The 56,524-nt window shown below is 70.8% G+C and carries 55 protein-coding genes and 2 pseudogenes (1 of these 57 cut by a window edge); 29 read left to right on the top strand and 28 right to left on the bottom strand.

Translation table 11 applies throughout. The features are described from left to right. Window positions 1–106: the 3' end of a helix-turn-helix transcriptional regulator gene (locus AB0I77_RS08615; protein ID WP_363281659.1), read on the top strand. The gene continues 746 nt to the left of window position 1, outside the view; 106 of the gene's 852 nt are visible here — the last part of the coding sequence; its start codon lies off the left edge, out of view; its stop codon occupies window positions 104–106. 15 nt (window positions 107–121) lie between these two features. Continuing rightward, window positions 122–319, top strand: a complete 198-nt coding sequence (locus AB0I77_RS08610; RefSeq protein WP_363281658.1) for a DUF397 domain-containing protein — start codon at window positions 122–124, stop codon at window positions 317–319. Window positions 320–441: 122 nt separating this feature from the next. Here the strand turns inward: AB0I77_RS08610 and AB0I77_RS08605 are convergent, their stop codons facing one another. Together AB0I77_RS08605 and AB0I77_RS08600 are read right to left on the bottom strand one after the other, a co-directional pair. Next, window positions 442–693, bottom strand: a complete 252-nt coding sequence (locus tag AB0I77_RS08605) for a hypothetical protein (protein ID WP_363281657.1) — start codon at window positions 691–693, stop codon at window positions 442–444. A 162-nt stretch (window positions 694–855) separates the two neighbouring features. Further along, window positions 856–1,644 carry a hypothetical protein gene (locus tag AB0I77_RS08600; protein ID WP_363281656.1) on the bottom strand — a complete coding sequence of 263 codons (789 nt, stop codon included), beginning with the start codon at window positions 1,642–1,644 and terminating at the stop codon, window positions 856–858. A 388-nt stretch (window positions 1,645–2,032) separates the two neighbouring features. Between AB0I77_RS08600 and AB0I77_RS08595 the strand changes: the two genes are divergently transcribed. The 6 genes from AB0I77_RS08595 (at window position 2,033) to AB0I77_RS08570 (ending at window position 8,493) form a co-directional block, all read left to right on the top strand. Then, window positions 2,033–4,912 (top strand): nitrate- and nitrite sensing domain-containing protein, encoded by a 2,880-nt coding sequence (locus tag AB0I77_RS08595; RefSeq protein ID WP_363281655.1) that lies wholly within the window; start codon window positions 2,033–2,035, stop codon window positions 4,910–4,912. Further along, a complete protein-coding gene (locus AB0I77_RS08590) occupies window positions 4,909–5,457 on the top strand; it encodes a roadblock/LC7 domain-containing protein (RefSeq protein ID WP_363281654.1) in 549 nt (182 codons plus the stop codon). The genes AB0I77_RS08595 and AB0I77_RS08590 overlap by 4 nt, the downstream gene beginning before the upstream one ends. Window positions 5,458–5,462: 5 nt before the next feature. After that, on the top strand, window positions 5,463–5,891 hold the full coding sequence (locus AB0I77_RS08585) for a DUF742 domain-containing protein (RefSeq protein WP_363282060.1): 429 nt from the start codon (window positions 5,463–5,465) through the stop codon (window positions 5,889–5,891). Then, window positions 5,872–6,513, top strand: coding sequence for an ATP/GTP-binding protein (locus AB0I77_RS08580; protein ID WP_363281653.1), 642 nt, complete (start codon window positions 5,872–5,874; stop codon window positions 6,511–6,513). Before AB0I77_RS08585 ends, AB0I77_RS08580 begins: the two co-directional genes overlap by 20 nt. Window positions 6,514–6,559: 46 nt before the next feature. Beyond that, complete coding sequence (locus tag AB0I77_RS08575; RefSeq protein WP_363281652.1) at window positions 6,560–7,813, top strand: styrene monooxygenase/indole monooxygenase family protein; 1,254 nt, start codon at window positions 6,560–6,562, stop codon at window positions 7,811–7,813. A gap of 122 nt (window positions 7,814–7,935) precedes the next feature. Beyond that, a complete protein-coding gene (locus tag AB0I77_RS08570) occupies window positions 7,936–8,493 on the top strand; it encodes a dihydrofolate reductase family protein (protein WP_363281651.1) in 558 nt (185 codons plus the stop codon). Here AB0I77_RS08570 and AB0I77_RS08565 read toward each other — a convergent pair. From AB0I77_RS08565 to AB0I77_RS08555, 3 genes are all read right to left on the bottom strand, one after another. Further along, window positions 8,478–9,575 carry an NlpC/P60 family protein gene (locus tag AB0I77_RS08565; RefSeq protein WP_363281650.1) on the bottom strand — a complete coding sequence of 366 codons (1,098 nt, stop codon included), beginning with the start codon at window positions 9,573–9,575 and terminating at the stop codon, window positions 8,478–8,480. The two genes, AB0I77_RS08570 and AB0I77_RS08565, sit on opposite strands and share 16 nt — an antisense overlap. Before the next feature lie 102 nt (window positions 9,576–9,677). Next, complete coding sequence (locus AB0I77_RS08560; RefSeq protein WP_363281649.1) at window positions 9,678–9,998, bottom strand: hypothetical protein; 321 nt, start codon at window positions 9,996–9,998, stop codon at window positions 9,678–9,680. After that, window positions 9,991–10,638, bottom strand: a complete 648-nt coding sequence (locus tag AB0I77_RS08555; RefSeq protein WP_363281648.1) for a helix-turn-helix domain-containing protein — start codon at window positions 10,636–10,638, stop codon at window positions 9,991–9,993. Before AB0I77_RS08555 ends, AB0I77_RS08560 begins: the two co-directional genes overlap by 8 nt. A gap of 233 nt (window positions 10,639–10,871) precedes the next feature. On the opposite strand from AB0I77_RS08555, the gene AB0I77_RS08550 reads away from it, so the two are divergent. Continuing rightward, on the top strand, window positions 10,872–12,803 hold the full coding sequence (locus tag AB0I77_RS08550) for a nitrate- and nitrite sensing domain-containing protein (protein ID WP_363281647.1): 1,932 nt from the start codon (window positions 10,872–10,874) through the stop codon (window positions 12,801–12,803). Window positions 12,804–12,861: 58 nt separating this feature from the next. Here AB0I77_RS08550 and AB0I77_RS08545 read toward each other — a convergent pair whose 3' ends face one another. The 6 genes from AB0I77_RS08545 to AB0I77_RS08520 all read right to left on the bottom strand — a co-directional run bounded on the left by AB0I77_RS08545 (window position 12,862) and on the right by AB0I77_RS08520 (window position 18,904). Then, complete coding sequence (locus tag AB0I77_RS08545) at window positions 12,862–14,337, bottom strand: penicillin-binding transpeptidase domain-containing protein (protein ID WP_363281646.1); 1,476 nt, start codon at window positions 14,335–14,337, stop codon at window positions 12,862–12,864. Beyond that, the gene (locus AB0I77_RS08540) at window positions 14,334–15,707 is read right to left on the bottom strand and encodes an FtsW/RodA/SpoVE family cell cycle protein (RefSeq protein ID WP_363281645.1); all 1,374 of its coding nucleotides are present in this window, start codon (window positions 15,705–15,707) and stop codon (window positions 14,334–14,336) included. Before AB0I77_RS08540 ends, AB0I77_RS08545 begins: the two co-directional genes overlap by 4 nt. A 55-nt stretch (window positions 15,708–15,762) precedes the next feature. Continuing rightward, the gene (locus tag AB0I77_RS08535; protein WP_363281644.1) at window positions 15,763–16,149 is read right to left on the bottom strand and encodes an SH3 domain-containing protein; all 387 of its coding nucleotides are present in this window, start codon (window positions 16,147–16,149) and stop codon (window positions 15,763–15,765) included. Window positions 16,150–16,323: 174 nt separating this feature from the next. Then, complete coding sequence (locus tag AB0I77_RS08530) at window positions 16,324–17,559, bottom strand: HAMP domain-containing sensor histidine kinase (RefSeq protein ID WP_363281643.1); 1,236 nt, start codon at window positions 17,557–17,559, stop codon at window positions 16,324–16,326. Next, complete coding sequence (locus AB0I77_RS08525) at window positions 17,556–18,284, bottom strand: hypothetical protein (RefSeq protein ID WP_363281642.1); 729 nt, start codon at window positions 18,282–18,284, stop codon at window positions 17,556–17,558. Before AB0I77_RS08525 ends, AB0I77_RS08530 begins: the two co-directional genes overlap by 4 nt. Before the next feature lie 113 nt (window positions 18,285–18,397). Then, window positions 18,398–18,904 (bottom strand): dual specificity protein phosphatase family protein, encoded by a 507-nt coding sequence (locus AB0I77_RS08520; protein WP_363281641.1) that lies wholly within the window; start codon window positions 18,902–18,904, stop codon window positions 18,398–18,400. Window positions 18,905–19,028: 124 nt separating this feature from the next. Here AB0I77_RS08520 and AB0I77_RS08515 point away from each other — a divergent pair, with 124 nt between their 5' ends. After that, on the top strand, window positions 19,029–19,838 hold the full coding sequence (locus AB0I77_RS08515; protein WP_363281640.1) for a nuclease-related domain-containing protein: 810 nt from the start codon (window positions 19,029–19,031) through the stop codon (window positions 19,836–19,838). Between the two features lie 117 nt (window positions 19,839–19,955). Here AB0I77_RS08515 and ligD read toward each other — a convergent pair whose 3' ends face one another. Then, window positions 19,956–20,837, bottom strand: coding sequence for a non-homologous end-joining DNA ligase (gene ligD, locus AB0I77_RS08510; protein WP_363281639.1), 882 nt, complete (start codon window positions 20,835–20,837; stop codon window positions 19,956–19,958). 71 nt (window positions 20,838–20,908) lie between these two features. Here ligD and AB0I77_RS08505 point away from each other — a divergent pair, with 71 nt between their 5' ends. Beyond that, window positions 20,909–21,994: a Ku protein gene (locus AB0I77_RS08505; RefSeq protein ID WP_363281638.1), complete on the top strand. Its 1,086-nt coding sequence runs from the start codon at window positions 20,909–20,911 to the stop codon at window positions 21,992–21,994. Window positions 21,995–22,064: 70 nt separating this feature from the next. Here the strand turns inward: AB0I77_RS08505 and AB0I77_RS08500 are convergent, their stop codons facing one another. Further along, the gene (locus AB0I77_RS08500; RefSeq protein ID WP_363282059.1) at window positions 22,065–22,571 is read right to left on the bottom strand and encodes a peptidylprolyl isomerase; all 507 of its coding nucleotides are present in this window, start codon (window positions 22,569–22,571) and stop codon (window positions 22,065–22,067) included. 36 nt (window positions 22,572–22,607) lie between these two features. After that, entirely contained in the window at window positions 22,608–23,987 is a 1,380-nt protein-coding gene (locus AB0I77_RS08495; RefSeq protein WP_363281637.1) for an acyltransferase, read from the bottom strand. 106 nt (window positions 23,988–24,093) lie between these two features. Between AB0I77_RS08495 and AB0I77_RS08490 the strand changes: the two genes are divergently transcribed. Further along, complete coding sequence (locus AB0I77_RS08490) at window positions 24,094–25,875, top strand: hypothetical protein (protein WP_363281636.1); 1,782 nt, start codon at window positions 24,094–24,096, stop codon at window positions 25,873–25,875. Between the two features lie 20 nt (window positions 25,876–25,895). On the opposite strand, the gene efeB is transcribed toward AB0I77_RS08490, so the two are convergent. From efeB to AB0I77_RS08475, 3 genes are all read right to left on the bottom strand, one after another. Continuing rightward, window positions 25,896–27,185, bottom strand: a complete 1,290-nt coding sequence (gene efeB, locus AB0I77_RS08485) for an iron uptake transporter deferrochelatase/peroxidase subunit (protein ID WP_363281635.1) — start codon at window positions 27,183–27,185, stop codon at window positions 25,896–25,898. 63 nt (window positions 27,186–27,248) lie between these two features. Then, entirely contained in the window at window positions 27,249–29,357 is a 2,109-nt protein-coding gene (efeU, locus tag AB0I77_RS08480) for an iron uptake transporter permease EfeU (protein ID WP_363282058.1), read from the bottom strand. A 104-nt stretch (window positions 29,358–29,461) separates the two neighbouring features. Then, window positions 29,462–29,983 (bottom strand): MarR family transcriptional regulator, encoded by a 522-nt coding sequence (locus tag AB0I77_RS08475; RefSeq protein ID WP_363281634.1) that lies wholly within the window; start codon window positions 29,981–29,983, stop codon window positions 29,462–29,464. Between the two features lie 151 nt (window positions 29,984–30,134). Between AB0I77_RS08475 and AB0I77_RS08470 the strand changes: the two genes are divergently transcribed. From AB0I77_RS08470 to AB0I77_RS08450, 5 genes are all read left to right on the top strand, one after another. Continuing rightward, entirely contained in the window at window positions 30,135–31,427 is a 1,293-nt protein-coding gene (locus AB0I77_RS08470) for a dicarboxylate/amino acid:cation symporter (protein WP_363281633.1), read from the top strand. Beyond that, window positions 31,424–32,221 (top strand): amino acid racemase, encoded by a 798-nt coding sequence (locus tag AB0I77_RS08465; RefSeq protein WP_363281632.1) that lies wholly within the window; start codon window positions 31,424–31,426, stop codon window positions 32,219–32,221. Before AB0I77_RS08470 ends, AB0I77_RS08465 begins: the two co-directional genes overlap by 4 nt. Next, window positions 32,181–32,867: a GntR family transcriptional regulator gene (locus tag AB0I77_RS08460; protein ID WP_363281631.1), complete on the top strand. Its 687-nt coding sequence runs from the start codon at window positions 32,181–32,183 to the stop codon at window positions 32,865–32,867. The genes AB0I77_RS08465 and AB0I77_RS08460 overlap by 41 nt, the downstream gene beginning before the upstream one ends. Before the next feature lie 277 nt (window positions 32,868–33,144). Beyond that, entirely contained in the window at window positions 33,145–33,897 is a 753-nt protein-coding gene (locus AB0I77_RS08455) for a sulfotransferase (protein ID WP_363281630.1), read from the top strand. Between the two features lie 143 nt (window positions 33,898–34,040). Then, entirely contained in the window at window positions 34,041–34,574 is a 534-nt protein-coding gene (locus tag AB0I77_RS08450) for a TerD family protein (RefSeq protein WP_363281629.1), read from the top strand. 25 nt (window positions 34,575–34,599) lie between these two features. On the opposite strand, the gene AB0I77_RS08445 is transcribed toward AB0I77_RS08450, so the two are convergent. Further along, window positions 34,600–35,259, bottom strand: coding sequence for an SDR family NAD(P)-dependent oxidoreductase (locus AB0I77_RS08445; RefSeq protein WP_363281628.1), 660 nt, complete (start codon window positions 35,257–35,259; stop codon window positions 34,600–34,602). Between the two features lie 72 nt (window positions 35,260–35,331). Between AB0I77_RS08445 and AB0I77_RS08440 the strand changes: the two are divergent. After that, window positions 35,332–35,892, top strand: a pseudogene (locus AB0I77_RS08440) (helix-turn-helix domain-containing protein); the annotation flags it as partial. Then, on the top strand, window positions 35,879–36,004 hold the full coding sequence (locus AB0I77_RS08435; RefSeq protein WP_363282057.1) for a hypothetical protein: 126 nt from the start codon (window positions 35,879–35,881) through the stop codon (window positions 36,002–36,004). The pseudogene AB0I77_RS08440 and the gene AB0I77_RS08435, both read left to right, overlap by 14 nt. Window positions 36,005–36,016: 12 nt before the next feature. Here the strand turns inward: AB0I77_RS08435 and AB0I77_RS08430 are convergent, their stop codons facing one another. The 8 genes from AB0I77_RS08430 to AB0I77_RS08395 all read right to left on the bottom strand — a co-directional run bounded on the left by AB0I77_RS08430 (window position 36,017) and on the right by AB0I77_RS08395 (window position 45,334). After that, complete coding sequence (locus AB0I77_RS08430) at window positions 36,017–37,246, bottom strand: SpoIIE family protein phosphatase (RefSeq protein ID WP_363281627.1); 1,230 nt, start codon at window positions 37,244–37,246, stop codon at window positions 36,017–36,019. A 223-nt stretch (window positions 37,247–37,469) separates the two neighbouring features. After that, window positions 37,470–38,504, bottom strand: coding sequence for a 2-hydroxyacid dehydrogenase (locus AB0I77_RS08425; protein WP_363281626.1), 1,035 nt, complete (start codon window positions 38,502–38,504; stop codon window positions 37,470–37,472). After that, window positions 38,501–39,124 (bottom strand): histidine phosphatase family protein, encoded by a 624-nt coding sequence (locus AB0I77_RS08420; protein ID WP_363281625.1) that lies wholly within the window; start codon window positions 39,122–39,124, stop codon window positions 38,501–38,503. The genes AB0I77_RS08425 and AB0I77_RS08420 overlap by 4 nt, the downstream gene beginning before the upstream one ends. Beyond that, on the bottom strand, window positions 39,121–40,608 hold the full coding sequence (locus AB0I77_RS08415) for an FGGY family carbohydrate kinase (protein ID WP_363281624.1): 1,488 nt from the start codon (window positions 40,606–40,608) through the stop codon (window positions 39,121–39,123). The genes AB0I77_RS08420 and AB0I77_RS08415 overlap by 4 nt, the downstream gene beginning before the upstream one ends. After that, entirely contained in the window at window positions 40,605–42,098 is a 1,494-nt protein-coding gene (locus AB0I77_RS08410; RefSeq protein ID WP_363281623.1) for an FGGY-family carbohydrate kinase, read from the bottom strand. The genes AB0I77_RS08415 and AB0I77_RS08410 overlap by 4 nt, the downstream gene beginning before the upstream one ends. 5 nt (window positions 42,099–42,103) lie before the next feature. Next, window positions 42,104–43,228 carry a sugar ABC transporter permease gene (locus tag AB0I77_RS08405; protein ID WP_363282056.1) on the bottom strand — a complete coding sequence of 375 codons (1,125 nt, stop codon included), beginning with the start codon at window positions 43,226–43,228 and terminating at the stop codon, window positions 42,104–42,106. Window positions 43,229–43,350: 122 nt separating this feature from the next. Continuing rightward, on the bottom strand, window positions 43,351–44,214 hold the full coding sequence (locus AB0I77_RS08400; RefSeq protein WP_363281622.1) for an ATP-binding cassette domain-containing protein: 864 nt from the start codon (window positions 44,212–44,214) through the stop codon (window positions 43,351–43,353). Window positions 44,215–44,266: 52 nt separating this feature from the next. Next, a complete protein-coding gene (locus AB0I77_RS08395; RefSeq protein ID WP_363281621.1) occupies window positions 44,267–45,334 on the bottom strand; it encodes a sugar ABC transporter substrate-binding protein in 1,068 nt (355 codons plus the stop codon). A 308-nt stretch (window positions 45,335–45,642) separates the two neighbouring features. On the opposite strand from AB0I77_RS08395, the gene AB0I77_RS08390 reads away from it, so the two are divergent. The 3 genes from AB0I77_RS08390 (at window position 45,643) to polX (ending at window position 49,697) form a co-directional block, all read left to right on the top strand. After that, window positions 45,643–46,449, top strand: coding sequence for a DeoR/GlpR family DNA-binding transcription regulator (locus AB0I77_RS08390; protein ID WP_363281620.1), 807 nt, complete (start codon window positions 45,643–45,645; stop codon window positions 46,447–46,449). 283 nt (window positions 46,450–46,732) lie between these two features. Further along, window positions 46,733–47,839, top strand: coding sequence for an acyltransferase (locus tag AB0I77_RS08385; protein ID WP_363281619.1), 1,107 nt, complete (start codon window positions 46,733–46,735; stop codon window positions 47,837–47,839). 79 nt (window positions 47,840–47,918) lie between these two features. Continuing rightward, the gene (polX, locus tag AB0I77_RS08380) at window positions 47,919–49,697 is read left to right on the top strand and encodes a DNA polymerase/3'-5' exonuclease PolX (RefSeq protein WP_363281618.1); all 1,779 of its coding nucleotides are present in this window, start codon (window positions 47,919–47,921) and stop codon (window positions 49,695–49,697) included. A 63-nt stretch (window positions 49,698–49,760) separates the two neighbouring features. Here the strand turns inward: polX and AB0I77_RS08375 are convergent, their stop codons facing one another. Continuing rightward, window positions 49,761–50,150 carry a DUF2267 domain-containing protein gene (locus tag AB0I77_RS08375; RefSeq protein ID WP_363281617.1) on the bottom strand — a complete coding sequence of 130 codons (390 nt, stop codon included), beginning with the start codon at window positions 50,148–50,150 and terminating at the stop codon, window positions 49,761–49,763. Window positions 50,151–50,375: 225 nt separating this feature from the next. On the opposite strand from AB0I77_RS08375, the gene AB0I77_RS08370 reads away from it, so the two are divergent. From AB0I77_RS08370 to AB0I77_RS08360, 3 genes are all read left to right on the top strand, one after another. Then, on the top strand, window positions 50,376–51,245 hold the full coding sequence (locus AB0I77_RS08370) for a universal stress protein (protein WP_363281616.1): 870 nt from the start codon (window positions 50,376–50,378) through the stop codon (window positions 51,243–51,245). A 307-nt stretch (window positions 51,246–51,552) separates the two neighbouring features. Next, on the top strand, window positions 51,553–51,708 hold the full coding sequence (locus AB0I77_RS08365; protein ID WP_363281615.1) for a hypothetical protein: 156 nt from the start codon (window positions 51,553–51,555) through the stop codon (window positions 51,706–51,708). A 61-nt stretch (window positions 51,709–51,769) separates the two neighbouring features. Beyond that, window positions 51,770–52,747, top strand: a complete 978-nt coding sequence (locus AB0I77_RS08360) for a DMT family transporter (protein ID WP_363281614.1) — start codon at window positions 51,770–51,772, stop codon at window positions 52,745–52,747. Between the two features lie 122 nt (window positions 52,748–52,869). Here AB0I77_RS08360 and AB0I77_RS08355 read toward each other — a convergent pair whose 3' ends face one another. Next, window positions 52,870–53,475 carry a gamma carbonic anhydrase family protein gene (locus AB0I77_RS08355; protein ID WP_363281613.1) on the bottom strand — a complete coding sequence of 202 codons (606 nt, stop codon included), beginning with the start codon at window positions 53,473–53,475 and terminating at the stop codon, window positions 52,870–52,872. 200 nt (window positions 53,476–53,675) lie between these two features. Between AB0I77_RS08355 and AB0I77_RS08350 the strand changes: the two genes are divergently transcribed. From AB0I77_RS08350 to AB0I77_RS08335, 4 genes and pseudogenes are all read left to right on the top strand, one after another. Beyond that, a complete protein-coding gene (locus tag AB0I77_RS08350; RefSeq protein ID WP_363281612.1) occupies window positions 53,676–54,224 on the top strand; it encodes a DM13 domain-containing protein in 549 nt (182 codons plus the stop codon). Between the two features lie 150 nt (window positions 54,225–54,374). After that, on the top strand, window positions 54,375–54,806 hold the full coding sequence (locus tag AB0I77_RS08345) for an NfeD family protein (RefSeq protein WP_363281611.1): 432 nt from the start codon (window positions 54,375–54,377) through the stop codon (window positions 54,804–54,806). Window positions 54,807–54,810: 4 nt separating this feature from the next. Then, entirely contained in the window at window positions 54,811–55,839 is a 1,029-nt protein-coding gene (locus tag AB0I77_RS08340; protein WP_363281610.1) for an SPFH domain-containing protein, read from the top strand. 314 nt (window positions 55,840–56,153) lie between these two features. Continuing rightward, window positions 56,154–56,524, top strand: a pseudogene (locus AB0I77_RS08335) (DNA-directed RNA polymerase subunit alpha); the annotation flags it as partial.

Genomic DNA, 56,524 nt, shown 5'->3' with positions numbered 1-56,524 from the left:
CACCCAACTGTCGAACTACCGTGTGCTAATGGAGCGCATTACGAAGGCCGCGCTCCCCGTGAAGGAGTCGAGGGAGTTCATCCGAACCCTCGCGCGCAGCACCTGAAGGCAAGGCAGGGACATGTCCGAGATCGTCTGGCAGAAGTCGTCCTACTCGGGGTCGGGAGACGGCACGAACTGCGTCGAACTCGCCACCACGGAAGACATCCTCGCCCTCCGCGAAAGCGATGCCCCCACCGTCGTACTCCACACCCACCGGCTCCAACTCGCCGCTCTCCTATGGCACATCAAGGCGAACTCACCTTCCGCACGGCCCTGACCCGCGCACGGAAGCCTCCCGCTCCCCTTTTCCCGCGACACCGCCAAGACCTGCGACGCAGCGCGCGTGGTCTTTGTCATCGACATCCGTGGCTGCGACGAGCGGACCAGGGTTCAAGATGATCATTCGAGCTGCCGTCCCAGTTCGGTACGCAGAATCTCGCTCGACCCGGCGGCGAGGTCGCCCTTGCCGCTCGACAGCGTGCTGGCGAAGTTCAGCCGCGGCCACTCGTCGCCGCCGTCCTCGGTCGGGGTGCTCTCCCGCACGATGGCTAGCACCGGCGGCGCGTTCGGTAGAACGGCGATATGGACGCCGTAGCACTTGAGCAGTCGCTGGAAGAGACCTTCGATCAAGCCGTCGTGCGTCGGATTCACCAACTACATGCGTGACTACGAGGTCACCGTCTACGCGGCTGCGGATCCACGCACCGGTGTCGCGCCGGCCTATCAGCGACATCTGTTCCGATACTGCGTCGAAGCGTTGATCTTCTCTGACGTTCAGGTGATAGATGTCCCGATCGGTTACGCCCCGAGACGTCAAAACTCGACACACACCACCGTCGCATCATCATGCGTCTTGCTCCGCCCCAGATACGCCCGCTCCTCCGAATCCCCCCGCTCCAGCACCCGCACCCTCTCCACCAACGCCCCCGCCCCCTCCTTCCGTACGAACCTGAAGCAGTCGTCCCAGCCGCCCTCGCCGAACTTCTCCACCCACCGCGTCGCCCCGTCCGTCAGCGCGACCAGAGTGCGGACCTCGCCGCGCGGCAGTACTCCCGTCACCGCCCGTGCCGCCACCGACGGATCCGCCGCCGCTGTGAAGAAGCCGCCCTCCTTGTTGCGGATCGTGGCGTCGATCAGGGCGTCCGTGGCGAGGGCGGAGCGGGGGAGGCGGGACAGGCGGTCGTCCAGGTGAGGGGTGATCGAACCGGCCGGTGACTCCACCAGGAGTGCCGAGTCCGAGAGGATCAGGTACTCGACCGTGTCCGGTGACCAGCGGGCCACAACTACGGTTGCTTGTGGGGTGCGTGGGTGAGAAAGGTCACAAGTGGACTTGTGGGACTCGGCTGTTCGGAGGATCGACCGTGCGAGGATCTCCGGCAGCGTCAGATCTCGGCGTGAAACGGTCAGTTCGGTCAGGGCGCCGCCGAGGCGTGCGGTGAACCAGGGGACGGAATGCAGACAGCCTGTCGCGTCCTTCGGCGGTGTCACTCCGTCCAGGACCACGAGCGCTCCGCCCAGTCCGGAAGCCGGAAGTCCGACGCTCGCGAAGTCCTCGTTGGGGCGAGCCGGATCGCCGGGCTCCGAAACAAGTTCTGTACGCATCCGGCCAGTCTGCACGAGCCCTTCACAAGCTGCGCGGAAGGGTGGCATTGCTTGCTGGATTCGCGTACCTGCGCAGGTCAGGAACCTGATTTGGGGTGGAATGGTTGGTTCCAGGCGGGCGTGGTGGCGAATAGTGCCACCGTCCGCCGCCGACGTCCAACCGGCCCGCGGCGCGAGACAGATGCACGGGCCAGAGGAACTTGCCCGCCAACTCCCGTCCGATGTTCACTCCTTCGGGTGGCGGGTCAGGTGATGCGCGACCACCGCCCACCGGCACTGGGAGGGTCGGGAACCGTACCGGACGTATGCACCAGTTGGCCCTGATTCATGACTTGATGAGTTGGGTTGGCAGGGCTTCGTCCGGCCCATGGGTATTCACGAGTCAGGAATGCGAGCACCGGTGCAGATGACGCGGCCTCGTCGTACGGGCAAGCAGGCGGCCTCCGGCAAAGGCGTGGAACACACACTCGGCACGCCCGGCCCCCCTCATCCCGCTACGTCCGGTGTTCCCGCCACGTCCGGTGTTCCCGTCGGCAAGGGGCGCCCTACCCACGTGCGTACCCGGCTGATTCTCGCCGTCGCCGTCGTGGCCGCCGCCATCGCCGGGGCCGGTGTCCCGTCGGTCGTCACCGCTTCCGGGGAGCTCAGCGACTCCCAGGACCTGGTGACCCTCGCCGAGCAGACCCAGGACGCCCTCTCCCTCGCCCACTCGCTCGCCGACGAGCGCGACGAGGTGACCTCGTACATCGCCGCCGGGCGCGCCAAGTCCAAGGCACCCTCCGAGCAGCGCAGCGCCCGGGTCGACCGGCAGGTCGAGGAGTTGCACAGCGACACCGACGTGCCCGCCTCCCTGCGCAGTGACCTCGACGGCATCGCGGCCGTCCGGAGAGCGGCGCTCACCGGCAAGAGCAGTGCTCTCGAAGCGCATCAGGCCTACTCGGCCGCCATCACCGACCTCCACCGGCTCGCCGAGGACCTGGCCGAACAGATGCCGCCCCGCGCGGGCTCCGGCGCGTACTCCCTCGCCGAGCTGGACTCCGCCGTCCAGCAGGCCGCCGCCGCCCGCGGGCTCCTCCTCGCCGCCCTCAACGTGCCGACGACGACGCAGACCGTCATCGACCCCATCACCGGCCTGTCGACCACCGAGACCACCTCCTCGGCCGCCGACACCAAGCTGCGCGACGCCCTCAGCACCGCCGCCCAGCAGGCCCGCCTGCGCTCCGACGCCGCCCTCGCCGACTTCCAGGACTACGCGCCCGCGTCGGCCAAGGCGCGCTACGACTCCACGGTCACCGGCCCCGAGATCAACTCCGCCGAGAAGTACCTCGCCGCCCTCACCGACCAGCCGACCCTGACGAACGGCGAACTCGGCACCAGCGCCACCAAGGTCGACGCCGCCCTCTCCGCCCGTATCGACGCGATGCGCGGCGCCGAGGCCGCCCTCTACGACCGCCGGGTCAAGGACCTCGCCCAGCTGCGCGACGACGACGTCACCGCGCTGGAGATCCGCATCGCCCTCCTCGGCGCCCTCCTGCTGCTCGCCGTCGGCATCGCCACCGCCATGGCCCGCACCCTCACCCGGCCGCTGTCCGTGCTGCGCCGCGGCTCCGCCCGGCTGGCCGAGGCGGCGGACGCCGGCGCCGAGGAACCCGTCACCTTCACCGGCCGCAACGACGAGTTCGCCCAGGTCGTCCGCTCCGTCAACGCCCTGCACGCGCACGCCGTCGCCCTCGCCGACCGCGTCACCACGCTGGAGGCCGACCGCAAGCACCTCGTCGGGCAGCGCCAGAAGATGGCCGATGCCCGCGAGCAGCTCAAGACCGAACTCGCCGAGTCCACCTCCCAGTTGGCGCGGGTGCGCACCAGTATCTCCGCCACCTTCGTCAACCTCGCGCTGCGCACCCTCGGCCTCGTCGAGCGGCAACTCGCCGTCATCGAGGGCCTGGAGGAGCGCGAGCAGGACCCGGACCGGCTCGCCACGCTCTTCCGGCTCGACCACCTCGCCACCGTCATGCGGCGGCACAGCGAGAACCTCCTCGTCCTCGCCGGCACCGAGCATGTCCAGCAGAGCGCGGGACCCGTCCCGCTCGTCGACGTCGTGCGCGCCGCGGTCAGCGAGATCGAGCGGTACGAGCGCGTCCGCATCGCCGCGCTGCCGCCGCACGCGCACGTGGCCGGCTTCGCCGCCGACGACCTGTCCCACCTGCTGGCCGAACTCATGGAGAACGCCACCTCGTTCTCGCCGTCCGACCTGCCCGTCGAGGTCTCCGGCTGGCTCCTGGAGAGCGGCGAGGTCATGCTCTCCGTCCAGGACGAGGGCATCGGCATGACCGCCGAGCGCATGAGCACCCTCAACTCCCGCCTCGCCGACTTCGACTCGGAGGCGCCGTACGAGGCGTACGACACCTCGGGCTCCTCGGGCTCCTCGGGCTCCTCCGGCTCCTCCGGCTCCTCCGGTGGGGATGGTGAGGAGGGGATCGGCCTCGGGCTGTACGTCGTGGCGCGGCTCGCTCATCGGCTCGGCGTGCGCGTGCAGTTGCGCGAGCAGAAGCAAGGGGGCGTCACCGCTGTCGTCGTCCTGCCGAAGGGGTTGCTGGCCGCAGCGCCGTCCGCGGCCGTCCCGACGGATTCTTCGTCGCCCGCGGCCGGCGGTACGCACTCCTTCTCCCTGCCGGATGCGGACGCGGAGGTCAACTCCAATGTGCTGCACGGCCGTTCGGAGGCGGGCGACCCCCTGGTCGCGCTGGCGGAGAAGGCCGTGAGCCAGGCGGAAGCGGCAGCAGCGGCAGAAGAGGCAGTAGCGGCGGAAGAGGCAGTAGCGGCGGAAGAGGCAGCAGAGGCTGTACGGGGCGAGATCGAGCTCCCCGCCGAGACCACCATGGAGCTCCTGATCCCGGAGCCCCGGGAACCCGAGCCGGAATCGGCCGCGGCCGAGGAGCCCACCCCCTCCACCGATCCCTACAGCATCGGCCCCGACAGCCACGAACGCGTCCCCGACCAGCCGGAGCCCCTGGTCACCGACAAGGGCCTCCCCAAGCGCACTCCGAAGATCACCGCCCCGGCCCCGGCCCCGCGCCGGCGGACCGGGTCCGTCGACGCGGAGGCGCTCCGTCGCCGCCTGGGCGGCTTCCGCCGGGGGGCGGAGGCGGGCTACCGCGACGTAGAGGCGGAGATCGCCGAACAGACCGGCGAGCACAAGGCACCCGCCAGGGAGCCCGCATCATCCGAAGCAGCCACGGGGGGCACCGTCGAGGAGGCAAGCAGTTGACCGCGCCCAGTACCTTCGGACTGAGCCGTGAGGCCCGCAATCTTCACTTTCTGCTGACCAATCTCGTCGAGGAGGTGCCGGGCATCCAGTCGGTGGCCGTCGTCTCCTCCGACGGCCTGCTCCTGCTCTCCTCCGACGCGGCCCACAACGCCGCGGCCCGGGAGGCACGCGACGAGAAGCTCACCGGCCCGCGCGGCTCCTCCGCCGACCTCGCCACCATCGTCTCCGGCATCGGCAGCCTCACCATCGGCGCCGCCAAGCTGATGGATTCCGGCGCGGTGAAGCACACCATGGTCGCCATGGACGAGGGCAGCCTGTTCGTGATGTCGATCAGCGACGGCTCGCTGCTCGGTGTGCACGGTGCCACCGACGTGGACATGAGTGTCGTGGCATACCACATGGCGCTGTTCGTGGGCCGGGCCGGTCATGTCCTGACACCCGAACTCCGCAGCGAGCTACGGCAGTCCCTTGAGCACGAGAACGAGGGGCACGGGGACAAGCACAAGGGCAAGAGCGAGTCGACCTCGACGGGGAGTACCCGATGAGCGGCATGAGCGGTGCGCCGAGAAAGCTTCCCGTGCGCGGCGCCGACCGCAAACCCGCCCGTGTGCGGCCCTACTCGCTCACCGGCGGCCGTACCCGCTTCGGACACGTCCTCCTCGTCGAGACCTTCGTGGCCAGTACGGAGAGCACCGCGGCGATCGAGGCCGCCGAGGAGCGCAAGGAACTGACGAAAGGTTCCCTCAACGGCCGGGTCATGCCGGAGATGCGGGCCATCGTCGAACTGTGCCGCCGGATGCGCACGGTGGCCGAGATCGCCGCGCTGCTGAAGATGCCGCTCGGCGTGGTCCGCGTGCTCCTCAGCGATCTCGCGGACCAGGGAAAGATCCACGTGTACGGAACAGGAACAGGTCACGGCACGGGCCGGCCGGACCGCGCTCTGCTGGAAAGGGTGCTCAGTGGACTCCGTCGTCTCTGACGCCGCGCGTAGCGTCGTCGCCCCGTTCGCCGAGGTCGAGGAGGACCTCAAGTCCTGGCAGACGGACCGTACCCGTGCCCCCATCGCGACGAAGATCGTGGTGGCGGGCGGGTTCGGCGTCGGCAAGACCACGCTGGTCGGCACCGTCTCGGAGATCACGCCTTTGCAGACCGAGGCGCTGATGACCACGGCGAGCGAGGGGACCGACGACCTCACCGCCACGCCGGAGAAGCTGACCACCACCGTGGCCATGGACTACGGCCGCCTCACGCTCGACGACGACCTGGTGCTCTACCTGTTCGGCACGCCGGGCCAGCAGCGGTTCTGGTTCATGTGGGACGACCTGGTGCGCGGCGCGATCGGCGCGGTGGTGCTGGCCGACACCCGCCGCCTGACGGACTGCTTCCCGGCGCTGGACTACTTCGAGAGCTGTGGGCTGCCGTACGTCGTCGCCGTCAACCACTTCGACGGCAGCGAGCTGTTCGAACCGGAGGACGTGCGGGAGGCGTTGACGATCCCGGCACACATACCTGTCATGATCATGGACGCGCGCCGGAGGATATCGGTGATCGAGACCCTCCTGTCCCTCGTCGGCCACGCGCTGGACGTCACCCCCGAGTAGAACTCTGAGCAGAACCCGAGTACCCGAGTAGGAGAACAGCCCCCGCATGCGGAAGATACTCGTCGTCGGAGCCGGCCAGTCCGGACTCCAGATAGCCCTCGGACTCCAGTCGCACGGGTACGAGGTCACCCTGATGTCCAACCGGACCGCGGACGAGATCCGCTCCGGCCGGGTCATGTCGACGCAGTGCATGTTCCACACGGCACTCCAGCACGAGCGTGATCTCCAGCTGAACTTCTGGGAGTCCCAGGCCCCGAAGATCGAAGGACTCGGCGTCTCGGTCGCGGCCCCCGGCTCGCACGACCCGGGCCCGACGCAGCGTGCGATCGACTGGGTGGGCAAGCTCGACGGGTACGCGCAGTCGGTCGACCAGCGCGTGAAGATGGCCGGCTGGATGGAGACCTTCGCGCAGCGCGGCGGACAGCTGGTCATCCACGGCGCGGCGGTCGGCGACCTCGACTACTTCTCCCGTACGTACGACCTGGTGCTGGTGTCGGCGGGCAAGGGCGAGCTCGTCCAGATGTTCGGCCGCGATCCGGAGAGGTCCCCGTACAGCGAGCCGCAGCGCGCCCTCGCGGTGGCGTACGTGCACGGCATGGGCCCGCGCCCGGAGCACCCGGACTACGAGGCGGTCCGCTGCAACCTCGTCCCGGGCGTCGGCGAGCTGTTCGTCATGCCGACGCTCACCACCTCCGGCCGCGCCGACATCCTCTTCCTGGAGGGCATACCCGGCGGCCCGCTCGACGTCTTCCACGGCGTCAAGGACCCGGCGGAGCACCTCTCCCTGACCCTGGAACTCATGGAGAAGTTCGTCCCCTGGGAACACGCGCGGGCCACCCAGGTCGAACTGACCGACGCGGGCGGCGTGCTGTCCGGCCGCTACGCCCCCACCGTCCGCAACCCGGTCGGCCGCCTTCCCGGCGGCGGACTGGTCCTGGGCGTCGCCGACGTCGTCGTCGCCAACGACCCCATCACCGGCCAGGGCTCCAACTCGGCGTCCAAGTGCGCGGCTTCGTACCTCGCCTCCATCCTGGAACACGGTGAGAAGGAGTTCGACGAGTCCTGGATGCGGGCCACGTTCGATCGGTACTGGAACACCGCTCAGTACGTCACCAAGTGGACCAACGCGATGCTCGCCCCGCCGCCGGAGCACATCCTCAACCTGATCGGCGCCGCCGGCCAGCTCCCACCCGTCGCCGACCGCTTCGCCAACGCCTTCGACGACCCGGCCGACTTCGAGCACTTCTTCTACGAGCCGGCGAAGACGGAGGCCTATCTCGCCTCGGTGACCGGGGCCTGACGGGCTTCTGAGCAGCCGGCCGATCGATGAGTTCCGGGTCGTGCGATGAGTTCCGGGTCGCGCGGGGGTCATAGCTTGCAGGATCGCAGGCAGACTGACGCGCTCGTACCCGAAGGAGACGCATGGCGAAGCTCATGTACTCGATGATCACCTCGCTCGACGGCTACGCCGAGGCGGCGGAGGGCGGCCTCGGCACCGGGGCCGAGGACCAGGAGGTGCATACCTTCATCAACGACCTCTTCCGTCCCGTCGGCACGTACCTCTACGGCCGGCGGATGTACGAGACGATGGTCTACTGGGAGACCGCGCACACCGAGCCCGACCAGCCGCCGCACATCCTCCAGTACGCCCGCGACTGGCAGGCCGCGGAGAAGATCGTGTACTCCACGACGCTCGAGTCGGTGTCCAGCGCGAAGACCAGGATCGAGCGGACCTTCGACCCGGACGCGGTGCGCAAGCTCAAGGCCGAGGCTGATCACGACCTCACCGTCGACGGCCCGAACCTCGCGGCCCAGGCGATCGCGGCCGGCCTGGTGGACGAGTACCACCTGTTCATCACCACGAGCGTGGTCGGCGGCGGCAAGCGCTTCTTCCCCGACGGCGTACGCCTCGATCTCGAGCTGGTCGAGGAGCGTGCCTTCGACAGCGGACTGATCTACGCGCGCTACCGGACCCGCTGAGCCGCGGAGCGTGATGTCTCAGCCCCGTGCCGCCCGGTGTGCGGGGCGTCCGGACGTACGGCTCCCAGGATCGGGTACGACGCGATGGGGGAGACCTTGATCTTCTCGCCCGTGCGCGGCGCCTGGACCACCTTGCCCTTGCCCAGGTACATCGCCACGTGGGTGGCCTCGGGGAAGTAGATCACCAGGTCACCCGGTCGCAGCTCGTCGAGCGGGATCCTCGGCAGCCGGGCCCACTGCTCCTGGCTGGTGCGGGGGATCGGCGCCCCCGCATCGCCCCAGGCCTCGGAGGTCAGGCCCGAGCAGTCGTACGACTCCGGGCCCTCCGCGCCCCACTCGTACGGCTTCCCGAGCTGCCGTACGGCGTACCGCAGCGCCTTGTCGCCCTTCCGCGACGGCTTGTGATCGTCGCTGAGCGCGCCGGACGCCATGAGCGCGTCCTGCGCCTTCGCGATCCCGTTCTTCTCGAACTCGGCGATCTCGGCGAGCTGTTCGGCGCTGAGCGAGGCGATCAGCTGCTCGACGTCCGCGAGCCGCTTGCGTACGTCGTCCCGCTCCTTCTTCCGCCGTTCGGCGAGGGTGAGCTGGTCGTCCAGGGCCCCCCGCGCCTTGCGTGCCAGTTCGTCGGCCTTCTTCTCGCTGCCCACCATCCGCCCCACCGTCTCGGCCCGCTCGCGCGCCACCTGCCCGATCACATGGCCCTGTTCGAGCGCGTGCTGCGGGTCGCGGGCGAGCAGCAGCCGTACGTACGAGGAGATGTCGGTGCTGCTCTGGTACTGCTGCCGGGCCAGCCGCCCCGCCGCCCTGCGGCTGTCGTGCAGCGAGAGCCGGGCGCGGGCCAGCTGGGTGTCCAGGCGCTCGGCCTCGGCGCGGCGTTGCTTCAGCTTCTCTTCGGTGGCGTTGTAGCTCTCGGTGGCCCGTTCGGCCTCGCGGTACAGCCGCTGAAGGTCCGTCAGCAGTTGGGCGACGGGCCGCTGTCCGGGTTCCCGGGGCTCGGGTGCGGCCGTGGCGGGCAGGGGTGCGAGGACGGTTCCGGCCGCGATCGCCGCGGTACAGACGAGACGGAGAAGCCTTCCTGACACTTCATCACCTCCGATGCGGAGCAGCCCTTCCGCTCCGCATCGTGAGCATGGGACGTGCGCGGGAGGTGCGCGCGCGGGTGTGCGCGGTTCGGCGCAACGGCGTCACCCTTGGGTGTCGTCGGGGTTGGCGTCCGGGTTGGCGTCCGGCTTGGACCACGGCCACTTGAGCTTGCTTTCCTGCCGCCCCTGGGGGTCGTACTCGTACTTCCACCCCTGCTGAAGCCCGAGTCGCTTGCTGTGTCCGCGCGGCACCCGGTGGTAGACGAGCACGGTGGGCGGGCCGCCGGCGGCGTCCGGGACGGGGATGCGGTACGTCTTGGGCGGGTGCCCGGTCGGTCCCAGCAGCACGGGGAGCACGCGCCCGTCCATGGGCCCGCCCTCGAAGGGGGTGTCTTCGCTCTTCACGGCACCAGTGTCAGCCATCCGCCGCGAGGGCCTCGACCAGTGCCGCCGTCTGCGGGTCCCGGCGGGCGGTGACCGAGAAGGCCGCCACGAACTGCTCCACGAGCCAGTCCCGCAGTTCGCCGGCGGGCGGCTGCTTGGCCTCGTCCAGCCAGATGAGGGAGGCCGCTTCGACCGCCGTGATCCACATCCGGACGGTCATCCGCAGTCGCGGGCCCGGCTCGGCGACCTCCAGGTGACGCATGATGTGCTCGGCGGCGGCCCGGCGTACGCCGTCCACGATGGCCGTCGTACGGGACGTCTCGACGACGCTGCCGCCCTGGAGCAGGGCGCTGAAACCGGTGTCGTGCTGGTCGACGAAGGCGAGGTAGCGGTCCAGGGCGCGGGCCAGGCGGGGGAGGAGGGGGCCCCGGCGGGGTTCGTCGAAGCACTGGTGGAGTTCCTCGGCGGCGGACCTGAGGGCGGCTTCGTACAGCTGCTGTTTGCCGCCCGGGAAGTACCGGTACACCAGGGGCCGCGAGACCCCGGCCGCCTCCGCCACGTCGTCGAGCGACACCTCCTCGGGCGCGCGGTGCGCGAAGAGGGACAGCGCGGCGTCCAGGAGCTGACTCCGACGCTCCTCGACGCTCAGGCGGCGGTAGGCGGGGGTGGCGGGGGTCATGGGTGCAGCGTAATCGTCTCGGTCAGCACCCCCCGTCGCACGACGTGAGCGCGAGCGCTCTCCACGGCATTGTTGGCATTGTCCGGCTTTCACAGCCTGCCCGCCCCGCGCGTGAACACTTGTGTACCGTCGGCTTACGGCTTGGAAACCGTGCCCTGACCGGCCCGCCCGTAGCCTCACACGGCATGACGGGGAACGTATCGACCACCCACCGTTTGACCAGCGCCCACCGTTTGACCAGCCTTCGACGGTCCGCCCTGCCCGGCTGGAACTCCATCCGCGGTCGCATGGCCGTCGTCCTGGCCGTCCCGACCTGCCTGTTGCTCGCCCTCATCGGGCTCGGCGTCGCCGACCGCGTCGCCGAGTGGTCCGCCGCCCGCGAGACCGAGGCGCACGTCGGCGTGCTGCTGCGCGTGCAGGACCTCGTACGGGAGGTGCAGCGTGAACGCGGGCTGACCAGTGGGTTGTTGGGCGGTGCCGAGGCGTACCGGGACGACGTGCGCGAGCAGCGGGGCCAGACCGACGAGGCCCGCGAGAAACTCCGCGCCGCGCTCTTGGACGAACGCGGCGGGCTGCCGGGCGCCACCGTCTCCGCACTCGACGCCGCCGAGACCCCCCTCGCCGCCCTCACCTCGACCCGCGTGGCGGTCGACGCCGGCACCGCCGGCCGCACCCCCACCCTGAACGCCTACACCAAGGCCGTCACCGCCCTGATCGACGCCGAGTCCGCCGGCGCGCCCGACGGCGACCGCGGTATCGCCGAGGGCGTGCAGGCCCTCCAGTCCCTGGCCCGGGCCACCGAGGCGGTCGCCCTCGAACGCGGTTCCCTCAACGGCGTGTTCGCCGCCGGGCGCTTCCGCTCCGGTGAGTACCTCGACTTCACCGAGCTCCGTGCCACCCGCGTCGCCGCCCTCGGCCAGTTCCGCCAACTCGCCGCCCCGGACGAGGAGTCCGCGCTCGACAAGGCCTTCGCGACCGCCGCCGCCCGCCGCGCCACCGGTTACGAGCAGCAGGCCGAGCGCGGCGCCGACGGCTCCGCCCTGTCCGTCGATCCCGCCCGCTGGTGGGCCGACATGACGACCCTCGTCGACGATCTGCACGGCGTGCAGAAGCAGGTCGGCGACGACGTGCGGGCCCGCGCCGAGGACAGCGGAGGCGCGGCCACCCGGGAGCTCGCCGGCTTCCTCGCGCTCGGCGGGCTCATCCTCGCCGTGGCCTGCGCGCTCGCCGTCATCGCGGCCCGCTCCATCGCCCGTCCCCTGGGCGCCCTCGCCGACGAGGCGGACGCGGTGGCCGGGACCAGGCTGACCGCCGCCGTCCGGCGCATCCAGGACGCCGACCCCGACACCCCGCTCCCGCCCGAGTTCGAGCGGCCCGAACTGCCGGGCAGCGCACGGGAGATCACCCGCCTGGCGGCCGCCCTGCGCAACGTCGAGCGCACCGCCGTCGACCTCGCCGCCGAACAGGCCGTGCTGCGCCGCAACAGCACGGAGTCCCTGGCCAGCCTGGGCCGCCGCAACCAGGCGCTCCTCAGCCGCCAGCTCGGTCTGATCACCACCCTGGAGAGCCAGGAGCTCGACCCGGACGCCCTCTCCGAGCTCTTCGAACTCGACCACCTGGCCACCCGCATGCGGCGCAACGCCGAGTCCCTGCTGGTGCTGGCCGGCGAGGAGTCCCCGGCCCGCGTCTGGCGGGGCACGGTCGCCGTCCACGAGGTCGTGCAGTCGGCCGTCTCCGAGGTCGAGCAGTACCAGCGCGTCGCCGTCACCGACGTCGAGCCCTGCCGGGTTCGCGGCCACTGCGTCGCCGAACTCTCCCACCTGCTCGCCGAACTGGTGGAGAACGCCCTGATGTTCAGCCCGCCCAAGCAGCCCGTCGAGGTCTACGGCTGGCGGGATGGCGGCGAGTACTGCCTCGCCGTCCTCGACCGGGGCATCGGCATGACCGCCGAGCGCATGGCGGAGGCCAACGCCCTGCTGTCCGGGCGCGGCTCCTTCCTCAAGGCACCCACCCGGTTCCTCGGCCACCATGTCGTCGGCGCCCTCGCCGCCCGCCTCGGCGCCCACGTCGAACTGCGGCCGACCCAGGGCTCGGGCGTGACGGCCTTCGTGGCCCTGCCGGGGGCGCTGGTCCAGACGGTGCCGACGGCCGCCGCCGCGCGATGAGTTCAGCACCGTGTTCATCACCGCCCGCTGCCGGGGGATGAGTTCAGCACCGTGTTCATCACCGCCCGCTGCCGGGGGATGAGTTCAGCACCGCCTTCATCACCGCTCGCGCGATCGGCGCCGCCACCCCGCCGCCCGTGATGCCTCCCCGGTCCGCCGACGCGTCCTCCACCACCACCGCCAGCGCGACCTTCGGCTCCAGGTCGTCGTCGCCCTGTGCCCAGGACACGAACCAGGCATAGGGCATGCCGGCGTTGAGGAGGCCGTGCTGGGCGGTGCCGGTCTTGCCGCCGACGGTGGCGTGCGGGATGGCCGCGTTGGTACCGGTGCCCTTCGTGACCACCTCCGTCATCAGCTTCTTCAGGCGCACGGCGGTCGACGGGTGCATCGCCTGCCGTACGGGACGGGAGCCCGCCGCCGACAGCGTGGCACCGTTCGCCCGGGTCGTCCGCTCCACCAGATACGGCGGCCGCACCTGCCCCCCGTTCGCGACGGCCGCCGCGACCATCGCCATCTGAAGCGGTGTGGCCCGCGTGTTGTACTGGCCGATGGACGACAGCGCCAGCTGCGCCTTGTCCACCGTCGTGTCGAAGGTGCTGCGCGCCGCCGCGAAGGGGATCCGCAGTCCCGGGTCGTTGAAGCCGAAGGCCTGTGCCGTGGCCGTCATGTCGCGCACGCCCACGTCCACGCCGAGCTTCGCGAACACCGTGTTGCACGACCACTTGAAGGCCTCCCGGAGGGAGAGGTCCTCGCAGCCGTCGGACTCGTTCGTCAGACGCGTCGTCGTCCCGGGCAGCCGGTAGGGGGCCGGTGAGTCCGTCGGCGCGTCCAGGTTCGTGATCACGCCCGCGTCCAGCGCCGCCGCCGTGGTGACCACCTTGAAGGTCGAACCCGGCGGATAGGTCTGCCGTACCGCCCGGTTGAGCATCGGCTTGTCCGCGTCGCCGTTCAGCCGGGCCCAGGACCGGCCCACCGCCGCGTCGTTCCCGGACAGCTCGGCGGGGTCGTACGACGGGCTCGACACCAGCGCCAGGATCCTCCCGGTCGACGGCTCGATCGCCGCCACCGCGCCCTTGCGCCCGGCCAGTCCGTCGTACGCCGCCCGCTGCGCGCCCGGGTTGAGGGTCGTCACGACGTCGCCGCCGCGGTTTCGCGCGCGCGTGAAGTCGTTCCACAGTGGGAAGGGCGCCAGCTTCGGGTCCGCGCCGGACAGGACGCCGTCCTCGGAATGCTCCAGGAAGGACGTGCCGTACTCCTGCGAGGCGAAGCCGGTGACGGGCGCGTACAACGGCCCGTCGGCGTACGTCCGTTCGTAGCGGAGCTGCTCGCCGGTGTCCCGGGATCCGGTGACCGGCCTGTCGCCGACCAGGATGTCGCCGCGCGGCCGGCCGTAACGGGCGATGTCGGTGCGGCGGTTGGCCGGGTTGTCGTCGTAGGAGGCGGCCTGGAAGATCTGGATGCGGGTGGCGTTGACCAGGAGCGCCACGAGCAGCAGGGCGCAGAAGACCGCGGCGTGCCGGATGTATCGGGTCACGGGATCACCTGCCCCACACGCTGGTGCTGGTACTGGCCTCGGGCCGAGTCGCTCACCCGGATCAGCAGCGCCACGATCGCCCAGTTGGTGACGACCGACGAGCCGCCCTGCGCCAGGAACGGCATCGCCATGCCGGTCAGCGGGATCAGGCCGGTCACCCCGCCCGCGATCACGAACACCTGGAGCGCCACGATCGAGGCGAGCCCGACCGCGAGCAGCCGGCCGAACGGGTCGCGCAGCGAGAGGCCCGCCCGGTAGCCGCGCTCCACCAGCAGCCCGTACAGCAGGAAGATCGCGGACAGGCCCGCCAGGCCCAGCTCCTCGCCCGCCGTCGCCAGGATGAAGTCCGACTTGGCGGCGAAGCCGATGAGGACGGAGTGGCCGAGGCCGAGGCCGGTGCCGAGGATGCCGCCCGTGGCGAAGGCGAAGAGGGACTGCGCGAGTTGGTTCGGCCCCTGGCCCGCCTCGATCGAGGCGAAGGGGTGCAGCCAGTCCTCGACCCTGCTGTGCACATGCGGTTCCAGCCAGCCGACGGCGACCGCGCCCAGCGCGGCCAGCAGCAGGCCGACGGCGATCCAGCCGGTGCGGCCGGTGGCGACGTACAGCAGGACGACGAACAGGCCGAAGAACAGCAGCGAGGTGCCGAGGTCGCGCTCCAGGATCAGTACGCCGACGCTCAGCAGCCAGATGGCGACGATCGGGCCGAGGACCCGGCCCGTGGGCAGCTGGAGCCGCCAGATCCTGCGGCCCGCGTACGCCAGCGCGCTGCGGTTGGCGGCCAGGTACGCGGCGAAGAACACCGCGAGCAGCACCTTCGCGAACTCGCCCGGCTGGATGGAGAATCCGGCGATCCGGATCCAGATGCGGGCCCCGTTCACGGCCGGGAAGAAGATCGGCAGGGTGAGCAGGACGAGGGCGGCGACGACACACACGTAGGAGTAGCGCTGGAGGACCCGGTGGTCGCGCAGCGCCAGGACGACCACGATGAACAGGGTCACGCCGAGGGTGGACCACACGAGTTGGGTGGGGGCCGCCCGGTCGCCCGGTGTCTCCAGGTCGAGCCGGTAGATCAGGACCAGGCCGAGGCCGTTGAGCAGTACGCCGATCGGCAGCAGCAGCGGGTCGGCACAGGGGGCGCGCAGGCGTACGGCGCAGTGGGCGAGGAATGCGAGCACGCCGAGCCCGGCGCCGTAACCGGCGGCGCCGGGCGGGACGGAGCCGTTCCTGGCGAGGCCGACGTCGCAGTAGCCGTACACCGACAGCAGGACGGCGAGGACGATGAGGGCCAGTTCGACGCCACGGCGCCGGGGGAGGAGTACGGCGGGCGTGGGCGGGTCCGCGGCCCGCACGGCGGTTCCGGCCTTGGTCATGTCCGGGATCATGTCCGGAACCTACCCAAATGGTGAGGCTTGTCTGTCTTCGCTGTCAGCACCAGCGTGGCGCGGGCCCGATGTTGTCGATGAACCGGGCCGGGCCCCAGGCCCAGGTGCCGTCCGTGAGGAGATACCAGAGAGGGTTGCCGTCGACGGTCTCGCCGCCGGTCTTGCAGAAGATCGAGACGACCTCGCCCTTGTGCGCGAACCGGATGATCTGGGAGCCGCGGTTCGGCGCGCTGCGCAGGGCCAGCGTCCTCGCCGTGACGACGCCCTGGAACAGCTGCGGGTCGTTGTCGTCGTCATGGTGGTGGTGATTCCCGTTGCCGTGCGAGTCCGAGCCCCAGTCGTCGCTCGCGACGGCGGGAGTGGCGGTGGCGACCGAGCCCAGAAGGGCGGCGGCGGCAACGGCTATGGCGCAGCGGGAGCGCAGGGACATGGCGAGTACCTCCACAAAGGGGGCGAAGCTGACTTACCGCCACATTAGGAGCGTCAAAGGGCCCCCGCCTGTCACGCTGGTCCATAGGAGAAGCGCCCCATAGGGGCGCGGGGAACTGCGCGACAAGCCCCCACGACGGGTCAGACGGCTGAACCACCCGCACCCCCGAGCTCTCTACCGCAAAGTCAGCACAGCAACAGCCCCGCCACCCACCGCATTGCCAAAAACAAGCCGAGCCCCCAACACCTCCGCCTGCCCCACAGCAATCGTCAACCCCAACCCATGCCCCTTGGAAACCCCCTCCGTACGAAACCGCTGCGGCCCATGCTCCAGCAAATACTCCGGATACCCGTCCCCGTGATCCCGCACCGTCACCACCGCCCCGTCCACCGTCAGCACCACCGGCCCCCGCCCATGCCGGTGCGCGTTCACGACCAGATTCCCGAGCACCCGCTCAAGGCGCCGCCGATCCGTCTCCACCGCCACATCCCGTACGACGCGGACCTCGGTGTCGGTCCCCGACGCCCGCACCACCCGCTCGGCCAGCGCCCCCAGCGGCTCCCTGTCCAGTTCCAGCCGCTCCCGCCCCGTGTCCAGACGGGAGATCTCCAGCAGGTCCTCGGTGAGCGTGCGCAGTGCGGCCACCCGGTCCCGGACGAGTTCGGTCGGGCGGCCCGGCGGCAGCAGCTCGGCCGCCGCGTGCAGCCCGGTCAGCGGGGTGCGCAGCTCGTGCGCCACGTCCGCGGTGAACCGCTGCTCGCTCAGCAGCTTGCCCTGCAAGGACGCGGCCATGGAGTCCAGCGCGGCGGCGACCGCGGCCACCTCGTCCCGGTGCCGCGTCGGATCCTTGGCGAGGGGGTCACCGACGCGCGCGTCCAGGTCGCCCGCGCTGATCCGCCGGGCCACCCGCGCGGTCGCGTGCAGCCGCCGGGTCACCCGGGTCACCGCGAACGCGCCGACCAGCAGGGTCGCCCCGATCGCCAAGGCCGAGGACCACACGATCGCCCGGTCGAGGCCGTCGATGGTGCGTTTACCCTGCGAGTAGTCGACCGCCACGGCCAGCGTCCGCCCGCCGTTGACCGGGCCCGCCGCCCACATCGTGGGGCGCCCGTGGGTTTCGCCGACCATCGTGCCGCGGTCTCCGGCCGCCGCCAGCTCCCGCAGCGGGGCGGGCAGATCCGGGGAATCGACGCCGGCGCCCCACGTCAGCGGGTCCCCGGCCTCGAACGCCGCCGTCGCCTCCGTCAGCCGGGACAGCGCGAGGTCGCGGGTCTGGCCGACGGTCTGGTTGGTGACCGAGACATGTACGAGGACGCCGAGCAGGGCGGCCAGCGCGCAGCACATCACGGTGATGAAGACGGCGGCCTTCACGGCGAGCGTGCCGGTCCACCGGGGGAGCGCGAGCCTCATCGGCTGCTCGCGGAGGGGGAAGGGGACCCGTGGGGCGGGCGGTTTCTCGGGCTGGTGCGCAGCATCTCGTCGTGGGTGAGGAGCATCGCCTTCTGCTGCGGGTCCCAGGTCCACTGGAGCCGGTATTCGTAGCCCGCCACCTCGGACGGCGAGCGGATGATCACGGACCGCCCGGCCAGCTCGACCGCGCTGACGGCGTCGTCCCATTCCATGACCCGCACGAGCCGGTGCTTCTCGACGGTGTAGACGCGGACGGCCGTCAGCTCTCCGGGCAGCTGCCTAAAGCCCAGCGTCAGGTCGGCGCGCCCGTCGCCGGTCAGATCGCGGTAGTGCGACGCGAGGACGGGGCAGCGGCTCCGGTCGCCACCCGTCCCGCAGTCGGCCATCCGGCGGCCCGTCTCGCGGTACGGCGCCTTCGAGCCGTCGTAATCACCCGGAGCGGCGTCGATCTCGGCGCGGACCACCGCGACCGGGTTCACCTTCCGTATGTCGTCGCCCGGTACCGCGATGCCCTTCACGACCGCGGTGTCCACCTCGCCGATGTCGAAGGCCGGACTCGACGCGGGCGTGAGGCTCGGCCACAGCCGCTCCGGGCTGATCGCGGTCGACGTCGGCCCCGCACCGCGCAGCCCGCCCGTGTCGCCGCAGCCCACCAGGGCCGCCAGGGTCGCCGCCAGCAGGGCGACGAAGGCGGTGGCGCGGCGGCGCGGGCGCGGGGGTGACACGGGGCTCGGTGCTCCTGCGGTTCGGGAGGGGCGTGATCGACGACCCCGTGAGCGACAACCTCGCAACCTTAATCTTCCGGAAGTCCTTTTTGCGCATCCCCGGAAGAAACGATTTACTCCGTGAGCTCCTCAAGCAGCCTGGCCGTCGGCAGCCCGGCCTGGAGGTATTCGACGAAGAGCTCGTTGTGCAGGGCCCAGGGCGAGCGCCGGGACCGTATCAGCCCGATCGCCTCGTCCGCCGAGCGCCCCTGCCGGACGAGCGCGTGTGCGATGACCAGGCCCGAGCGGTTGTAGCCGTGATAGCAGCGGACGAGGACCGTGCGGCCGTCGTCCAGCGCGTCGCACGCGGCGCGGGCCAGCCTTATCACGCCCGCGAGTTGGGTGCCGTCCAGCGGCCCGTCGGGAATCGGCCAGATGTGGTGCTCGACGCCGGGGTCGGGGCCGTGCCCCGGCAGCCTCAGCAAGGTCTGCACGAGGTCGAACTCGTCCTGCACGACGGCGAACTCGACCTGCCCGGAGTGCCCCCTGAACTCGTGACCGCCCATCCACAGGCCGGGCACGATCTCGTTCCACGGGCTGTCCGGAGCGGGTACGTCGGGTTGTTTCCTGCGCGTCCGCAACGGCGCCTCCCCAAGCCCCTGCCAACTCCACCGATAGGTACCCGGGCCAACTCCCCTTCAAAGGTAACCACCTTCTTGCACCCGGAGCACCTCGCCTGTTCCCATGGTCGTGGGGTGATGGTGCATGAGCGGACTGCGCGTCGTACCGACCTGGCGCCACGGTCAGGAACGGCTCTACGTCTGCCTCACGGACGGCAGGAACATCGCCTGGTACGACCGTGAGGCATCCCGGGTCAACCTGCTCAGCGAGGACCGCGGGGACGACGTACTCGAAGTACTCCAACCTTTCATCACCGGACCGGTGGCGATCGGGCCGCCCCCGGTGCCGACGCCCGCGGAGCTGGCCCGGCTCTCCCTCCACCCGGACGACGACCTGGCGCCCAACCGCCCCGGTGAGGCGCTCCACATCGCCCTGGACCGGGACCCGGGCCCCACGCACCGTCTCCGCCCCGACCCGCGCCGCCGGGCGCTGGCGGCGGAGCAGGCGGTGGGCGAGGCCCTGGACCGGCTGGACGGGGCCGGCTGGCACGCCCTGCACTCGATCCCGCTGCCCGGCGGCGACCGCGTGCACCACCTGGCGATCGGCCCGGGCGGCCTGTTCGCCGTCCACACGCTGTACGCCCGCAAGCAGCGGGTCACGGTCACCGACCCGATGGTCACGCTGGGCCGCCGCGAACCGCGCCCGCTGCTGCGCCGCGTCCGCGCCGACGCCGACCGCGCCTCCTACGCCCTGACGGCCGAGGTCCACCCGGTGCTGGCCCTGGTCGGCCCCACGGGAGTGTCGGTCACCGCTCCGCCGCGCGCGGTCCGGGTTCTGGCGGATACGGAGGTGGAGGGGCTGGCGCGGCTCGGCGGGGTGCTGAAGCCGGCGGATGTGGAGGCGTTGCACGCGATGGCGCGGGATCGGCGGACGTGGGGGGCCGCCGGCGGTTGAGCTGAGTCCAGTGCGGGTCGGTGGGGGTGGCCGGCCCTGGGGGCTGCCGCCCCCAGACCCCCGCTGTCGGCCCGAAGGGCCTCGTCCTCAAGCGCCGGACGGGCTGAAAGTGGTCGCTCAGGGCAGCGGGCCGGCATGGTCCGGGTCGAGCAGCGGGGCCAGTAGATCGCCGTAGTCCTGGACGCGGGGTGCGATGTCCGGTGCCCGGAATGCCAGCTGGTCGGGGGACCCGCACTCCTCGATCTCGCGCCAGGTCACCGGGGCGGACACCATCGGCTCCGCCCGGGCCCGCAGCGTGTAGGGGGTGGCCGTCGTCTTGCGGGCGGCGTTCTGGCTCCAGTCCACGAAGACCTTTCCGGGCCGCAGGCTGCGCGTCATCCGGTGGACGACCAGCCGGGGCATGGCCTTCTCCGCCTCCACGGCCAGCTCTTTCGCGTACTCGCTGGCCCGGTCGGAGGAGACCGGCCGGAGGGCCGCCAGCAGATGCAGCCCCTTCGATCCGGCGGTCTTCGCGTAGGCCTCGATGCCGTCCGCCGCGAGCCGCTCGCGCAGCCAGAGCGCGACCTCGCAGCACTCGACGATCGTCGCCGGCGTGCCCGGGTCGAGGTCGAAGACCAGCCGGTCGGCCTCGCCGGGCGCGTCGACCAGCCACTGGTGGGTGTGGAACTCGGTGACCAGGTTCGCCGCCCACATCAGGCTCGCCAGGTCCTGCACCAGCACCATCCGCGCCGGCCCCTCGGACCTGGGCACCTCGGCCGTCGTGACCCAGTCGGGCGTACCCGGCGGCACGTTCTTGGCGAAGAAGACCTGGCCGTCGGGCCCGTCGGGATAGCGCAGGAAGGACACCGGCCGGTCGCGCAGATGGGGCAGCAGGACCTCGGCGGTGGTCGCGTAGTAGTGCAGCACCTCGGCCTTGGTGAAGCCGCTCGCGGGATACAGCACCTTCTCCAGATTGCTGAGCGCGACCCTTCGCCCCTCCACCTCTGTGATCGGCGTCATACGATGAGAATCCCAGACATACACCTGGAAATGCCCGCGAAGCTCCCAAAACGATCGAAAGGGTGCTGTACGTGCGATCCATCTGGAACGGCGCCATCTCGTTCGGCCTGGTCACGATCCCGATCAAGCTGGTGAACGCCACCGAGAGCCGCTCGATCTCCTTCCGCCAGATCCACACCGAGGACGGCGGCCGCATCCGCTACCGCAAGGTCTGCGAACTGGATGACCGCGAGGTCACCCAGTCGGAGATCGGCAAGGGCTACGAGGACGCGGACGGCACGATCATCCCGATCACCGACGACGACCTGGCCCACCTTCCGCTCCCGACGGCGAAGACGATCGAGATCGTCGCCTTCGTGCCGGGGGACCGGATCGACCCGCTCCAGATGGACGCCGCGTACTACCTGGCGGCGGGCGGCGCCGCGGCCGCCAAGCCGTACACCCTGCTGCGTGAGGCCCTCAACCGCAGCCAGAAGGTCGCCATCGCGAAGTACGCGCTGCGCGGCCGGGAGCGCCTCGGCATGCTGCGTGTGGTGGGCGAGGCCATCGCCCTGCACGGACTGCTGTGGCCGGACGAGGTCCGCGCGCCCGAGGGCGTCGCCCCCGACACGGACGTCCGGGTCAACGACAAGGAGCTCGACCTGGCGGACGCCCTCATGGACACCCTCGGCGAGATCGAGCTGGAGGACCTGCACGACGAGTACCGCGAGGCCCTCGAGGAGGTCGTCGCCGCGAAGGCCGCCGGCGAGGCCCCGCCCGAGGCGCCCGAAGCGGCGAAGCCCGGCAAGGTCCTCGACCTGATGGCGGCCCTGGAGAAGAGCGTGCGGGCGGCGCAGGAGTCGCGGGGCGAGGCGGGAGCGGAGGAGGAGGCCGACGTCAGACGCCTTCCGGCCCGTAAGTCGGCGCGGGCGGCACCGAAGGAGGCGTCCGGCAAGAAGTCGACGTCCACGGCCAAGAAGACGACCGGGGCGAAGAAGACGGCCGGAGCGAAGAAGTCGACTACGGCCAAGAAGTCGACCGGGGCCAAGAAGTCGACGGCCAAGTCGGCTCAGGGTGCGAAGAAGACGACGGGGGGTGCCAAGAAGACGGCAGCCAGGACGACTACGGCGAAGAAGACGGCGGCGAAGAAGACCGCGTCCCGCAAACGGACCGCGTGACCTGCGCACCGCGTGAGCGACTGCCTCGCAGCCGCAGGTCCCGTCAGCCTCGTTCGACCTGCCGGTCTCGTCAGTCGATGACCTTCGCGCCCTCGATGACGACGGGCTGGGTCGGCACGTCGCCGTGTCCGCGGCTGCTGCCCGTGCGGACCTTCTTGATCTGGTCGACGACGTCCTGGCCCTCGTCCACCCGGCCGAAGACGGTGTAGCCCCAGCCGTTCGGGTTCTTCGCCGTGAAGTTGAGGAACTCGTTGTCCGAGACGTTGACGAAGAACTGCGCCGTCGCGGAGTGCGGGTCGCTGGTCCGCGCCATAGCCACCGTGTAGGCGGTGTTCTTCAGACCGTTGTCGGCCTCGTTCGGGACCGGGGCCATGGTGGGCTTCTGCACCATGTCCGGCGTGAAACCGCCGCCCTGGACCATGAAGCCGTCGATCACCCGGTGGAAGATCGTGCCGTCGTAGTGCCCGTTGCGGACGTATGTCAGGAAGTTCTCGACAGTCTTCGGAGCCTCGGCGTCGTTGAGCTGGAGAACGATGCGGCCGAAGTTCGTGGTCAGCTCGACCCTGGACATGGGAATCGTCCCTTTCTGATGGGGCATGACCGAAGCATCTTGTCACACCTGGTCCGCCCTGGGCCGGGCCCGCGGTCGAGGTGCGGGACGGCGCACGCCATGGCCTGGGCCGACGGAACCCGTCCCCTCCCGCAGCACCAGGGCCGTGCCCAGCGCCAGGCCGACCGCGGGCCACACGGGAAACCGGCCGTCGGGCGCGAAGCCCCGCGCGGCGAACCGGCTCAGCGCGACGACACTCGCGGCGAGGCCGAGCCACAGCGGCGCGGCGAGGCCGAACCCCAGCGGCCAGGCCCGGCGCGGACCGGCGTCCGGAGAGACCGAGACCGGGCGGGTGCGCCCGTGCACCGCCCCCAGCCTCCGCTCCAACGGGCGCAGCCCCCACACCACACCGCCCAGCACGACGCCGAGCACCACCAACCAGGGCACCCGCAGCACCCACCACGCCACGGACCCCAGGGCGGGGTCGGGCGCGAGGCCGGTCAGATAGAACGCGGCGGCCACGACCAGCACCGGCAGCATGTGCCACAGATACAAGGTCATACTGGCGCCGCCCACGGACCGCACCACCCGCCACACCCGCTCGCGGTCCAGCACCCGCCCCACCGCGGGCGCGACCAGCAGACACACCCCCACCTGCGCCACCGTCCACGCCAGCATCGCCGCCGAGGGCGGATTGGTGTTGCTGGGGTCCTGTCCGGTCACCAGGATCAGACTGACGGGAAAGGGCCCCAGGCCGACCAGCAGCGCGAAGGCCAGTCCACCGCCCGCGGCCAGCGCGGCGGACACCTCCCGCCGCCCGCCGAGCAGCCCGTCCCGCCAGCAGAACCCCAGCTGATACGCGAGGCCCCACACGAGCACGTAGTTGAGCAGTCCGACGTACGGCAGGTGCCCCGCGACCACGAGGGCATCGGCCCCCAGAGCGACGGCACCCATCACCACGGGGACGAGTGGCCCCCACCGCCGATGCGCGGCGTGCAGTGCCGGCGTCAGCGCGCTGAGGACGAGATACACCGGGAGGAACCAGAACTGCATCGCCATGGCCCACCCCACGAGCGAGAGCGTGTACGGATCCACGCCGACGCCCGCCGAAACCGCCACGGCGAGGAGCATGAGCCCGCTGTAGACACCGGCCGGCAGCAACAGCCGCACCGCTCGCTGCCCCACCCACCCCGCTGCCGTACCGCCCGCCGACCGGGCCCGCTGCCAGGAACCGCCCGCGGCGTGACCCCCGGCCAGAAAGAACAACGGCATGATCTGGAACACCAGAGTCAGCCACTGCGTCCACGGCACGACCGCGAGCAACTCCGGTGCGCCGATCTCCCCGTCGGCCCCCCGGACCAGCGCGGTGATCAGCCAGTGCCCGAACACCACCAGCACGATCGCCCAGGCCCGCAGGAAGTCGACGTACCGATCTCTGCTCATGCCCGTGATGCTGCCGCAGCGTCACGGCGTCCGTGCCGCAAAGACCATGCCGCAACCGATCCGTGCCCAGGACGACACTGTCAGTGGCCCCCCGTAGGGTCCGGCCATGAGTGTTTTAGCCGTTGAGGATTCGTGGTCCCGTATCGAAGCCTGGCTGCGCCGCCACGCGCCCGTCAGCCACGCCCTGCTGCGCCCGCCGGCGGCGCCGTCGGACATCGAGACCGCCGAGCGTGCGCTCGGGGTCGGGTTCCACCCCGACCTGGTGGCGTCGCTGCGCTGCCACGACGGTGTGGAACTGGAGGACGGGGCGCCCGTGCTGGCGTACTACGGACCGCCGTCCGGCATCGCGGACATCGTCAAGAGCGCCACGTTCCTGCGCGGTATCGGCACGGACCTCGCCCAGGACGGCCTCGACGAGGACGACGAGGACTACGACGAGCTGAGCAGTTACTGGCACCACGACTGGCTGCTCATCACCCTCGGTATCGGCTGGCAGTCCTCGGACGGGCTCTTCCTCTCCTGCCGTCCCGGCCCGAACTGGGGCCGCCTCGGCCGTTACTTCGACGAGGACGCCCCCTCCTTCACACCCTGGCCGTCCCTGCGCCATGCACTGGCCGACTACGCGGACGCGCTGGAAAGCGGCGGCCCGTTCAACGGCCGTATCCCCCTGGCGGTCGACGGGGTTCTGCTGTGGGAGGACGAGAGGACCACGATTTCCGACCCGGTCTCCCCGCTCGCGCTCGCCGCCGCGGCCGGTGAACCGGAGCAGCCATCCCTTGTCGAGCCGCCCGCCCCCGCCGAGGTACGGCCGGCGGACGGCGGGCAGGCGCGGCTCGTCTTCGTCCGCCACCGCGGGCCCGCCCGGCCACCTCTGCCGGCCCAGCCCGACCTGCTCTTCGCGGAGAACCTCACTCCGGCCGAGCTGTTACGCCGGCTCGGCGCGCTGCCCGACACCGTCCGCCCCCGGACCCGGGAGCGGGCAGAGCAGGCGGCGGACTCGCCGTGGGCGGCGTACCGTCCGCTGGTCCGCGCGGGCAGCGTCGGCGGATGGGCGTACGCGACGCAGGAGGGCGGCACCGCCCAGTTCTCCCGGCCCGAGGTGCTGCGCGCGGTGTCCGCGGACACGCGGGCCGTCGCCCTGACCAAGCGCGGGCCGGAGGTACGCCTCACGATCACCGAGGACGGCGTACCGGATCCCGAGGCGGCCCGGCATGTCATGTCGCCGCGCGAGGGCAACATACGAATGCCCGGCTCCGCGCGGCTCGCCCGGCGGCTCGGCGTCGACCCCTGGCCCGGCTCCTCGGCGGCGTACACCCGGCTTCTGGCCGAGCTGGAACAGGGCTACGGCATCGCCCACCGGCCCGACGACGACGCGGACACGGAGCTGACGAGCGCCCTGCTGCTGCCCGTACTGGACGACATCGACCCGGAGGAGCCCCGGTACGTCACACAGGTGCGGGATTTCGACCTGGCCGCCCTCGTCGAGCGGACCCCGCCCGCGCGGCTGCGTACGGCGATCGCGGCGCAGTTGGCGCGGCTGGCGGCGGAGAGCTACATCGACGTGTACGACGAGGTGGCCGACGCCCTGGCGCGGATCGGGCGTGGCGAGCGCGTCGACCTCGCGCTCGACGGCCCCTTGGACCTGCGCATCCGCACCCTCGCCGCCGAGGCATGGGCGGCCCGGCAGCCGGTGCACCCGGCGTGGCGGGGCGACGGCGGTCCGGTGACGCCGGACGACTCCAGCGCGTGGGTGCTGCGCGAGAGCGCGGCCCGTGCGCTGCGCGAGTTCGTCCTGCTGCCGGTGCCCGCCGCGGCCGAGACCATCCTGCACCAGCGGATGTCCGTCCACTGGCGCACGGAACTGGCCGCCGATCTGGAGACTTCATGACCGGTTGGCGATTCCTTCGATCAGCCGCGGAACAGGGCGCGGCCGAGCCAGTCGGAGTGGTCGCGGACGCCGGGGAGGGCGAAGAAATAGCCGCCGCCCGTGGGGGTGATGTAGTCCACCAGGGGTTCGTCGATCAGACGCACCTGATTGGCCTCGAACTGGCGGGTCACATCCTGCTGATAGCAACAGAACGCCAGCCCCATGTCGAGATCGCCGACCTGGTCGATGCCCCGGTCGTAGTTGTAGCCGCGGCGCAGGATGCGCGAGGAGTCCGAGGTGGCGGTGCGCGGGTTGGCGAGGCGGATATGGGCGTCGAGCGGGATGGCCTGGCCGTGCGGGTCCCTGGCGTAGTGGGGTGTGTCGGTTTCGCGGGCGCCGTCGAGCGGGGCGCCGGTGTCGCGGCGGCGGCCGATCATCTGCTCCTGCTCGGTGAGCGAGACCCGGTCCCAGAACTCCACCCGCATACGGATGACACGGATCACCTGGTAGCTGCCGCCGACCGCCCAGGACGGTTCGCCCGAGCCGTCCGTCACCCAGACCAGGCGGTCCATCTCGCGGGCGGAGGAGGTGTCGGGGTTGGCGATGCCGTCCTTGAAGCCGAGGAGGTTGCGCTGGGTGCCGGACGGCCGGGAGGGGTTCTGGAAGCCGTCGACGCGCCACTTGATCTGAAGGGCGCCGCGGGTGTGCCGGGCCAGGTCGCGCAGTGCGTGCAGCACGGTGTCGGAGTGGCCCGCGCAGATCTGCAGGGACAGGTCGCCGTGGCACTGGGCCGCGTCGAGGTCGTCGTTGGGGAAGGTGCGCATCGGCTTCAAGTGCCGTGGCTTGGCGGAGGCGAGGCCGTAGCGGTCGTCGAAGAGGGAGGCGCCCAGGCCCACGGTGACGGTGAGGTCGTCGGCGGGGATGTCGGGGCCGAGGATGCCGCTGTCGGACGGCGGGGCGCCGACGCCCAGGTCCTGCGGGGTGCCGCCGGTGGTCAGGAAACGGGCCCGCGTGGTGAGCGTGCGCAGCAGGTCGGCCAGTTCGGCGCGGTTGTCGGCGATGACGTCGCCGGAGACGAACGCGGCGGCGGTCTGCTGCGGGGTGGTGATCCCGGCTTGGTGGAGGCCGTGGAAGGGCACGGTGCCACCGCTTGTGGCGGTCCCCTCCGCGGCGTCGGCCCGCCCGCCGGCCAGCTCCGCCCCGGCGAATCCGGCCCCGGCCAGGGCCGCCCCGGCCGCGCCGACACCGAGGGCGGTCCTGACGAACGTACGGCGGTCGGCGGGGTGGGGGGTGTCGTGCCGCGCGTCGTGGTCCGGCTGCTGGTTCCTCATCGGTGTCCTTGGTGGTGTGTACTTCGCTGCTGCGGGTCTGCTGCGGGTCTGCTTCTTGCCTGCTCAGGCGGACTTGCGGATCTCCAACAGGTCCGGGATCGGGGCGAGTTCTTCCAGCAGTTGGCCCAGGGTGCCGTTCAGCCGCTCGCGGGCGGGGCCGGGAAGCTTGTCGACGGGCGTCCAGCTGCCGTCCTGGTGGCGGGCGGCGAGGACCAGTTGCTCGGTGCGGTTCATCCAGCTGCCGACCGCGGGGAGGAGTTCCGGGTCGCGCTCCTCGATCAGCGGGCGCAGCAGGCCGAGGAGGACCCGGGTTCCCTTGATGTCGGCCTCGGCGGTCGCCAGGGTGGTGCCGCTGCCGTAGTCGGAGGCGCCGGTCAGCTGGAACTGAAGGGTGCCCTCCAGGATCTCGTGGGTGCGCAGCGGCAGGTCGCCCGGGTCGAAGTCCTGGTGCGGGAAGTCCTTCTGGAGCGCGGCGACATCGGTGGTGAGGCGGCGGGCGGACGGGGTGAGGGAGGCGGCCGGCTCTCCGTGCCACAGCCCGTACTCGACGCGGTGGAATCCGGTGAAGCCCGGGTCCTTCACCCCGTCGGGCAGCCCGGCCGTCGTCCCGTCGATCTTCGCGTCGAAGGGGCCGAACGTGCCGTAGGCGGCGCCGAGCGCGGCGTACGCCTCGTGTGCGGGCAGCCAGTCCTGGCGGGCCTTGCCGAGCCGGCCGGCCTCGATATCGCCTTGCAGGGTCCGGGCCCTGGTCAGCAGGCCGGCCAGCCCCCTCTGGACGTACGCCCGGTAGGAGGCCAGCGGCGCGGCGAGGTCCTTCTGGGACACCGGCAGCACGGCCCGCTCCGTACCGCCGCCAAAGACCCGCACCGCGGCGGAGGTGACGGGCCGGCCGCCGGTCGGCACACAGCGCCAGGCGTAACTCCCGTTGCCGATGGTCGCGATCAGTGCCCGCGTGGTGCCGGGTGCGACGCCCTCGGCCTCGCCGTAGACCGCCGCCGTGGCCGGATTGATCAGATACGCCTCGACGGTGCTCTTGCCCGTGTTGCGCACCTGGAAGGAGCGGCGCCCGGGTTCGGGGGCGGTGAATCCCTTGCCGCAGTCGGCCGGGGAGACGGTGATGGTGGCGGCGGAGGCGGGCTTGGCGTCGCCGACCGCCACGAGTACGCCCGCGAGGAGAGCGGGGGCGGCCAGTGCGGCCACCGGTATGACCCAGCGGGGGAGGGGGTGCGGGGCGCTCTTGACGGGGTGGGCGGACGCCTCCGCCGCAAGCCCTCCCGCACCGACGGCGGCCCCCTCCGCACGGGCTGCGCCGCTTACATCGCCCGCGTGCCGCACACCGCTTACGTCGCCGACACCGCGCACGCCCCGCACGCCCCGCAAGAACAGGCTCATCACCACGGCCAGATAAGCGCCGTAAGCCACCACCTGAAGCCACGTCATCTGCGGCGTCAGATTGAGCGTGCCGCTGACCAGGGTGGCGTACCAGGAACCGGGGTCCATGTGGGCCGACAGGTCGAAGGCGTACGCCGTCGTGCCCGGTAGGACGCCGCCCTCTTGCAGGTCCCGCAGCCCGTAGCCGAGCACCCCCGCCGCGATCACGATGAGCGCGGCGCCGGTGACGGTGAAGAACCGGGTCAGATTGAGGTGCAGCACCCGCCGGTACAGGCCCCAGCACACCGCGGTGGCCAGCAGCAGGCCCGCCCCCGCGCCGGTCAGCGGACCGGCGGACTCGCCGGCCGCCTGGCCCGTGGTCCACAGGAACAGCGCGGTCTCCAGGCCCTCGCGCCCGACGGCGAGGAACGAGGTGGCGATCAGTACGCCCGCGCCCGTGCCCAGGGCCGCGGTGACCTTCTCCTTGATCTCGCCGGAGAAACTCCGCGCCGACCGGCGCATCCAGAACACCATCGCGGTGACGAAGGCGACCGCGACCACGCTGAGCGCGCCGCCGAACGCCTCCTGCGCCTGCCCGGACAGTCCGGCCGAGGTGAACGTCAGGACCGCCCCGAACCCCATCGACACACCCACCGCGGCGAGCACCCCGGTCCACACGTGTGGCAGCCGGGAGCGGTGACCGGACCGCACCAGAGTGGCCACCAGCACCGACACGATCAGGCCGGCTTCCAGACCCTCACGCAGGCCGATCAGGAAGCTCGGGAGCGCGTTGTCCCACACCAGGGAACTCCTCTCGGACACACCACGGCACGGTCGTATCCGGCCAGAGCTGGCTTAGTGTAGGCAAACCTAAGCAAGCCCTAGGTAAGAGCTGGGTGTGAGGCTCAGGACTCCGTGGCCGGGCGTGCGGCACGCGTCTGTGGCCGTGTCCTGGCCAGTCCCGTTTCCACAGCGGCGAGCAGGGAGCGGGCCGCGTCGAGATGGCGGGCGTCGTGACCGGCGGCGGCGGCGACGGCAGTGGCCCATTCCCGGCGGACCAGGGCGTAGTTGGCGCGTCCGCGTTCGGTGGTGTGGACGGTCACTCCGCGACCGTCGCCCGGGTCGGCGCGTCGTTCGACGAGGCCCTTCTTCTCCAGTCCGCGCAGCACGGTGGAGAGGTTGGTGCGCTGGAGTCCGGTCGAGGCGGCGATACGGCTGGGCGGGGCGGCGGGCTGTTGCTGGAGGTAGCGCATGACCATGCCCTCGGACGGTGAGAGGGGGACGGCCCGCTCGTCCGTGTAGCCGCGGAACTGGATCTCCCGGCTGACGATCAACACGAGGTCGGCGAGCTCGGCCCACCGCGGGTCGTCGTCCGCCGCGGCCGTCGGGCCCGTCTGGGATGCCTGGGGTGCCTGGTCCTCCGTCACGGCTCCAGCGTACGGGGTTGCCGGGAAGTGGTTATGACGCCATACGCACTCTGTGTGCCGGTGCGGGACCCCTTGACAGGCCACCGCCTCCGGCTTCAGTGTTGCCGACCAACATGCAGAACGCAATATATTGCGTATGGCAGGAGGTCTCATGAACACCGCTCGTCCCCGCCCCCTGAGGATGCCGATCGGGATCCAGTCGATCATCGCCGTCGGTCTCGGCGCCCTCATCGGATCCCTCGCCCCCTCCGCGGGCGAGCAGCTGAAGATCCTCGGAGACGTGTTCCTCAACCTGGTGCAGGTCGTGGTCCTGCCCCTGGTCTTCCCGTTGATCGTGCTGGGCATCGCCCGCATGGAGTCGGTCAAGAAGGTCGGCCGCATCGCCGGCAAGGCGATCCTCTACTTCGAGATCGTCACCACCCTCATCCTGCTGATCGCGGTGGGCCTGGCGAAGTTCACGGGCATCGGCAAGGGCGCCCCGGTCGACGGGTCCGACGCCAAGGACCTGGACGGCCTGAGCCAGGGCATCGACTTCCACGAACTGGTCCTGCACGCCTTCCCGAAGAACATCTTCGCCGTGTTCGGCGAGGGCAACCTGCTCGGCGCGATCGTCTTCGCCCTCCTCGTGGGCGTCGCGATGGCCGCGATCGGGGAGAAGTCCCAACCCTTCGCCGCCGTGCTGGAGTCCGTCGCCTCGGTGATGTTCAAGGTCGTCGGCTACGTCATCCGGATCGCCCCGCTGGGCGTGCTCGGTTTCATCTCCTACGACGTCGCCCACTACGGCTTCGGCAATCTGCGCAGCCTGATGGGCTTCATCGCCGTCGTCTACGCGGGACTGGCCCTCGTCATCGGCGTGCTCTTCCCGCTCATCGCCGCCATCTACCGCGTCCGCTACGTCCAACTACTGAAGTCCATCGCCGGTCTGGCCGGGATCGCCTTCGTCACCCGCAGCTCCGAATCGGTGCTGGCCCCGCTGATGGGCAAGCTCGAGGCGTTCGGCCTCAGCCGGTCGACGACCTCCTTCGTCGTCCCGCTCGGCTACTCCTTCAACACCGACGGCTCCGTCCTCTACCAGGCTGCCGCCCTGGTCTTCCTCGCCAACGCCTACGGCGCCGACACCTCCTTGCCCGCCCTGCTGCTCATGGTCGGCGTGCTGGTGATCCTCTCCAAGGGCATGGCCGGTGTCGCCTCGGCCTCCATCGTCGTCCTCCTGGCCGCCGGCAACTCCATCGGCCTGCCCGCCGAAGGCGTCGCACTCCTCCTCGGCGTGGACTTCATCGTCGACATGGCCCGCACCGGCGTGAACGTCATCGGCAACTCCCTCGCCGCCGCCGTCGTCGACAGCTCCGAGAACCGGCGCGAAGCCAGACGCGGCACCCGCGAGACCGCGCACACCCCGGACCAACCCGAGGCCGAGACCCTGGAGAAGGAACCCGCACGGTGAGCGCCTCCACCAGTACGGAGATCATCGGCATCCTGGGCGGCATGGGCCCGGCGGCCACGGCCGACTTCTACGCCAAGCTGGTCTCCATGACGCCCGGGTCCAGCGACCAGGACCACCTCCGTACGGTCATCTGGTCCGACCCGACCATCCCCGACCGCACCGAGGCCCTGCTGGGTGACGGCCCCGACCCCACTCCCTGGCTGCTCGACGGCAGCCGCGTCCTGCGCGAGGCCGGCGCCACCGTCATCGCCATCCCGTGCAACACCGCGCACGCCTTCGTCCCGCGCATCGCCGGCCATGTCGGCCTGCCCATCGTCCATATGATCGGCGAAGCGGCCCGGCACCTCTCCGCGCTGAGCCCGCGCATCCACACCGCCGGACTGCTCGCGACCACGGGCACCGTCCGTGCGGGCCTGTACCAGGAGTGGCTGGACCGTTTCGGGATCCGCCTCGTGCTGCCCGACGACATCGGCCAGGAACGCGAGGTCATGACCGCCATCCGCGCGGTGAAAGCAGGCTCACGCGACGACGTGACGACCGCGTCGCTGGCCCGCGCCGCACAGCGCCTGACCGAGCGGGGCGCGCAAGCGGTGATCGCCGGCTGCACCGAGATCCCCCTCGGGCTTCCGGCGGACGCCGTGGACGTCCCCCTCATCGACCCGGCGCTCGTCCTGGCGCAGGCCCTGGTCCGCCGGGCCATGGCCCAAGGCGAGACCGTACGGGCCCCGGTAGCGGCGATGTACTGTACGCAATATGTCACTCGACCACCCCGTCTCTCGCCGCCTCCTCAGTGACGAGGTGTTCCACCGCCTGCGCGACTCCATCGTGCGCGGTGAACTCCTTCCCGGCGAGAAGGTCAGGGACGGTGAGCTCGCCGAGCGCCTCGGCCTCAGCCGCACTCCGGTGCGCGAGGCGCTCGCCCGGCTCGCCGACATCGGCCTGGTCGAGGCCAAGCCCGGTGTCTACACCCGTATCACCACCCTCAACCGCCGCGATGTCGAGAAGACCCTCGCTGTCCTGCGCTCCCTCGATCAACTGGCCATCGAGACAGCCGTGCCGGTCATGACCGAACCGGACCTGGAGCGCATGCGCGAGGCCAACCGCGACTTCGAACGGGCCGTCGCCGCCAACGACACCACCGCCGCACTCGCCGCAGACGACCGCTTCCACGCCGTCCCCATCGCGGCCGCGGACAACCCCGTGCTCAGCCGGATCGTCGAGCAGCTCCACCCGCAGATCCACCGCATCCTCTACCGCAAGTTCTCCACACTGCTCGGCGGCCGCAACACCATCGAGCACCACGACGAACTCATCACCGTCTGCGCCGGCGGCGACGCCCGCGCCGCCGCCGAACTCTCCGGACACCACTGGTCCGAACTCGGCGGCCACATCAACCAGCTCTTCGACACCAACCAGTTCGCCGAAACGGCCACCGGTTGAGGCGCGCGATTTCCGGCCTGGTGCACGGCCGCGGTGAGCCGGATCACAGGGTCGGCAGCGGGAGTTGACGGAGCGCTGGTCGTGGCTTCATCGCGCTTGTCTCAGGGAATTCTCATCCCCGGCCCATGGTGAATCCAGGAACAGGCCACAGTATGGTCAAGCAACCAATGGGAGGGGCAAGTTCCGGGCGGCGGGGGGGCAGGGAGGCACGGCGATGGTGTTGAACGGTACGAGTGCGCGCCGCGTGGCTCGCGGCTTGCGGCGGCGAATACGCAGGGTGAGTGAGCCTCCCGTGCCGGCCTCGGCCCACCGGCTCGTACCGGACCCGGTGTTCGTGATCTCCTCCGTGCGCTCCGGCTCCACGCTGCTGCGGGTCCTGCTCAACAGCCACCCGCGGATCCGGGCCCCGCACGAGATGCACCTGCGCACCCTGGCCGTCGACCTCACCAAGCCGTACACCAAGAAGGCCATGGACCAACTCGGCCTCAGCCAGCCGGAGTTGGAGTACCTGCTGTGGGATCGCATCCTGCACCGGGAACTCGTACGCAGCGGCAAGCAGATCATCGTGGACAAGACGCCCGGCAACGCGGGGATCTGGGAGCGGCTGCACGAGGGCTGGCCCCAGGCCCGGCACATCTTCCTGCTGCGCCACCCGGTGTCGATGGTGAACTCGCTGATAGACGGCCGCCCGGACCGCGAGCGGGCGGCGACCGTGCGCGAGGTGCTCATGTACGTCGAAGCGGTCGAGGCGGCCCGTAACGCGCTGCCGGGTCTCACCGTCCGCTACGAGGATCTGACGCACAGACCCGAGGAGATCACGCAGGAGATCTGTACGTACCTCGGTGTGCCGTGGACGCGGAAGATGCTCGACTACCGCAAGGGCGATCACGGGCCGTTCGTGCCGTTCATCGGTGACTGGAGCGACAACATCAAGTCCGGGAAGATCCAGCAGGCGCGGCCTCTGCCGGGTGCGCGTGACGTGCCGCCGGAACTGAGCGACATCACCCGCGCCTGGGGGTACCCGTGTTGAGCCGCTGAGGTGGAGGTGCGCCCGCGCAGCCGTCTTTACCGGATCGTACGAGCTCGGGCGGCATCAACAGGGCGTCAAGGAGCCATACTTCCCCATACGGGGATCGTTCGGTGGTGGCTCGACGTGGGAGAGGCAGCGTTTCGGTGAGCAGTGTCGGCAAGGGACCGGAGAAGTTCGACGTAAGGCTCCGGTGGGACCCGAACGCCTGGGACCAGCCGCCTCACCATCTCGACATCATCGCCACGACCTACTCGGTGGACGACCCGTACGGTCGGCCGGTGTACGTGGTCCACTTCGACAGCCGCTCGCCGGACGGCACGATCAACATGAGCCGGAACAGCCAGACCGGCCAGGGCTTCGGCTACGTCGAGGAGATGACACTGGAACTCGCCCGGCTGGCGCCCTCTTTCGCGCGCGTGGTCGTAGGGGTGGCCATCCATCAGAACACCGGTCCCAAGACCTTCGGCGATGTGTCGAACACGGGGGTGCTCGTCGTCGAGGGGTACAAGGAGCTGCTGAGCGACGATTTCTCGCAGGTCGCCGGATCCACCGCCGCGACGGTCGTCGAATTCATCAGGGATTCCTCCGGGGGGTGGGAGTTCCGCGAGGCGATCAGGGGTTTCGACAGCGATCCCGTGGCCTTCACCGCGGAAATGGGGAACGCGCGCCGGCCCTGACCGCGCGTGACCTGGTGGCAAGGGGCTACCACGGCGCGGGCGTTCCGTCCCAGGAGAAGAACTGGCCGGTGGGGCCGTCGTCCGGCAGCAGGGCGAGGCGTACGGCGCCCGCCGCGGCCTCGGCCGGATCTCCGTCGCTCGCGGCGGCGCGTGAGTTGAGGTCGGTCGCCCGCAGGCCGGGGGCCAGGGTGTTCACCTTGAAGCCCTCGGCGGCGAGCGCCTGGGCGTAGTAGAGCGTCAGGGCGTTGAGGGCCGTCTTGGACGAGCGGTAGGCGGCGCCCGAGCCGCCCGAGGCGGCGAACGGGTGCTCAGGGTCGGCGTTCCAGGACAGGGATCCGGTTCCGCTGGAGACGTTCACGATGCGCGGCACGGCGGAGCGGCGCAGCGCCGGCAGGAACGCGTTGGTGACCGCGAGGACCCCGAAGAGGTTCGTCTCGTACGTACGGCGGAAACTGTCGACGTCGGCCTCGGGCGCCGACCTGCCGTCGACCATGATGCCGGCGTTGTTGATCAGGATGTCCAGGCTCTCGACCTGCCGCGCGGCCTCGGTGACGCTCTCGTCGTCGGTGACGTCGAGGACCAGCAGCCGGGCGCCGCCGCCGATCTCCGCGACGGCCCGAGCTCCCCGCGCGGCGTCGCGCGAGCCGACGTGGGCACCGGTGACCAGCGCTGTGGAATCGTTCATGGGGTCGATGATTCCGTCACGGCAGCGGGCGAACCAGGGACAACCGATCCCTGGCAGCCGAAGGGAGACAGCATGGCCAAGCAGGAACTGGCCCGTTTTCTGCGCGACCGGCGGGAGAAGCTGCACCCGGCCGACATCGGCCTGCCCACCGACCAGCACCGCCGAACCCTCGGCCTGCGCCGGGAAGAGGTCGCCGAGCCGACCCCCATGTCCGTCGACTACTACGCCCGCCTCGAACAGGCCCGCGGCCCCCGCCCGTCACCGCGCATCCCGGACGCCCTGACCAGCGTGTTCCGGCTCACCCCGGCCGAGCGGACCCACCTCTTCCGGCTGGCCGGCACCGACCTGACCCCGCCCGCCGGCCCGGCGCGCCGGGTCCGTGCGCAGGTGGCGGCCCTGCTGCGCCGCATCCCCGACACGGCGGCCATCGTCACGGACGTCACCGACGACGTCATCGCCTTCAACCCGCTCGCCGGCGCACTGCTCGGGGTCGAGCCCGGTGCGGAGCCGAACCTGGCCCGCCGGCGGTTCCTGGGCCGTCCCTACGAGAGTTCGAGCGCCGCGGAGTTCGCCGACATCGTAGAGCGAGGAGTTCGTCCAGATCTGGGACACCAATCCGGTGCATGCCCCCGGTCACCGCAGCAAGACCATCTCTCACCCGAAGGTGGGACCGCTGACCCTCATCACCGCGGACGCGGGCACGCCCTCCGCGCGGGCCCTGCGCCACCTGCTCCCGGCCGGCTGAGGGCCACGGTCGTCACAGCCGGATGACCACCAGGGCGGTGTCGTCGGTGTTGCCGGTGGGGGGCAGGAGGTCGGCCAGGAGGGCGTCGGCCAGATCCTCGGGGGCGGACCGCTGGTGGAGGGTGAGGGAGTCGGCGAGGCGGGCCAGGCCGGTGTCGATGTCCTCGGTGCGGCGTTCGATCAGGCCGTCCGTGTACAGGACGAGGGTGGCGCCCTTGCCGAAGGATGTGCGGGCCTGGGGGCGGCGGACGTGTTCGGGCCGGGCGCCGAGCGGCGGGTCGGTGGCCTGGTCGAGGAAGGTCACGGTGCCGTCGGGGTGGAGCAGGGCGGGTGGCGGGTGGCCGGCGCAGCTGTAGGTGATGGAGTGGTCGGCCCAGTCGATGAAGGTCGTCACGACGGTGGTCGACTCGGCGCCGTCGACGGAGCGGGCGTACCGGCCGAGAACCTCCAGGGCCTGGGCCGGGCCGTCGGCGACGCGGCAGGCCGCGCTCAGGGCGCTGCGCAGCTGCCCCATGGCGCAGGCGGCCGCCAGGCCGTGGCCGACGACGTCGCCGACGGCGACCGCGAGGCTCTTGCCGGGCAGGTCGGCCAGGTCGTACCAGTCGCCGCACACGTGCAGGGCGCCGACGGCGGGCCGGTAGCGCACGGCTGCCTGGTGGTGCCCGAGGGGTCTGGGGGCCGGCAGCATCGCCGCCTGAAGGGTCAGGGCGACCTCGCGTTCCCGGTCGTGCGCCGCCCGCAGCCGTTCGTTGACCTCCTGTAGTTCGCGGGCGCGGGTGTAGAGCTCCGCCTCCAGCACGCGGGCCTGTCTGTCGCCGCCGGGGCCGCCGCGGGCCCTGATGAGTTCGGTGACCTCCTCCACCCGGTGCACGACCAGCGCCACCTTCCCGTCGGGGCCGAGGACGGGTGCGTTGACCGGGCTCCAATAGTGTTCCTGCCAGTGGCCGGGCCGCTGGGGATCCTCGATGTCGTAGCGGAGCAGCGCCATGGTGTCGCGCTCGCCGGAGGCCACCACCCGCAGCATCGACTCCCGGGTCTCCCGCATGCCGGCCGCGGCCGGATCGTTCGGGTTCTCGGGGAAGACGTCGAAGATGTAGCGGCCGAGCAGCTGCTCGCGGGTGCGCCCCGCAAGCCGCAGGAAGTCCTCGTTGGCGTCGACGTACACCAGGTCGGGGGTGAGCAGCGCCACCATGCCGGGCAGGGCCCGGAAGACCGCGGCATAGTCGATCAGCGGTTTCCTCATGTGCTGCCTGCCTCGGTGCCGAGTGTCACTGTGCCGTTTTCCTGTGCCGTTCCACGATAGGAGCGCACAGGCTACGGGGCTCGCGCACCGCGTCGTCACCGGTTGTGAGGAGGCGCTGGTGGAGGCGCGACACCTTAGAGCCAGATGACCAGGCCGGCCGGGCCGGATGCTCCTGGGCGACGACCTGATGCACCTGACCGTGTGACCGGGCGCGGCGGGCAACTCAGTGGGGTGGGGCCGGCACCTCGGGATTCGCGCAGTGCGCGAGTGGCCGGCCCGCCAGGAATCTGGCCACTTCCGAGGCCACGATGGAGGCGGCGTTGAGGGCGGTCTGCTTGCTGGCGCCGGCCAGATGCGGCGTCATGACGAGGTTGGGGGTCGTCAGCAGGCGCGAGGTGGCGGGGATCGGCTCGCGGGGGAAGACGTCGAAGGCCGCGCCGAAGAGCCTCCCGGCGTCCAGGGCGTCGCACACGGCGTCGTAGTCGACGAGAGACCCGCGGGCACAGTTGACCAGTACGCCGCCCGCGGGCATCAGGTCGATCAGCTTCCTGGAGATCAAGCCCTCGGTTTCCGCGGTCGCGCGGGCATGGACGGTGACGAAGCTGGAACGCCGCATGAGGTCCGCGAGGTCGGTGACCTCGGCCGGTGACACGTCGTCCGCAGTGACGAAGGGGTCGGCGACGAGCACGTGCGCGCCGAATCCCCGCAGGATCCGGGCGACCCGGGACCCGATGGCGCCGTATCCCACGATGCCGACGGTGCCGCCCTCGAGCTCCGGCCCGACCTTGTCGAACATGTAGTAGTCACCTCGCCAGGTGCCCCCGGCGAGGTCCGCGTGGGTGGCCGGGACGCGTCGGGCCGCGGCCATCATGAGGGCGACCGTGTGCTCGGCGGTGGCGGTGGCGTTGCGCCCGGGGGCGAAGGAGACCGCGACGCCGTGCCGGGTGGCCGCCTCCAGGTTGGCGTTGACGGGGCCGCCGCGGCTGACGCAGAACAGGCGCAGCTCGGGGCAGGCCTTCAGGATCCGCTCGGTGAGCGGAGCCATCTGGGTGACGCAGATGTCCACTCCGCTCAGAGCCTCGATGAGCTGCTCCTCGGTGCCGGACGCCTCCCGTACCTCGGCCACCTCCCCGAAGGGCTCGACCGGCCAGGGCAGGGTGAGTTCTCGGAAGGTCGCGCCGGGTGCGGCCGGCCGGAGGCTGTCGATGAGCAGGGAATTGAGGACGAAGTGGTCACCGGCGGCGAGGATGGTGGTCACTTGAGTTCTCCTGGGGTCACAGGGCGGTTCAGGGTCAGCAGCGACGGCCCGCCGTCACTCAGGACTACTTCGTTCAGGGCGCAGTTGGCCAGGAAAGGGAAGGTCCGGCGGTACTCGCGCAAGGGGAGGCCGAGCAGGCGGCAGAGCGCGAGCCGGATCGCGGTGGAGTGGCCCACGACGAGGATGCGGCCTTCGCGGTGATCGGCCTGGAGGTCGGTGAGGAACTTCAGATAGCGGTCGCCGGCCTCGACGGGGTTCTCCCCCTTGGGGAAGTGGTTCGTCACCGGGTCGGAGTGGAAGGCCGCGAGGTGGTCGGGAAACCGCTGCTGCATCTCCGCGCGCGTGAGGCCCTCGGCGATGCCGAAGTCGAGCTCGCGCAGCCGTTCGTCCACGCTCACCGGCAGCCCGGCGCGCACCGCGCTCTCGCGTGCGGTCTCTTGTGAGCGCGTCAGCGGGGAGGCGAAGATCGCGGTCAGGTCCGCCTGCTCAGCCCAGTCCGCGAGCGCGCGTGACTGTGCGTGGCCGCGCTCGGTGAGCGCGACGTCGGTGCTGCCGGCGTACCGGTTCTCGGCGTGCCACAGGGTCTCCCCGTGTCGGACGAAGATGACATGGAGGCTCAAGGCGCCGTCCTTTCTCGTGCGTGGGTCGCGACGACGCCGGGGAGCCAGCCGCGTTGGACAAGCAGATCGAGCAGCCGGAGGTAGCCCTCTTCGTGCGGGTTCTTCTCGGAACGACGTGGCTCGATGGTCCGGTCGAGTCGCACCATCGCGGCGGCGACGCTGTCCAGCGGCGCACGGCTCGATGCGGCCAGCACCGCCATGCCGAGCGCCGGTTGCGCGTTGCGCGGAAGGGTCACCGGGCGTCGCAGCACATCGGCCCGCAACTGGTTCCACAGGGGGTTGCGGGTGGCCCCGCCGGTGAGGACGACCGCTCCGTCGGTGGGGGCACCGAGCAGGTCCACGTAGTCGAAGCAGAGCCGTTCGACGTAGGCGGCGCCCTGTATCAGTGCCGCGAAGGACTCCGCGCGGGTGGTCGGTTCGCGGCTGCCGAACGCGCGGGCGTCCGGGGCGATGAAGGGGAACCGTTCGCCCGGGGAGACCAGGGGATAGCGCAACAGGTCGGTGGGCAGCAGTGCCGCCGCCTCGCGGGTGAGCTGGTCCAGGTCGGCGTCCGCGAATTCGCGGGCGACCAGGCCGGCTCCGACACTGGAGGCTCCGCCGGGCAGCCAGTGGCCGGAGGGTGACCGGTGGGAGTAGACGACCCCGTGCGGATCATGGACGAGGTCTTTGGTGACGCCCTTGAGGACCAGGGTGGTGCCCATGACCGAGTTCCAGCTGCCGACGGCGGTCGCGCCGGAGCCCAGTTGCGCCGCGCAGCCGTCGGTCATTCCGGCGACGACGGCGGTGCCTTCGCTGAGCCCGGTCTCGGCGGCGGCCGCGGCGCAGACCTGACCGATGACCGTGCCGGGCAGCACCAGGTCGGGCAGGATCGCGCGGGGGATGTCCAAGGCGGCGATCACGGGCTCGGGCCAGGTCACCTGTGCGGCGTCGGCGCCGGTCTTGAGCGCGTTGCTGGTGTCGGTGGGGACCTCGTGCCCGACGAGCTTGCCGTTGATGACGTCGTTCTGATGTGCCAGTCGCCAGCCGTTCTCAGCGGCGTGGGGATAGCGGTCGAGCAGCCAGCGCAGCTTGGGCAGAGCCCAGGACCGCTGCATCCGCTGGTAGCCGGCCTTCGCCCACTGCTGCTCCCCGGCGGCGTTGACCTGTTCAGCCTCCGCCGCGGCGCGCCCGTCGTCGTACATCAGTGCCGGTGTCACACACAGGCCACGGCGGTCCAGCATGGTGATGGTGCCGGAGGTCGCGTCCACGGCCACCCCCCGGACCCGGCGCAGGTCGGCACCCGCCGCGCGTGCCAGGTCGATCGCCGTGAGGACGGCGCGCCACCACTGCTCGGGGTGCTGTTCATGGCGATCGCCCTCCCGGCGGCTGGTCAGCGGGCACGAGCCCTCGCCCAGCACAGTGCCGTCGGACGCGGCGACGACCACGCGTACGCCCTGAGTCCCCAGGTCGATGCCCAGCCAGGCATCGCTTCCGATGGCGGTCATGCGTCGGCTCCGCTCGTCGAAGACGCGTCGCGTGTCCACAGCGGCCGGTTCAGCTCCCGCAGCCGCAGGAAGTCGGCGTACCGGTCGCTGAAGTGCGCGAACGCGTCCGGATCGGGCTGGTAGGTGGCGGCGACCTCCACGTGCCGGGCGGCGGCGGTCTCGAAGTCCGGCTCACGGCCGGTGGCGACCAGACCGGTCAGCCAGGCGCCGCGGGCCCCGACCTCCGCGGAGGCGGGAATGGTCACGGGAAGGCCGGTCACATCGGCGATCAGCCGCATCCAGTAGTCGCTTCTGGTGCCGCCGCCGCAGAGCGCCAGCCGGTCGGGGGAGCCCGGGGCCGCGGCCAGGCAGTCGCGGATGGTCATGGTGACTCCCTCCACCAGCGCACGGGCCACGTCCTCGCGGCCGGCTTCCAGGGACAGGCCGGACAGGGAGCCGCGCGCGGTGGGATCGAAGAACGGGGCGCGCTCTCCGGCAGGGGAGAGGTACGGGACGAACCGCACGCCGGCTGTATCGCGCCTGCCCCGCGCCGCCAGGTCCATCAGATCGGTGACCGAGGTCAGTCCGAGCAGCCCCGCCCCCCAGTCCAGGACGTCGCCGCCGCTCATGGTGGGGAAGGCGCGAAGGTAGCGACCGGGGACGCCGAGCGTCACGGTGATGCCCACCGGTTCGTCGGTGACCACCGTGTCCGTGATGACCTCCGTGGCCAGGGTGGTGCCCAGGATGCAGCACGCCTGTCCCGCGGTCACCGCGCCGGCGCCGATGGCGGTGGCGCAGATGTCGTACGGCGCCAGCACCACCGGGATCCCCGCGGGCAGGCCGGTCTCCGCGGCGGCCGAGGTGCTGATCGTGGTGACGCGGTGGTCGTCGTCGCGCAGCTCGGGCAGGAGTCGCCGGGCCCACTGAAGGCCGTAGAGCTCGAACAACTGGTCGGACCAGTCGCGCCGCCTGATGTCCATGAACGGTGCCGAGGCGTCCGACTCGTCGACGGCGGGCTCACCCGTCAGCTTCAGGTGGAGCCAGCCGCCGCAGGTCAGCAGACGGCTCGATCGGGCCACCCGGTCGGGGTCGTTCTCGCGCAGCCAGGACAGCACGGCGTTGGGCATCCCGGTGGACACCCGCGACCCGCTGATCCGGAACGCCTCCCGCGCCACCCCGTCGCGCTCCCACGCCGTGACCTGGGCCGCGGCTCGTCCGTCGTTCCACAGCACGGCGGGTCCGGTGGGACGCCCCTGTCCGTCGACCAGCCAGGCGCCGTCGCCCTGTGCGGTGACGGCGACCATGTCGGGTGCGTCGGGGAGCGCGGCGACGACTTCCCGTACGGCGGCGGCGACCGCGGCCCAGACCTCGGACATGTCCTGCTCGGCCCACCCGGGACCCGGTCGCGTCACCTGGGTCGGCCGCCGGCTCACCGCCAGTTCCTTCCCGTCGTCGGCGTATCCGACCGCCTTGATGGTGGTGGTGCCCGCGTCGATGGCGATGGCGGTCACTGGCGTCACCCCCGCCCGTGTGCCTGGCGCGAGCGCCGGGCGACGGAGTCCAGGCCCACGGCGATGAGCAGGACCGCGCCGGTGATGATGAACCGGTAGGAGGAGTCGAGGTTCAGCAGCGTGAGACCGCTGGAGATCGACTGGATGACCAGGACTCCGAGCAGGGCGGCGATGGCCGAGCCGCGGCCCCCGAACAGGCTGGTCCCGCCGATCACCGCCGCGGCGATGGCGTTGAGGTTGACGTCTCCGGTGCCGGTGCTCTGGTTCGCCGCGGCCAGTCGTGACGCGGCCAGGATGCCGCCGACCGCGGCCAGGGCGGAACACATGACGAACGCCGAGGTGTAGACCCGCCGCACGTTGATGCCGGCCCTGCGGGACGCCTCGGCATTGCCGCCGACCGCGTAGAGCGACCGTCCGAACTTGGTGCGGGTGAGCACGTAGTTCATCACCAGCACCAGCCCGACGAAGAAGACGAACATCCAGGCGACACCGCGGGTGCGGTTCAGGTAGTAGACCGCGAGCAGCAGCCCGGCCAGCAGCAGAAGGGCCCGCATGACAAGCCACTGCGGCGACGAGGACGACAGCCCGGCGTCGCGGCGGGTCCGGGCCCGCACCCACCCGGCGGTCAGGACCCCGCCCGCGGCCACCACCGCCAGCGCGTAGGCCAACCAGGCGGGGACGAACCACAGCTGCGCGAACTTCACCAGGGTGGAGTCGTACGGCAGGTTGATCGCGTTCTCGCCGCGCAGCAGCCACAGCTGGACGCCGAGGAAGGCCAGCAGCCCGCCCAGGGTGACCACGAAGCTGGGCACGCCCACGCGGTTGAGTACCTGGCCGTAGAGCCAGCCGATCAGGCAGCCGGCGGCCACCGCCGCGAGGAGCGCCAGCCACATCGACTGTTCGTTCTTGACCATGACGACGGCCGTGATCGCCGCCGACACACCGCTCACCGATCCCACGGAGAGGTCGATCTGGCCGACCAGCAGGACGCACACGATGCCCAGCGCGAGGACGCCCACCGGGACCATGTCGAAGGACAGGTTCACCAGGTTGGTGCTGGACAGGAAGGTCGGATTGAGCAACTGGAAGATCGTCCAGATCACCACGATGCCGCCGACGACCGGCAGCATGCCCAGGTCCCCGCCCCGGACGCGGCGGATCGTGGCCCTGATGCTGTCGGCGATGCCCTGCGGCGTCACGAGACGCTCGTCCTGGAGATCGGTGGCCGTTGCCGCCGAGTTTTCGGTGATGGTCACAGCTCTTCCTTCTCTTCCTGCGGGGAAGTCACCTGCGGGGAAGTCATCTGCGGGGATGTCTCTTTCGAGGAAGTCGCCCGGCCCGCGGCTCGCCGCGAGACCACGTTGTCGGTCGCGCCGGTGATCGCGGCGATGATCTCTTCGGAGGAGACGTCCTGGGCGTTGAACACACCGTTGTTGCGGCCCAGCCTCAGCACCGTCACGCGGTCGGCGACCGCCCGGACGTCCTCCATGTTGTGGCTGATCATCACCACGCCGAGCCCGTTCTGCTTGAGCCGCTCGACCAGGTTGAGGACCTCGGCCGTCTGCGCGACGCCCAGGGCGGCCGTCGGCTCGTCGAGCAGGACGATCTTCGGGTCGCTCAGCAGAGAGCGGGCGATGGCGACCGTCTGCCGCTGGCCGCCCGAGAGGGCGGCCACCGGGACATCGAGGGTGGGGATCTTCGCCGACAGCTGTCGCAGCAGCTGCCAGGAACGCTTCTCCATGGCGACGTCGTCCAGCATCCACGGCCGGATTTCCTGGCCCAGGAACAGATTCGCCTTGACGTCGAGGTTCTCGCACAGGGCGAGGTCCTGGAAGACCGTGGCGATTCCCCTCGCATGGGCAAGGGCCGGTGACCCGAGAGACACCTTCTCGCCGTGAACGAAGATCTCTCCCGCGTCCGGCGTGTACACCCCGGACAGGATCTTCACCAGGGTGGACTTGCCGGCGCCGTTGTCCCCGACGACGGCGACCACCTCACCGGCGGCGACGTCGAGTTCGATATCGGTCAGCGCGGCGACCGCGCCGAAGTTCTTGCTGATCCCCCGCAGTGACAACACGGTGTCCGTGCCCGCACCGGTAACCGCGGTGCCTGTCATCGTGACCCTCTTTCCTCAGAGACCTCAGACGTTCTTCAGAGACTTCGGACGGCTACTGGATGCCCAGGCGTCCGCAGCCGGCGGCGTACTGCGCCGTGCACACGTCCTTCACCTTGAGCACCGCATCGGGGCCGAAGATGACCTGCTTGAGGTTCTTCTGGGTCACGACGGTCGGCTTGAACAGCTGCGAGGGAGTGTTGAACAGCGTGGTGGCGGCCTTGGGCTTCTCACCCTTCAGCAACTGGTCGGCGACCTCCGCGGCCGCCTCGGCGACGATCTTGATCGGCTTGGAGATGGTGTTGTACTGATCGCCGGCGATGACGCGCTGGATCGCTGCCAGCTCCGCGTCGTTGCCGGTGATCGGCGGGACCTTCACATCCGCGGCCTTGAAGGCCGCGATCGCTCCGCCGCCGGTGCCGTCGTTGGCCGCCACCACGCCGGCGATCCTGCCGCGGTACTGGGAGATCTGCCCGCTCGCCCACTGCTGGGCCTTCTCCGGCGACCAGCCCGGCGTGTCGTACTCGGCAAGCAGCTTGAACCCGCTGTCGTCGAGTCCCTTGTGGATGCCCTTCTTGATCAGTCCGGCGGCGGCGTCGGTGGGAGACCCGTTGATCTGAAGCACACCGCCCTTGGCCTTGGTCTCCTTCAGATGATCGACCAGCGACTGGGCGATGGACTCGCCGATCGCCTCGTTGTCGAACGACACGTAGAAGTCCGCGGGCTTGTCCGGGATGGGACGGTCGTAGGCGACCACCTTGACGCCCTGGGACTGCGCCGTCTGCACGATCGTGGCCGCCCCGGCCGAGTCCACCGGGTCGATCACGATCACCTTGGCACCCTGGGCCATCGCGGAGTTCGCCTGCTGCTGCTGGAGCGAGGCGTCACCGTTGGCGTTCTGGTAGAGCACCTCGCACTTGGGGCACAGCTTGGCCATACGCTTCTTGAACAGCGGAGCGTCGTACTGCTCGTAGCGGGTGGAGGCCAGGTCGGGCATGAGGAACGCGACCTTGCCCGACCCTCCGTCCTCCCCGTCACTCCCGGCACTCGGTTCCTGAGCGCACGCGGTGAGAGCGCCCAGGGCGAGGATGCCGGTGAGGGCCCCGCTGGCCAGTTTTCTCATGTTCCACTCCTTGCTCCGGACCGTGTGGCCACCGGTCGGCCGCCACGACGTAACGCACAAGAAACTCGCGGCGTTCGTATGTGTCAACGGATCCCGAGAACTGAACACCCTGGCTTGATCGTTTGATCAATCTGGCTGTTCACTCTCGCGGCAGGGTCGAACATCGGTGTGGCATGCTCCTTCGGGGAGCACGCCAGAAAACGGGGTGTAACGCGCTTGTCGCAGGTGGAGGGCGCGCACGGACGGGACGAAGGCCTGATACGGCCTGTATGTGTTCTGTTAACAGAAAGAGAACAGGGGGCTCCTCCATGAAGGAAGGCAAAGATCCGGCCACCGACGAGGGCGGGCGTGGGCCGCGCGCGAGGCGGGAGCGGATCAAGAGCCGCGTCGTCGACGAAGGCTTCGTCCGCATCGAGCGGCTCGCCGACGAACTGGGCGTGACGCCGATGACCATCCGTCGCGACCTCGACTACCTGCAAGGCAAGGGGTGGCTGAGAAAAGTCCGCGGCGGGGCGACCGCACAACCGTCGACGGCGTTCCACGGCGACATCCGGCACCGCACCCAGTCCATGGCCCCGACGAAGAGCGCACTCGCCCGTGCCGCACTCGGCCTCGTCAAGCCCGGGCAGTCCCTCATCGTCGACGACAGCACCACCGCCCTGGCGCTCGCCGGACTCCTCTCGCAGCGCGCACCGCTGACGGTCATCACCAACTTCGTACCCGTGATCCAGGTGCTCGCCGGCAGTCCGGGAATCGAGCTCATCTCACTCGGCGGCGCGTACTACCCCGCCTACGACGCGTTCCTCGGCATCCGGACCATCGACGCGGTCAACAGCCTGCGCGCCGACACGCTGTTCGCCTCGACGACCGCCATCACCCGCGGCCACTGCTACCACCAGTCCCAGGAGACGGTGGGGGTGAAACGAGCCCTGATGGAAGCCTGCGACCGCAAGATCCTGCTGGTCGACCACACCAAGTTCCAGCGCCGCGGCCTCTACCAGCTCGCACCCGTCACCGCCTTCGACCTCGTCATCGTCGACGCCGGCATCTCGGCGTCAGAGCTCGACACGTTGCAGGCCGGCGGGGTGGAAGTCCTCGTCGCGGAGCCGGAGTGACGCTCGGCCCGGAGTGACAGCCGGGCCGGAGTGAGATCAGGTCGGCCTCCTCCGTGCTTCGGCGGCCGGAAAACGGCGCTGAAACCTGTGGGGCGCATAAGAGTTGGTGTGATCTTTGTGCGCCTGGGCAGGCGCCGCCGTTATGAGCACCCCCCACTCGAGCACGGTAGAGGCCACGGAGCAGAGTCCGGGCGGGCGAGCGGCGGCGCTTCTCGTCCCCTCGTCGGCGCAGCGGCCCAGACGTGGCGGGCGGGGCTTTTCGTCGGCACTGCGTGGTGGGCGGGTGGCGGGGCTGGACGGATTGCGGACGGTCGCCGTGATGTTGGTGATCGTCTATCACGTGGAGCCGGATCCGTTGCCCGGAGGCTCCATCGCCGTGGACGTCTTCTTCACGCTCAGCGGTTTCGTCATCACCCGGCTGCTGGTCGCCGAGTACGCCCGCACCGGTGGCATCGGCCTGGGGTCGTTCTACCGGCGGCGGTGGGTGCGGCTCGTCCCGGCCATGCTCGTGATGTGCGCGGTCACCGCCCTGCTGGCCGTGGCGCTCCCGCTGCCGCTGTTCGACGGGGCGTGGGCGGCGGCGGCGCTGGCCGCGGCCTCGGTGGTCAACCTCGTACGGGCGGGGGAGGCCGGGCCGTACTCGGACCTCACCGCGCCGCTCAGCCATACCTGGTCCCTGGGGGTGGAGGAGCAGTTCTATCTGGCCTGGCCGCTCCTGCTGCTGGTGCTGCTGCGGAAGACGACGGCACGGTCGGTGCTGGGCTGGGTCGCGGCGCTGTGCGTCCTGCCGGTGCTGTGGCGGATGGCGCTGTGGGACCCCACGGCGGCGCACCGCATCTACAACGGCCCCGACACCCGCGCCGACCAGCTCCTCGTCGGCGCTCTGCTGGCCGTCGTCCTGGCCCGGCTGCGCGCCGACGATCCCCGGCTGGAGCTGCTGCGCCGATGGGCGGGGCGGCTGTGCTGGCCCGCGCTCGCGCTGCTGGGGCTGATCGCCTGGCAGATCCCGATCACCGAGCCGAGCCGCTGGAACCCCGTCTGGTACACGGTCGGATTCCTGGCCGCCGCCGTCTTGTCGGCCACGGTGGTGGCCGCTCTGGATCTGTGCCCGCAGTCATGGCCCTCCCGCCTGCTGTCCGTGTCCGCGCTGGCCTGGGTCGGCCGCAATCTCAGCTACGGGATGTACCTGTGGCACTACCCCGTCATCCGGCTGCTCTCCGACCTCGGCGTGGAGGGCGGCCGACGGCTGCTCCCCGCCGGTGTCGTGGTGACGGTCGCGGTGGCCTTCGCCTCGTACGTCCTCGTCGAACGGCCCCTGCTGCGACGCGAACGGTTCCGCGGACGCCGGAAGGGGCCCGCGGTCGCCGCGGCGGGTTCGCCTGCCCCGTGACCAGCGGCACCTGACGCGGCGCGGCTGCGCCCCGGCGGAGCACTTGGGTGGCGTCTTCGCCGGTGCCTACCCTGGAGACATGGCTCGGTCCAACGACGAGGTCGCCGCGCTGTTCCAGGAATACGCGGACCTGATCTCGATCACCGGAGGAGACGCGTTCAGGTCACGCGTCTACGAGAAGGCCGCCCGGGCGATCGGCGGCCACCATGCCGATGTCTCCACGCTCGATGTCAAGGGCCTCCAGGAGATCCCCGGGGTCGGCAAGTCGATCGCCGAGAAGGTCGTCGAGTACTTCCGCGGCGGCAGCGTGTCCGCGATCGAGGAACTGCGGGCGAGAATCCCCGCCGGTGTCCGGCGGCTGACGAGCATCCCCACGCTCGGCCCGAAGAAGGCCCTGACGCTCTACGAAGAGCTGGGCATCTCCACGGTGGACGAGCTGGCCGACGCCATCCACGAGGAGCGGCTGCGCGACCTGAAGGGCTTCGGGCCCAAGACGGAGGAGAACATCCTCCACGGCATCGAACTGCTTCAGTCCTCCGGGGACCGGGTCCTGGTCGACGTCGCCATGGAGCTCGCCGAGGACATCGTCTCCGACCTGTCCCGGGTCACCGGCTGCCGGCGGTGCATGTACGCCGGGTCGCTGCGCCGGGTCCGCGAGACGATCGGCGACATCGACGTCCTCGTCGCGGCTCAGGAGTCGGAGCCGGTCATGCGGGCGTTCACCGAGCTGCCGTACACCACGGAGGTCATCGCGCACGGCCGGGCCAAGACATCGATCCGCACCGCCAAGGGCCTGGCGGTCGATCTGCGCGTCGTACCGCCGGACTCGTGGGGAGCGGCGTTGCAGTACTTCACCGGTTCGAAGGCGCACAACATCCGCACCCGGACGCTGGCCGTGCACCAGGGGCTCAAGCTCTCCGAGTACGGGCTGTTCGACGTCGAGAGCGGGAAGAAGATCGTCTCCGAGACGGAGGAGGACGTGTACGCCCGGCTCGGCCTGCCATGGATCCCGCCGACCCTGCGCGAGGACCGCGGAGAGATCGAGGCCGGGCTGCACGACGAGCTGCCCGACCTGGTGACGGAGGCGGACATCCGGGGCGACCTGCACACGCACACCGACCTCACAGACGGCCTCGCCCCGCTGGAGGAGATGGTCGCCGGGGCCGCCGAGCGCGGGTACGCCTACTACGCGATCACCGACCACGCACCGAACCTGTACATGCAGCGGATGACCGACGAGCGGATGCTCGCCCAGCGTGAGCGCGTACGGGAACTCGACGGCGCGTACGGGAAGCACGGCAAGCGGGGCAACGGCGGCAAGGGCGGCGGCATGCGGCTGCTGCACGGCGTGGAGCTGAACATCGACCCCGACGGCGACGTGGACTGGCCCGAGGAGTTCCTGGCCGGCTTCGACCTGTGCGTGGCCTCGGTGCACTCGCACTTCAGCCAGGGACGCGAGGCGCTGACCCGCCGGCTCCTGCGGGCCTGCGAGCACCCGTACGTCAACGTCATCGGCCACCCCACCACCCGCGTCATCGGCAAGCGCCCGGGCATCGACGCCGACCTCGACGCGCTCTTCGCGGCCTGCGCGCGCACCGGCACGGCCCTGGAGGTCAACGCCCATCCGGACCGGCTCGACCTGGGCGACGAGGACATCCTGCGGGCCAGGCGGCACGGGGTGAAGTTCGCCATCGACAGCGACGCCCACTCCACCATCCACCTGGCCAACATGCGCTACGGCGTGGCGACCGCGCAGCGAGGCTGGCTCACCAAGGAGGACGTGATCAACACCTGGCCACAGGCGCGGCTGCGGCGCTTCCTTCGCAAGGGGCGGGGGGAGCGGCGCCCCGCGGGGTGACCGGGCGCGGTCGAAGCGGAGTGCTTGAACCGGTCAGGACGCGACAGCCTGCGGTCACTGTGCTCAGGCGCTCAGGCCTGGCCTGCCGAACAGCTCCGCGTAGCGGGTCGGCAGCTGGGAGAGCAGATGGTTGACCTGCCCGCCGGAGACCGCGTCGGCGACGGTGGACAGCACGGCGCTCGCGTCCCACTCCGCGGTACGCGGCCGGGCACCGGTCTGACCGGCCACCCGCCGCAGGAACTCCTCCCGCCCGAAGGACTCGGGGCGCCCTCGCTCCAGGTGCAGGGCCTCGTCCAGCGGGGCGGGCAGCTGAGCCGCCAGGTCGTCGGCCTCTTCCGGGGTGATCCGGGTGGCGAGGGCCCACAGGACCGCCGTACTGACGTGCTCGGCTTCCTCCCGGCTGCGGTACTCCCCGCGCTCGCGGACCCGGGCCAGGAACTCGTCCAGCTTCACGTGCCCTCCTGCTGTCGTCCGCACGCCACCACGGTTCCCGCAGCCACAGCTGTCCAAGGCGCCGAGTGCCCGTCCGCCGGACCGTAAAACGGCGAACCCGGGCGGGCACACCGTGTCGGCGGCAGGCCGCCGGGTACCCGGGCGGACGCGGCGACCGTACGTGCGACGCCCTGGTCAGGAAGGAGCACCCATGCAGCTCAGAGAGCGCCCGCTCAGGGAGGCATCGTGACCGGCGGCGGCCGTGGCTTCGTACTCGTCGGTTTCGACGACACCCCGCCCTCCTGGCTCGCGGCGGACTGGGCGGTCACCGAGGCGGAGCTGCGCGGCTGTGCGTTGAAGGTCGTCCATTCCGTCGGCCGTGGCGTGGACACCGCCTACGGCGAGACGGCGGGGGTGGGCCTCACCGACCGAGCCCTGGAGGCGGCCCTGGGCGTGCTCGACGACGCGCTGGCCCGGCTCGGCCCCGCCCATCCCGGCGTGCGGATCGAGACCGAACTCGCGCGGGACGATCCGGCCGAGGCCCTCCTGACCGCGGCACGGACCGCCGACGTGATCGTGGTCGGCACCCGTGGGCGCGGCGGCTTCGCCGGACTGCTGCTGGGCTCGGTGAGCCGGAAGGCGGCCGCCCACGCCGACCGGCCGGTCGTCGTGGTGCGCGGAGACACGGGGACAGCGCCAGGCGACCCCGTCGTGGTCGGCGTACGCGACGAACGGGACGAGGAGGCCGTACGGTTCGCCCTCGCCGAGGCCGAGCTACGACAGACCGGCGTGCGTCTGGTCCACGCCTGGACGCCGCTCGTATCCACCGGCCTCGCGATGCCGCAGGTCAGCGACGTGGACGAGGAGCGGCAGGCCCACGCCCAGCTGTTGAACCACGTCGCCCGCCCCATCCTCGAGTATCCGAAGGTCCACGTGGACACCGAGCTGATCGTCGATTCGCCCGCCGCCGCCCTGGTGGAGGCGTCGACCCGGGCCGGCCTGCTGGTGCTGCCGCGGCACCCCGCCGAGGGCCGGCTCGGGCTGCACCTGGGGACAGTGGTGCACGCCGTCCTGCACCACGCCGCCTGCCCCGTCGCCGTCGTGCCCGTGGGTTAGCCAGTGAGGCGGGGGCCTTCCGCACGCGGATGTGCTGGTGCGGCGGCCCCACCGGGCGGGCCGGTGTAGGGCCGGGCCTCGCGGGTACCGCGCACACGGTGCGGACGCGTCGGCCGCGAACGCCGACGCAGACACTCGTAGCCAAATGTCCGCTCCACACGTCCGTCCAAATGTCCGTCCAAATGTCCGCGTCCGGGAGGCGACGATGACTTTGACGCTCGGCAGCGGTCCGCCGAGACCCGTCGTCCGAAGCTGCTGTTCGAGACGGGGCTGCCGGTGCGTTACTACCTGCCGTTCGCGGCAAACGTTGCCTGCCGGGGCACTAGTCGCCGGCGGCGGCCGGGTGCAGGACGCCGCCTGGAGCCTGCCGCACCCGATGCCGGAAGCGCTCGCCGCCGCCGAGCACAGCTGCTTCTACGGCGACAAGGTCCACGTCGAGGTCGACGGCGAACGGATTCGCTGACCCGGCACCCGCCGCACGGGTACCGGGCCCGTCCGCGCACCCGTGGTGAGGAGTCCGCTCCGTGGCACGTACGGAAACCTCCCCCGATCGTCGGCGTGCGGCCCGCCGGCCCCCGGTCGACCCCCGCTGGGGTCAGGCGGGCGGTGCGCTCGCGCTGTCCGTGTCGCCGGTCTGCATCGACCTGTCCGGCGCCGGCGCGGGCACGGCCTCGGCGTACCGCTGCCTGCTGGCCGTCCCTGCCCTGGTGCTGCTGGCCGTGCCGGAGTACCGCCGCGAGGGCCGGCCCCCTCGACGGCAGGCGCTCTACGGACTGGCCGGCGGGGCGCTGTTCGCCGGGGACATGCTGCTGTGGGCGAAGTCGATCACCGAGGTGGGGGCGGGACTGTCCACCGTGCTGGTCAATGTGCAGGTGGTGCTGGTGCCGTTCCTCGCCTGGGCGGTGGACCGCGAGCGCGTGCCACGCCGCTTCCTGCTGTGGCTGCCGGTGCTGATCGCGGGCGTGGTGCTGACCGGCGGCCTGTTCGAGAAGGGCGCGAGCGGCAGCGACCCCACGGCGGGCACGGTGCACGCGGTGCTGGCGGCCCTGAGCTACTCCGGCTTCCTGTTCCTGCTGCGCCGCGGCGGCTTCCAGGGCCACGTGCGCACCACGTACACGCTGGTGATCTGCGTGTCGACCGTCGTCTCCGCGCTGGGCGGCGCCGCCTGGGGCGCCCTCGACCTCACGCCGTCCTGGCGGACCCTGGGCTGGCTGGCCGTGGTGGCGCTGAGCAGCCAGATCGTCGGCTGGCTGCTGGTGGCCGTCAACTCGCCCCGGCTGCCCAGCCACATCGGCGCGGTCATGCTGCTGCTCACTCCGGTCGGCGCGCTGGCCCTGGGGGCCGTGGTACTGGACGAGCGGCCGACGCCCGCACAGTGGCTCGGCTGCGCACTGACCCTGCTCAGCGCCTATGCCGCGACGACGGGCGGCGCGAGGACGGGCGGCGCGTCCGGGAACCGCGATGACGGCGGTCGGCGCGCTGACCGTCGCGGACAGCCGTGACACGTGACATCAGTCGTCAGTCGTCAGTCGCGAGGCCGAGGCCGAGGTCGACCAGGAGGCCGTAGTGGTCGTTGAGCCAGACGCCCTCGGAGGGCTTGTCGAACGCGAGCGACGCCGTCTCGCTACGTGCTGTCGCCGCCGAGCACGCGGTCGTCCCGGTGGACGCCGTAGTAGGCGCTCTGCCGGGCCATGATGTCGCGCATCGGCGTGTCGCGGGGGACTCCGTACACCGTGCCCGGGAAGTCCAGCCTCCGCTGGACGTCCCAGAGTTCGTCGTGCTGTTCGGGGGCGAACAGCTGTGCCGGGTCGCCCGCCGCGATCCAGCCGATCGGCACCACCGCGCCGGGCGCGAGCTTCGAATTGGTGTGCAGCACGCTGTTGACCCGCAGCTCGGCTCCCGTGCCGGCGACCGAGCCCGGGAACAGCGAGGCGCCGGTCGCGACGAAGACCTCGTCCTCGACCGTCGCTCCGTTGACGTGGGTGTGCGGTCCGAGCAGCACGGCGTCCCCGATCACCGCCGGGTGCCGGGCCCGCCCGCGGACGAGCGCGTGCTCCATCACGACCGTGTTCACGCCGATACGGACCTCCCCGTCCTCGGCGGTCAGCACGGCGCCGTGCAGCACACGGACACTGTCGCCGAGCACGACCGCGCCACAGACGGTGGCGGAGGGTGCGACATAGGCGGATTCCGGGACGACCGGTCGTTGCCCGCGGTGTTCGATCAGCATGCCGAGCTCCTTCCCGCTCCATCCCCGTCGCGTGCGGCCGGGTACCCCGCACGGGAGACGGCGCGACGGCGCGACGGCGCGACGGTGCGACGGTGCGACGGTGCGACGTAAGGATTCCGTCATCGGTTGCGGGGTGCGGGATGGCCGCCGGCCTCCGTTGAATGGAGGAGCAACGGGAAACTCTCAGGAGGCGAGCGGGGATGGGGCAGGTGCGAAAGACACTGACCGGGCCATTGGCCATCGCGGTGCTGGTGGCGGCGGTCGGCGGAGTCGGCTTCGGGCTGTACTGGTTCCAGCCGTGGAAGCTGTGGCAGGACGAGACCGTCCAAGAAGCCCTGCCCGGGGTCGTGCAGAGCTCCGCTCCGCCTGCCGCGGCGCCCACCCCGGCCACCGGTCCGCGGACGCTGGCGAGTGGTGAGCTGATCAGCCACGAGCACGCGACCTCGGGCACGGTGAAGCTCGTACGGCTGGCCGACGGCTCCCACGTCGTCCGGCTGGAGAACCTCGACACCAGCAACGGGCCGGACCTGCGCGTCTGGCTGACCGACGCACCGGTGAAGCAGGGGAAGGCCGGGTGGCAGGTCTTCGACGACGGGAAGTACGTCAGCCTGGGCAAGCTGAAGGGCAACAAGGGAAGCCAGAACTACGTCCTGCCCACTGATGTGGATCCGTCGGGCTACGGCAGCGTGAGTATCTGGTGCGACCGTTTCGACGTATCGTTCGGCGCCGCCGAGCTCGCCCGGGTGTGACGGTCGGGGCGACGAACTCGTCGGGTACGGCGTAGCCGGGCTGTGCGGCGGCAGGATTTCCTTTCCCGGGGGTATCGCGGCTGTCCCGTATCGGGGTGCAATGGTGGGAGTCAGGCTCTTCCGCGCCCGCCCGGTCAGAAGAGGCACGCAATGGATCCATGGCTGATCTGGTTGATCATCGCAGCCGTTCTGGCTGTGGCGGAGATCTTTACCCTTACCGCTGCGCTCGGAATGCTGAGTGCGGCCGCGTTGGTCACGGCGGGATCGGCCGCGGTCGGGCTGCCAGTGCCGTTGCAATTCCTGGTGTTCACCGTCGTCGCCACAGTCACCGTGCTGTTCGTGCGCCCCATTGCGCTGCGCCACGTCCTTGGGCCTCAAGCGGAGCGGTTCGGCGTGGACGCGCTGGTCGGCAAGGGTGCCTATGTCGTCTCAGAGGTGACGGGCCTGGGCGGCAGGGTCCGTATCGACGGCGAGGAATGGACGGCTCGCGCGTACGACGACACGCTGGTGATTCCTGCCGGAACGACTGTCGATGTCATGGAGATCAGCGGCGCCACCGCGATCGTCTACCCCCGGGACTGAAACCATGGAAACCTCGGCGTTCCTCATTGCCGGCCTGATCGTCGCGCTGATCGCGGTTTTCACCGTGGTGCGGGCGGTCCGTATCGTGCCCCAGGCACGCGCTCGTAATGTCGAGCGGCTCGGCCGCTATCACCGGACCCTGAATCCGGGCCTCAGCCTCGTGATCCCTTTCATCGACCGCGTTCATCCGGTGATAGATCTGCGGGAACAGGTCGTTTCCTTCAAACCGCAGCCGGTCATCACCGAGGACAATCTGGTGGTCGAGATCGACACCGTTCTGTACTTCCAGGTCACCGACCCCCGAGCGGCTTTCTACGAGATCGCGAGTTTCCTTCAGGCGGTCGAGCAGCTCACCGTCACCACCTTGCGCAACGTCGTGGGATCCATGGACCTGGAAAAGACACTCACCTCACGCGACACCATCAACAGCCAGCTGCGTGGAGTGCTGGACGAGGCCACCGGAAAGTGGGGCCTGAGGGTCAACCGGGTGGAGATCAAGGCCATCGACCCTCCGCAGTCCATCAAGGACGCGATGCAGAAGCAGATGCGAGCCGAACGGGACAAGCGGGCCGCGATTCTCGGCGCCGAGGGGCAACGCCAGTCGCAGATCCTCACCGCCGAGGGCGACAAACAGGCCGCTGTCCTGCGCGCGGAGGGCAACCGGACCGCTGCGATCCTCACGGCCGAGGGCCAGTCCCGGGCCATCGACGAGGTCTTCCAGGCCGTACATCGCAATGATCCCGACCCCAAGCTGCTCGCCTACCAGTACCTCCAGACGCTGCCCCAACTCGCGCAGGGCTCCGGCAACAACTTCTGGGTGATCCCCAGCGAGATCACCTCCGCGCTCCAGGGGATGTCCCGCGCCTTCACCGAGGTGCTGCCCCAGTCGCCGGCCACCCGCGAGAAGCCCTCGGACGACATGGTCGCCCAGGCCGCCAGCGACAAGGCCGAGGCCGAGGAAGCCGCCGCCGCGGCCCTCGCCGACGCGGCCAAGGCCGAGGGCAAAACTCCCGATTCCCTGCCGCCTCGCTGACGCCGACGCGGCGGGACGACGGTGCTCCAGAACAGGCCTGGGCCCGCGCTGGGCGTACCTGGTTTCGACGGCGTCCAGGGCGATGACCGAGGAGGCGTCCCCCGATCCATGAAAGACTGAGCGGCGAAATCGGCGGCAGCCACCGCCCAACCCGTTCAGCCCGCGAGGGCTACCCCGGAGCGACAAGCGTCCGTGGTGACCCGCGCTGTGTTTGCCACCGAAGGGATCGTCGGGCTCCCACTCCACATCGCCCGTACCCTTCGTGGTGTCTACGGCGTCACACAGCGAGCGCCACACACTGGAGGCAACACCCCGTGCTGATTGCTCAGCGTCCTTCCCTGACCGAAGAGGTCGTCGACGAGTTCCGGTCCCGGTTCGTGATCGAGCCGCTGGAGCCGGGCTTCGGTTACACCCTCGGCAACTCCCTGCGTCGTACGCTCCTCTCCTCGATTCCGGGTGCGGCGGTCACGTCCATCCGTGTCGACGGCGTTCTGCACGAGTTCACCACCGTGCCGGGCGTCAAGGAGGACGTCACCGACCTGATCCTCAACATCAAGCAGCTGGTGGTATCCAGCGAGCAGGACGAGCCCGTCGTGATGTACCTGCGCAAGCAGGGTCCGGGTCTGGTCACCGCCGCCGACATCGCGCCCCCGGCCGGTGTCGAGGTGCACAACCCCGATCTCGT

Origin of the sequence: Streptomyces sp. NPDC050619, from assembly GCF_040654815.1 — a bacterium.
GTDB lineage: Bacteria > Actinomycetota > Actinomycetes > Streptomycetales > Streptomycetaceae > Streptomyces.
Note: the sequence above shows the minus strand (reverse complement) of the source record. Positions and strands in the feature narration are given on the sequence as shown.

Bases quoted from the DNA above. Each gene is read 5' to 3' on its own strand.
- AB0I77_RS08400 (WP_363281622.1), bottom strand. From the start codon at position 44,214: ATGACAGGCACCGCGGTTACCGGTGCGGGCACGGACACCGTGTTGTCA.
- AB0I77_RS08490 (WP_363281636.1), top strand. From the start codon at position 24,094: ATGAGTGTTTTAGCCGTTGAGGATTCGTGGTCCCGTATCGAAGCCTGG.
- AB0I77_RS08390 (WP_363281620.1), top strand. From the start codon at position 45,643: ATGAAGGAAGGCAAAGATCCGGCCACCGACGAGGGCGGGCGTGGGCCG.
- AB0I77_RS08350 (WP_363281612.1), top strand. From the start codon at position 53,676: ATGGGGCAGGTGCGAAAGACACTGACCGGGCCATTGGCCATCGCGGTG.
- AB0I77_RS08415 (WP_363281624.1), bottom strand. From the start codon at position 40,608: ATGACCGCCATCGGAAGCGATGCCTGGCTGGGCATCGACCTGGGGACT.
- AB0I77_RS08540 (WP_363281645.1), bottom strand. From the start codon at position 15,707: ATGACCAAGGCCGGAACCGCCGTGCGGGCCGCGGACCCGCCCACGCCC.
- AB0I77_RS08395 (WP_363281621.1), bottom strand. From the start codon at position 45,334: ATGAGAAAACTGGCCAGCGGGGCCCTCACCGGCATCCTCGCCCTGGGC.
- AB0I77_RS08355 (WP_363281613.1), bottom strand. From the start codon at position 53,475: ATGCTGATCGAACACCGCGGGCAACGACCGGTCGTCCCGGAATCCGCC.
- AB0I77_RS08340 (WP_363281610.1), top strand. From the start codon at position 54,811: ATGGAAACCTCGGCGTTCCTCATTGCCGGCCTGATCGTCGCGCTGATC.
- AB0I77_RS08405 (WP_363282056.1), bottom strand. From the start codon at position 43,228: ATGCTGCCGGTCGTCGGCGGCATCGTGGTGATCTGGACGATCTTCCAG.
- efeB (WP_363281635.1), bottom strand. From the start codon at position 27,185: ATGAGGAACCAGCAGCCGGACCACGACGCGCGGCACGACACCCCCCAC.
- AB0I77_RS08460 (WP_363281631.1), top strand. From the start codon at position 32,181: ATGTCACTCGACCACCCCGTCTCTCGCCGCCTCCTCAGTGACGAGGTG.
- AB0I77_RS08535 (WP_363281644.1), bottom strand. From the start codon at position 16,149: ATGTCCCTGCGCTCCCGCTGCGCCATAGCCGTTGCCGCCGCCGCCCTT.
- AB0I77_RS08560 (WP_363281649.1), bottom strand. From the start codon at position 9,998: ATGGCTGACACTGGTGCCGTGAAGAGCGAAGACACCCCCTTCGAGGGC.
- AB0I77_RS08585 (WP_363282060.1), top strand. From the start codon at position 5,463: ATGAGCGGTGCGCCGAGAAAGCTTCCCGTGCGCGGCGCCGACCGCAAA.
- polX (WP_363281618.1), top strand. From the start codon at position 47,919: ATGGCTCGGTCCAACGACGAGGTCGCCGCGCTGTTCCAGGAATACGCG.
- AB0I77_RS08610 (WP_363281658.1), top strand. From the start codon at position 122: ATGTCCGAGATCGTCTGGCAGAAGTCGTCCTACTCGGGGTCGGGAGAC.
- AB0I77_RS08445 (WP_363281628.1), bottom strand. From the start codon at position 35,259: ATGAACGATTCCACAGCGCTGGTCACCGGTGCCCACGTCGGCTCGCGC.
- AB0I77_RS08575 (WP_363281652.1), top strand. From the start codon at position 6,560: ATGCGGAAGATACTCGTCGTCGGAGCCGGCCAGTCCGGACTCCAGATA.
- AB0I77_RS08530 (WP_363281643.1), bottom strand. From the start codon at position 17,559: ATGAGGCTCGCGCTCCCCCGGTGGACCGGCACGCTCGCCGTGAAGGCC.
- AB0I77_RS08470 (WP_363281633.1), top strand. From the start codon at position 30,135: ATGAACACCGCTCGTCCCCGCCCCCTGAGGATGCCGATCGGGATCCAG.
- AB0I77_RS08595 (WP_363281655.1), top strand. From the start codon at position 2,033: ATGCGAGCACCGGTGCAGATGACGCGGCCTCGTCGTACGGGCAAGCAG.
- AB0I77_RS08600 (WP_363281656.1), bottom strand. From the start codon at position 1,644: ATGCGTACAGAACTTGTTTCGGAGCCCGGCGATCCGGCTCGCCCCAAC.
- AB0I77_RS08495 (WP_363281637.1), bottom strand. From the start codon at position 23,987: ATGAGCAGAGATCGGTACGTCGACTTCCTGCGGGCCTGGGCGATCGTG.
- AB0I77_RS08515 (WP_363281640.1), top strand. From the start codon at position 19,029: ATGAGCGGACTGCGCGTCGTACCGACCTGGCGCCACGGTCAGGAACGG.
- AB0I77_RS08570 (WP_363281651.1), top strand. From the start codon at position 7,936: ATGGCGAAGCTCATGTACTCGATGATCACCTCGCTCGACGGCTACGCC.
- AB0I77_RS08345 (WP_363281611.1), top strand. From the start codon at position 54,375: ATGGATCCATGGCTGATCTGGTTGATCATCGCAGCCGTTCTGGCTGTG.
- AB0I77_RS08555 (WP_363281648.1), bottom strand. From the start codon at position 10,638: ATGACCCCCGCCACCCCCGCCTACCGCCGCCTGAGCGTCGAGGAGCGT.
- ligD (WP_363281639.1), bottom strand. From the start codon at position 20,837: ATGACGCCGATCACAGAGGTGGAGGGGCGAAGGGTCGCGCTCAGCAAT.
- AB0I77_RS08430 (WP_363281627.1), bottom strand. From the start codon at position 37,246: ATGAGGAAACCGCTGATCGACTATGCCGCGGTCTTCCGGGCCCTGCCC.